The 57671-nt window shown below is 42.6% G+C and carries 52 protein-coding genes (2 of these 52 cut by a window edge); 20 read left to right on the forward strand and 32 right to left on the reverse strand.

The genetic code is table 11. From position 1 onward, the window contains the following. Nucleotides 1-1415: the 3' portion of a lysine--tRNA ligase gene (lysS, locus tag LJ658_RS00565; protein WP_230544500.1), read on the forward strand. It extends 307 nt beyond the left edge of the window; only the last 1415 of its 1722 coding nucleotides appear in the window; the start codon falls outside the window, past its left edge; it ends in the stop codon at nucleotides 1413-1415. A gap of 193 nt (nucleotides 1416-1608) precedes the next feature. After that, nucleotides 1609-1821, forward strand: coding sequence for a hypothetical protein (locus tag LJ658_RS00570; RefSeq protein ID WP_230544501.1), 213 nt, complete (start codon nucleotides 1609-1611; stop codon nucleotides 1819-1821). Between the two features lie 39 nt (nucleotides 1822-1860). Here the strand turns inward: LJ658_RS00570 and LJ658_RS00575 are convergent, their stop codons facing one another. After that, on the reverse strand, nucleotides 1861-2412 hold the full coding sequence (locus LJ658_RS00575; RefSeq protein WP_230544502.1) for a DUF2892 domain-containing protein: 552 nt from the start codon (nucleotides 2410-2412) through the stop codon (nucleotides 1861-1863). Between the two features lie 73 nt (nucleotides 2413-2485). On the opposite strand from LJ658_RS00575, the gene ung reads away from it, so the two are divergent. After that, the gene (gene ung, locus LJ658_RS00580; RefSeq protein ID WP_230544503.1) at nucleotides 2486-3169 is read left to right on the forward strand and encodes a uracil-DNA glycosylase; all 684 of its coding nucleotides are present in this window, start codon (nucleotides 2486-2488) and stop codon (nucleotides 3167-3169) included. A gap of 62 nt (nucleotides 3170-3231) precedes the next feature. On the opposite strand, the gene LJ658_RS00585 is transcribed toward ung, so the two are convergent. Then, on the reverse strand, nucleotides 3232-3702 hold the full coding sequence (locus tag LJ658_RS00585; RefSeq protein ID WP_230544504.1) for an Lrp/AsnC family transcriptional regulator: 471 nt from the start codon (nucleotides 3700-3702) through the stop codon (nucleotides 3232-3234). A 122-nt stretch (nucleotides 3703-3824) separates the two neighbouring features. Here LJ658_RS00585 and LJ658_RS00590 point away from each other — a divergent pair, with 122 nt between their 5' ends. The 3 genes from LJ658_RS00590 (at nucleotide 3825) to smpB (ending at nucleotide 6897) form a co-directional block, all read left to right on the forward strand. Continuing rightward, nucleotides 3825-4475 (forward strand): metal-dependent transcriptional regulator, encoded by a 651-nt coding sequence (locus LJ658_RS00590; protein ID WP_230544505.1) that lies wholly within the window; start codon nucleotides 3825-3827, stop codon nucleotides 4473-4475. Next, a complete protein-coding gene (locus LJ658_RS00595) occupies nucleotides 4472-6352 on the forward strand; it encodes an Nramp family divalent metal transporter (protein WP_230544506.1) in 1881 nt (626 codons plus the stop codon). The genes LJ658_RS00590 and LJ658_RS00595 overlap by 4 nt, the downstream gene beginning before the upstream one ends. Before the next feature lie 92 nt (nucleotides 6353-6444). Then, the gene (smpB, locus tag LJ658_RS00600) at nucleotides 6445-6897 is read left to right on the forward strand and encodes an SsrA-binding protein SmpB (RefSeq protein WP_230544507.1); all 453 of its coding nucleotides are present in this window, start codon (nucleotides 6445-6447) and stop codon (nucleotides 6895-6897) included. A 52-nt stretch (nucleotides 6898-6949) separates the two neighbouring features. Here smpB and LJ658_RS00605 read toward each other — a convergent pair whose 3' ends face one another. The 3 genes from LJ658_RS00605 to LJ658_RS00615 all read right to left on the reverse strand — a co-directional run bounded on the left by LJ658_RS00605 (nucleotide 6950) and on the right by LJ658_RS00615 (nucleotide 10676). Continuing rightward, a complete protein-coding gene (locus tag LJ658_RS00605) occupies nucleotides 6950-7606 on the reverse strand; it encodes a protein-L-isoaspartate(D-aspartate) O-methyltransferase (protein WP_230544508.1) in 657 nt (218 codons plus the stop codon). Nucleotides 7607-7799: 193 nt separating this feature from the next. Next, nucleotides 7800-10289, reverse strand: a complete 2490-nt coding sequence (gene priA / locus LJ658_RS00610; protein WP_230544509.1) for a primosomal protein N' — start codon at nucleotides 10287-10289, stop codon at nucleotides 7800-7802. Between the two features lie 3 nt (nucleotides 10290-10292). Then, nucleotides 10293-10676: a DUF423 domain-containing protein gene (locus LJ658_RS00615; RefSeq protein WP_230544510.1), complete on the reverse strand. Its 384-nt coding sequence runs from the start codon at nucleotides 10674-10676 to the stop codon at nucleotides 10293-10295. A gap of 87 nt (nucleotides 10677-10763) precedes the next feature. Here LJ658_RS00615 and LJ658_RS00620 point away from each other — a divergent pair, with 87 nt between their 5' ends. Both LJ658_RS00620 and LJ658_RS00625 read left to right on the forward strand, forming a co-directional pair. Then, nucleotides 10764-12347 (forward strand): hypothetical protein, encoded by a 1584-nt coding sequence (locus tag LJ658_RS00620; RefSeq protein ID WP_230544511.1) that lies wholly within the window; start codon nucleotides 10764-10766, stop codon nucleotides 12345-12347. Nucleotides 12348-12487: 140 nt separating this feature from the next. Beyond that, a complete protein-coding gene (locus tag LJ658_RS00625; RefSeq protein ID WP_230544512.1) occupies nucleotides 12488-13939 on the forward strand; it encodes a DUF5723 family protein in 1452 nt (483 codons plus the stop codon). Here LJ658_RS00625 and tsaB read toward each other — a convergent pair. The 5 genes from tsaB to mscL all read right to left on the reverse strand — a co-directional run bounded on the left by tsaB (nucleotide 13936) and on the right by mscL (nucleotide 16106). Beyond that, nucleotides 13936-14625 carry a tRNA (adenosine(37)-N6)-threonylcarbamoyltransferase complex dimerization subunit type 1 TsaB gene (gene tsaB / locus LJ658_RS00630; RefSeq protein WP_230544513.1) on the reverse strand — a complete coding sequence of 230 codons (690 nt, stop codon included), beginning with the start codon at nucleotides 14623-14625 and terminating at the stop codon, nucleotides 13936-13938. The two genes, LJ658_RS00625 and tsaB, sit on opposite strands and share 4 nt — an antisense overlap. 74 nt (nucleotides 14626-14699) lie before the next feature. Then, entirely contained in the window at nucleotides 14700-14942 is a 243-nt protein-coding gene (gene yidD / locus LJ658_RS00635) for a membrane protein insertion efficiency factor YidD (RefSeq protein WP_230544514.1), read from the reverse strand. Further along, the gene (gene rnpA, locus LJ658_RS00640; protein WP_230544515.1) at nucleotides 14939-15322 is read right to left on the reverse strand and encodes a ribonuclease P protein component; all 384 of its coding nucleotides are present in this window, start codon (nucleotides 15320-15322) and stop codon (nucleotides 14939-14941) included. The genes yidD and rnpA overlap by 4 nt, the downstream gene beginning before the upstream one ends. Before the next feature lie 72 nt (nucleotides 15323-15394). Further along, nucleotides 15395-15553 (reverse strand): 50S ribosomal protein L34, encoded by a 159-nt coding sequence (gene rpmH / locus LJ658_RS00645; RefSeq protein WP_175268754.1) that lies wholly within the window; start codon nucleotides 15551-15553, stop codon nucleotides 15395-15397. A gap of 151 nt (nucleotides 15554-15704) precedes the next feature. Beyond that, nucleotides 15705-16106 carry a large-conductance mechanosensitive channel protein MscL gene (mscL, locus tag LJ658_RS00650; protein ID WP_230544516.1) on the reverse strand — a complete coding sequence of 134 codons (402 nt, stop codon included), beginning with the start codon at nucleotides 16104-16106 and terminating at the stop codon, nucleotides 15705-15707. A gap of 147 nt (nucleotides 16107-16253) precedes the next feature. On the opposite strand from mscL, the gene rpoN reads away from it, so the two are divergent. After that, entirely contained in the window at nucleotides 16254-17729 is a 1476-nt protein-coding gene (rpoN, locus tag LJ658_RS00655; protein WP_230544517.1) for an RNA polymerase factor sigma-54, read from the forward strand. Nucleotides 17730-17823: 94 nt separating this feature from the next. Here rpoN and LJ658_RS00660 read toward each other — a convergent pair whose 3' ends face one another. From LJ658_RS00660 to LJ658_RS00680, 5 genes are all read right to left on the reverse strand, one after another. Further along, complete coding sequence (locus LJ658_RS00660; protein ID WP_230544518.1) at nucleotides 17824-18846, reverse strand: type IX secretion system membrane protein PorP/SprF; 1023 nt, start codon at nucleotides 18844-18846, stop codon at nucleotides 17824-17826. 183 nt (nucleotides 18847-19029) lie between these two features. Beyond that, nucleotides 19030-21597, reverse strand: coding sequence for an MBG domain-containing protein (locus tag LJ658_RS00665; RefSeq protein WP_230544519.1), 2568 nt, complete (start codon nucleotides 21595-21597; stop codon nucleotides 19030-19032). A gap of 61 nt (nucleotides 21598-21658) precedes the next feature. Then, entirely contained in the window at nucleotides 21659-23761 is a 2103-nt protein-coding gene (locus LJ658_RS00670; RefSeq protein WP_230544520.1) for a gliding motility-associated C-terminal domain-containing protein, read from the reverse strand. A 9-nt stretch (nucleotides 23762-23770) separates the two neighbouring features. After that, a complete protein-coding gene (locus LJ658_RS00675; RefSeq protein ID WP_304610916.1) occupies nucleotides 23771-27370 on the reverse strand; it encodes a PKD domain-containing protein in 3600 nt (1199 codons plus the stop codon). A gap of 88 nt (nucleotides 27371-27458) precedes the next feature. Next, nucleotides 27459-27908 carry a response regulator gene (locus LJ658_RS00680; RefSeq protein ID WP_230544521.1) on the reverse strand — a complete coding sequence of 150 codons (450 nt, stop codon included), beginning with the start codon at nucleotides 27906-27908 and terminating at the stop codon, nucleotides 27459-27461. A gap of 115 nt (nucleotides 27909-28023) precedes the next feature. On the opposite strand from LJ658_RS00680, the gene LJ658_RS00685 reads away from it, so the two are divergent. Beyond that, a complete protein-coding gene (locus LJ658_RS00685) occupies nucleotides 28024-30204 on the forward strand; it encodes a 7TM diverse intracellular signaling domain-containing protein (protein WP_230544522.1) in 2181 nt (726 codons plus the stop codon). Between the two features lie 14 nt (nucleotides 30205-30218). Here the strand turns inward: LJ658_RS00685 and LJ658_RS00690 are convergent, their stop codons facing one another. Continuing rightward, nucleotides 30219-31976: an ABC transporter ATP-binding protein gene (locus tag LJ658_RS00690; protein ID WP_230544523.1), complete on the reverse strand. Its 1758-nt coding sequence runs from the start codon at nucleotides 31974-31976 to the stop codon at nucleotides 30219-30221. Beyond that, nucleotides 31966-33708 (reverse strand): ABC transporter ATP-binding protein, encoded by a 1743-nt coding sequence (locus LJ658_RS00695; RefSeq protein ID WP_230544524.1) that lies wholly within the window; start codon nucleotides 33706-33708, stop codon nucleotides 31966-31968. The genes LJ658_RS00690 and LJ658_RS00695 overlap by 11 nt, the downstream gene beginning before the upstream one ends. A gap of 100 nt (nucleotides 33709-33808) precedes the next feature. Between LJ658_RS00695 and LJ658_RS00700 the strand changes: the two genes are divergently transcribed. The 3 genes from LJ658_RS00700 to LJ658_RS00710 all read left to right on the forward strand — a co-directional run bounded on the left by LJ658_RS00700 (nucleotide 33809) and on the right by LJ658_RS00710 (nucleotide 35680). Next, a complete protein-coding gene (locus tag LJ658_RS00700; protein WP_230544525.1) occupies nucleotides 33809-34411 on the forward strand; it encodes a GNAT family N-acetyltransferase in 603 nt (200 codons plus the stop codon). Between the two features lie 68 nt (nucleotides 34412-34479). Continuing rightward, on the forward strand, nucleotides 34480-34701 hold the full coding sequence (locus tag LJ658_RS00705) for a CDGSH iron-sulfur domain-containing protein (RefSeq protein ID WP_230544526.1): 222 nt from the start codon (nucleotides 34480-34482) through the stop codon (nucleotides 34699-34701). 169 nt (nucleotides 34702-34870) lie between these two features. Beyond that, nucleotides 34871-35680 carry a tRNA pseudouridine(38-40) synthase TruA gene (locus LJ658_RS00710; protein ID WP_230544527.1) on the forward strand — a complete coding sequence of 270 codons (810 nt, stop codon included), beginning with the start codon at nucleotides 34871-34873 and terminating at the stop codon, nucleotides 35678-35680. Nucleotides 35681-35722: 42 nt separating this feature from the next. On the opposite strand, the gene LJ658_RS00715 is transcribed toward LJ658_RS00710, so the two are convergent. Both LJ658_RS00715 and LJ658_RS00720 read right to left on the reverse strand, forming a co-directional pair. After that, nucleotides 35723-35935, reverse strand: coding sequence for a VF530 family DNA-binding protein (locus LJ658_RS00715; protein ID WP_230544528.1), 213 nt, complete (start codon nucleotides 35933-35935; stop codon nucleotides 35723-35725). 10 nt (nucleotides 35936-35945) lie between these two features. Beyond that, nucleotides 35946-36605 (reverse strand): bifunctional 4-hydroxy-2-oxoglutarate aldolase/2-dehydro-3-deoxy-phosphogluconate aldolase, encoded by a 660-nt coding sequence (locus LJ658_RS00720; RefSeq protein WP_230544529.1) that lies wholly within the window; start codon nucleotides 36603-36605, stop codon nucleotides 35946-35948. 178 nt (nucleotides 36606-36783) lie between these two features. On the opposite strand from LJ658_RS00720, the gene LJ658_RS00725 reads away from it, so the two are divergent. Together LJ658_RS00725 and LJ658_RS00730 are read left to right on the forward strand one after the other, a co-directional pair. After that, nucleotides 36784-37797 (forward strand): sugar kinase, encoded by a 1014-nt coding sequence (locus LJ658_RS00725; protein ID WP_230544530.1) that lies wholly within the window; start codon nucleotides 36784-36786, stop codon nucleotides 37795-37797. A gap of 39 nt (nucleotides 37798-37836) precedes the next feature. Next, a complete protein-coding gene (locus tag LJ658_RS00730; protein WP_230544531.1) occupies nucleotides 37837-38289 on the forward strand; it encodes a YhcH/YjgK/YiaL family protein in 453 nt (150 codons plus the stop codon). A gap of 86 nt (nucleotides 38290-38375) precedes the next feature. On the opposite strand, the gene uxaC is transcribed toward LJ658_RS00730, so the two are convergent. The 8 genes from uxaC to LJ658_RS00770 all read right to left on the reverse strand — a co-directional run bounded on the left by uxaC (nucleotide 38376) and on the right by LJ658_RS00770 (nucleotide 47991). Further along, nucleotides 38376-39782 (reverse strand): glucuronate isomerase, encoded by a 1407-nt coding sequence (uxaC, locus tag LJ658_RS00735; protein ID WP_230544532.1) that lies wholly within the window; start codon nucleotides 39780-39782, stop codon nucleotides 38376-38378. Between the two features lie 71 nt (nucleotides 39783-39853). Beyond that, the gene (locus LJ658_RS00740) at nucleotides 39854-40876 is read right to left on the reverse strand and encodes a hypothetical protein (protein WP_230544533.1); all 1023 of its coding nucleotides are present in this window, start codon (nucleotides 40874-40876) and stop codon (nucleotides 39854-39856) included. 16 nt (nucleotides 40877-40892) lie between these two features. Continuing rightward, entirely contained in the window at nucleotides 40893-41111 is a 219-nt protein-coding gene (locus LJ658_RS00745) for a hypothetical protein (RefSeq protein ID WP_230544534.1), read from the reverse strand. A 53-nt stretch (nucleotides 41112-41164) separates the two neighbouring features. After that, entirely contained in the window at nucleotides 41165-41935 is a 771-nt protein-coding gene (locus tag LJ658_RS00750; RefSeq protein ID WP_230544535.1) for an HAD-IIB family hydrolase, read from the reverse strand. A 9-nt stretch (nucleotides 41936-41944) separates the two neighbouring features. After that, nucleotides 41945-42964: a class I fructose-bisphosphate aldolase gene (locus tag LJ658_RS00755; protein ID WP_230544536.1), complete on the reverse strand. Its 1020-nt coding sequence runs from the start codon at nucleotides 42962-42964 to the stop codon at nucleotides 41945-41947. A 100-nt stretch (nucleotides 42965-43064) separates the two neighbouring features. Further along, nucleotides 43065-45320, reverse strand: coding sequence for a c-type cytochrome (locus LJ658_RS00760; RefSeq protein WP_230544537.1), 2256 nt, complete (start codon nucleotides 45318-45320; stop codon nucleotides 43065-43067). Nucleotides 45321-45556: 236 nt separating this feature from the next. Next, nucleotides 45557-45964, reverse strand: a complete 408-nt coding sequence (locus LJ658_RS00765; RefSeq protein ID WP_230544538.1) for a c-type cytochrome — start codon at nucleotides 45962-45964, stop codon at nucleotides 45557-45559. 1145 nt (nucleotides 45965-47109) lie between these two features. Then, nucleotides 47110-47991, reverse strand: a complete 882-nt coding sequence (locus LJ658_RS00770; protein ID WP_230544539.1) for a YitT family protein — start codon at nucleotides 47989-47991, stop codon at nucleotides 47110-47112. A gap of 279 nt (nucleotides 47992-48270) precedes the next feature. On the opposite strand from LJ658_RS00770, the gene LJ658_RS00775 reads away from it, so the two are divergent. From LJ658_RS00775 to LJ658_RS00790, 4 genes are all read left to right on the forward strand, one after another. After that, nucleotides 48271-48744, forward strand: a complete 474-nt coding sequence (locus LJ658_RS00775) for an RNA polymerase sigma factor (RefSeq protein ID WP_230544540.1) — start codon at nucleotides 48271-48273, stop codon at nucleotides 48742-48744. Next, nucleotides 48734-49225: a hypothetical protein gene (locus tag LJ658_RS00780; RefSeq protein WP_230544541.1), complete on the forward strand. Its 492-nt coding sequence runs from the start codon at nucleotides 48734-48736 to the stop codon at nucleotides 49223-49225. The genes LJ658_RS00775 and LJ658_RS00780 overlap by 11 nt, the downstream gene beginning before the upstream one ends. Nucleotides 49226-49252: 27 nt before the next feature. After that, complete coding sequence (locus LJ658_RS00785; protein ID WP_230544542.1) at nucleotides 49253-50857, forward strand: hypothetical protein; 1605 nt, start codon at nucleotides 49253-49255, stop codon at nucleotides 50855-50857. A 101-nt stretch (nucleotides 50858-50958) separates the two neighbouring features. Further along, on the forward strand, nucleotides 50959-52500 hold the full coding sequence (locus LJ658_RS00790) for a DHA2 family efflux MFS transporter permease subunit (RefSeq protein ID WP_230544543.1): 1542 nt from the start codon (nucleotides 50959-50961) through the stop codon (nucleotides 52498-52500). 24 nt (nucleotides 52501-52524) lie between these two features. Here LJ658_RS00790 and LJ658_RS00795 read toward each other — a convergent pair whose 3' ends face one another. From LJ658_RS00795 to LJ658_RS00810, 4 genes are all read right to left on the reverse strand, one after another. Continuing rightward, entirely contained in the window at nucleotides 52525-53025 is a 501-nt protein-coding gene (locus tag LJ658_RS00795) for an RICIN domain-containing protein (RefSeq protein WP_230544544.1), read from the reverse strand. A gap of 14 nt (nucleotides 53026-53039) precedes the next feature. Then, complete coding sequence (locus LJ658_RS00800; RefSeq protein WP_230544545.1) at nucleotides 53040-53495, reverse strand: DsrE family protein; 456 nt, start codon at nucleotides 53493-53495, stop codon at nucleotides 53040-53042. Between the two features lie 23 nt (nucleotides 53496-53518). Beyond that, on the reverse strand, nucleotides 53519-54424 hold the full coding sequence (locus tag LJ658_RS00805) for a c-type cytochrome (RefSeq protein ID WP_230544546.1): 906 nt from the start codon (nucleotides 54422-54424) through the stop codon (nucleotides 53519-53521). A gap of 70 nt (nucleotides 54425-54494) precedes the next feature. Next, nucleotides 54495-55886: an alpha-L-fucosidase gene (locus LJ658_RS00810; RefSeq protein ID WP_230544547.1), complete on the reverse strand. Its 1392-nt coding sequence runs from the start codon at nucleotides 55884-55886 to the stop codon at nucleotides 54495-54497. 333 nt (nucleotides 55887-56219) lie between these two features. Here LJ658_RS00810 and LJ658_RS00815 point away from each other — a divergent pair, with 333 nt between their 5' ends. Next, nucleotides 56220-57143, forward strand: coding sequence for a substrate-binding domain-containing protein (locus LJ658_RS00815; protein WP_230544548.1), 924 nt, complete (start codon nucleotides 56220-56222; stop codon nucleotides 57141-57143). Between the two features lie 3 nt (nucleotides 57144-57146). On the opposite strand, the gene LJ658_RS00820 is transcribed toward LJ658_RS00815, so the two are convergent. Continuing rightward, nucleotides 57147-57671: the final stretch of a bifunctional YncE family protein/alkaline phosphatase family protein gene (locus LJ658_RS00820; RefSeq protein ID WP_230544549.1), read on the reverse strand. It continues 2220 nt past the right edge of the window; 525 of the gene's 2745 nt are visible here — the last part of the coding sequence; its start codon lies beyond the right edge, outside the window; its stop codon occupies nucleotides 57147-57149.

Here is a 57671-nt window from a genome sequence, read left to right on the forward strand (position 1 = left end):
TATTTAAAAAATTATTGGATATCGGCGACTACGTAGGTGTTAAGGGTTATGTATTTTTAACACAGACAGGCGAGATCTCTGTACATGTACAGGAGCTAACTATCCTGTCAAAATCATTAAAACCATTGCCGGTAGTTAAGCGCGATGAAGAGGGAAATATCCATGACGGATTCACTGATCCCGAAATGCGTTACCGCCAGCGTTATGTTGATTTAACCGTTAACCCGGAGTTTAAACAGATCTTTATCAAACGGTCGAAAGTGATCAGCGCCATGCGCAATTACTTTAATAACCAGGGATGGATGGAGGTTGAAACGCCTATCCTGCAACCCGTTCATGGCGGTGCTGCGGCGCGCCCGTTTGCCACGCACCATAACACGCTGGATATGCCGCTGTTTTTGCGCATAGCTAACGAGTTATATTTAAAAAGATTAATAGTAGCCGGTTTTGACGGCGTATATGAGTTTGGCAAAATGTTCCGTAATGAGGGCATGGACCGCACGCATAACCCGGAGTTTACCGCAATGGAAATATATGTGGCCTATAAAGATTATATCTGGATGATGGCTATGGTTGAGGAGTGCCTGGAGGAAGTGGCCAGGGCCGTACATGGCATTGCAGCGGTACAGGTGGGCGCCAACGAGATTAATTTTGCGGGGCCTTATACCCGGTTAACCATGTATGAATCTATCCAGAAATATACCGGCATTGATGTTTCGGCTATGGACGAAGCGGGCCTGCGCGAAACCTGTGCCGACCTTAAAATAGAGGTTGACGCCACCATGGGTAAAGGCAAACTGATAGATGAGATCTTCAGCGCTAAAGTTGAAGCCAACCTGATCCAGCCAACTTATATTACCGACTATCCTATTGAGATGACACCGCTTGCTAAAAAGCACCGCACCAAAGATGGCCTGGTTGAACGTTTTGAATTATTTGTGAATGGTAAAGAGATTGCAAATGCCTACTCTGAACTCAACGACCCTATTGATCAACGCGAACGCCTGGAAGAACAACTGATATTAGCCGGCCGTGGCGATGATGAAGCAATGGCCATGGATGATGATTTTTTACGTGCCCTGGAATATGGGATGCCACCGACATCCGGGCTGGGTATTGGTATTGACCGCCTGGTAATGCTGTTAACCAACCAAAGTACCATACAGGAAGTATTGTTCTTTCCGCAAATGCGCCCCGAGAAAAAAGCTAAGGTAGTAACAGCCGACGACTTTATAAATATCGGCGTACCGGCCGAATGGGTACCGGTGCTTAATAAAATGGGCTTTAATACGGTTGAAGAGCTAAAGGCCGGAAACCCAAACAAAGTATTCAATGATTTGGGCGGCATGCGTAAAAAACTTAAATTAGACATCACAATGCCTGCTAAAGAGGTGGTAATGGCCTGGTTCGAATAACTGTTTGCAGAGCGGCGCATTGCTTTGCGCCTCCTGCCAAATGTATTTCAGCGGCACGGAATAGTATTCCCGGTATAACTGGTGTTATCCACACCACTTATTAACAATTCTTTAATATAATAATAAACCTAAGGAAACTTTGGCATTCAATGTGTTACGTATTTTTACATACACACATTTTATGCAAAACGTTATGACTAATTCAATATTAGAAATTACAGAAAGCGAATATCTGATAAAATTGAACAGATCAAACTTCAACTTATCATTTATCAGGAGCTTATTAAAGATGGTTGAGGTAGCAGACCCGGCCGGCGAATTTATGTCCACGCCTGACAGGAACATCAGCTATAATCAAAACTACCAGTCTGAGCCTGACTACTTCAGTTCTATTGATGATAAATAGCCTTTAAAATGATAAGTTTTAAAGGCTATTTATTTACAATTAAAATTGCTGGCGGTATCCGCCTTTTACCACCTGTTTGTCCATTTGGGCCATTTGTTGCTTCATCATCTTTATCTGATCGCTAAGCAACTTATTTTTATCATCCTTAGCAGCTTCCTGCAAATACATCGTCGCCTCGCGCTTATTGCGTTTGGCCATTGATATGCCTGCCAGGCTAAGCTTGGCTAAAGCTGTGTTGTGCGACATGGTCATGCCCAGTTGCAGCGCCTTCTTGAAATACTTCTCTGATTTTAAAGGCGCCTTGCGCGATTCAATTAAACCTAACAAAAGATTGTAATAACCATGCTGGTTTTTATGCAGTTGTTTTTCGTAATCCGTTATTTTTAATAACCACGCATCCGCTTTGTCCGAGTTTTCTTTACGCAGGAAATATTGTGCGATGATCATGTTCTCATTAAAAAAGAATGATAACAGGATTATTCCGCCCAGTAACAGAACCAATATCCCCCAGCCCCAAAATCCAAACACGCAAAGCGCCACAGCGGCACCAAAAAAAACGCAGGCTGCTATAAGCCGAACTATATTTGACATAATTTGTTATCCTATAAATTAAAGTGCAAATATCCGTTTATTTGTACTCTTAATCAACACTTCCTGAATATTTATGGCAATTGAATTAGAAGCCTCATGGCTAAAGGTTTTAAGCGAAGAATTTGGCAAAGACTACATGCTTAAACTGAGGCATTTTTTAAAAGATGAAAAACAGGCAGGCAAAGTTATCTATCCAAAAAACGGTGATATATTTAATGCCTTTGCCAAAACACCATTTACAAAAGTTAAGGTAGTTATCCTGGGTCAGGACCCCTACCACGGCCCAAACCAGGCGCATGGCCTATCTTTCTCGGTACAAAAGGGGGTAGCTGTACCGCCGTCATTAAAAAACATCTACAAAGAACTTTCTACAGATATCCCCGGTTTTATTATCCCGAATACCGGCGACCTGACCGCATGGGCCGAACAGGGCGTGTTGCTGTTAAATGCTACATTAACCGTACAAGCGGCCAATGCCGGCTCGCATCAAAAAAAAGGCTGGGAGCAGTTTACAGATACGGTTATTAAAACCATATCTGATAAAAAGAAAGGTGTCGTGTTTATCCTTTGGGGCGCCTATGCCCAATCAAAAGCGCCGCTGATAGACGGCAGCAAACATCTGATCATTAAATCTACCCACCCATCGCCCCTGGCGGTAAGCCATGGTGGTTTCTTCGGGTCGAAACCTTTTTCAAAAACAAATGCCTACTTGGAAAAACAGGGCGAAAAGCCGATTGACTGGACTATAAGAGATTAGTGATTGGAGGTTAGAGATTAATTGAATTATAAACCAACTAATCTCTGATCACTGTAAGTCGCTTAATATTCCAGCGGTACTATCGGCTCTTTCTTACTGGTGGACATGATCATCATAGTTTGGAATGTTTTAACCACGCTGATGCGGCTGATCTTTTCCATGATCAGCTGCTCATATGATTTGATATCGCGCACATACACCTTCAGCAGGAAATCGCACTGGCCTGTTACGTGGTGGCACTCGGTAACTTCTTTAATTTGCTGTATCTCGTTAATAAAAGTCTGGATAGTATTTTTCTGATGGAAATCCAGCGAGATCTGGATAAATGTTTTAATCCCCAGGCCAAGTTTTTCTTCATCAACCAGGGCATGGTAGCTTTTTATATATTCGGCGTTTTCCAGTTTCCGTACGCGCTCTAACGTTGGCGCCGGTGATAATCCTATTTCTGTTGAAAGTTGAAGATTGGTTATTCTTCCGTTCTCTTGTAAGGTTTTAAGTATTTGCAGGTCAATCCTGTCTAGTTCTGCGGCCATATCTACTTCAGTAATTTATAACAAAGTACAAAATTATATTTTTCAATATCAAGATATGTAAAATATAATTTTTTTAACATAATTTTTTAGACCTGTCTAAAAAATTTATTAGATTTGTTTAAATGAATACTTTAGCCGAAGAAAACTATCTAAAATCTATTTATCATCTGTCATTAAATGATGTTACGGTGAGCACCAACCAAATAGCGGCCGCGTTAAGCACCAAGGCTGCATCAGTAACAGACATGCTTAAAAAGCTGGCAGACAAGGAGTTGATTAACTACGAAAAATACCAGGGCGTTACCCTTACCCCGGCTGGTGAGAAGATAGCCCTGCATATTATCCGCAAACACCGCCTCTGGGAATATTTTTTGGTAGAGAAGCTAAACTTTAAATGGGACGAGGTGCACGAAATGGCCGAGGAAATGGAACATATCTCGTCTGTAGAATTGATTGACCGGCTGGATAAGTTTATGGATCACCCTAAACATGATCCGCATGGCGACCCTATCCCCGACCGCGACGGTAATTTCAAAAAACACGAGCTTAAACCTATTGCGTCGCTAAACGTTAATGAAAGCGGTATCATATCCGGGGTGCGCGATCACTCGCCCGCATTTTTGCAATACCTGGAAAAGCAACAGCTCACCATCGGCAAAAAAATAGCAGTTACAGATATCATTGAATACGACAACTCCATGATATTACAGGTTGAAAATACAACTACACACATCAGCCGCGAAGTGGCTAAAAATTTATTGATAGCTATATGAGCAAGAGATACAATGAATCGTTAGGAAACGTACACTCCTCTGTAGCCACCGAAAACAAAACCGGCTGGAAAAAGATCCTGGCTTTTATTGGCCCGGCTTACCTGGTTAGCGTTGGTTATATGGACCCCGGCAACTGGGCCACAGATATCGCCGGCGGCAGCGCCTTTGGTTATAAGCTGATCTGGGTATTGTTTGCTTCAAACCTGATAGCCTTATTGCTGCAATCGTTAAGTGCGCGTTTGGGCATTGTACGCGGGTTGGATCTGGCCCAGGCCTCAAAGATCACTTATCCGCGGTTTGTTAATTTTTGCCTGTATATACTGGCGCAGATAGCCATTATTGCCTGTGATCTGGCCGAGATCATCGGTATGGCCATCGGGTTAAACCTGCTCTTCAATCTGCCGCTTATCTGGGGCGTATCGCTTACCATTACGGATACCTTGCTGATGTTGTTTTTGATGAACAAAGGCATGCGCAAGCTTGAGGCCTTTATTGTATCTATGATATTTATAGTAGGGTTATCTTTTTTGATCGAAATGTTTATTGTTACACCCGATGTTAAAGAGGTTGCACTGGGCTTTATCCCAAGAAACTTAACCGGCAATGCGCTGTATATAGCCATAGGCATTATAGGGGCAACGGTAATGCCGCATAACCTTTACCTCCATTCTTCGTTAGTGCAAACCCGGCAAATAACACGCACGGAAGCAGGTTTAAAAACGGCTATAAAATTTAACCTGTTTGATACGGTAATTGCTCTAAACCTGGCGTTTTTGGTCAATGCGGCTATATTGATACTTGCCGCCAGCGCTTTCTTCAGGAATGGCTATTTCCATATTGCCGAAATACAGGATGCTTACAAATTACTGGAACATATTTTTGGCCGTACAGCGCCGGTACTGTTTGCGATAGCGCTGATTGCTGCAGGGCAAAGTTCAACCATCACCGGAACGCTGGCCGGGCAGATCATTATGGAGGGGCACATTAACCTGCGTGTTGAACCCTGGCTGCGCCGCCTGTTAACGCGCGTGCTGGCCATTGTCCCGGCTATGTTCACCATTATTTATTCGGGCGAAGAGGGTTTGGGTAACCTGATCATTTTGAGCCAGGTAGTATTGAGTTTGCAGCTGGGCTTCGCAGTTATTCCGCTGATCCATTTTACGTCAGATAAAAAGAAGATGGGTAACTTTGCCATCAGTTTAAAAGTTAAAATAGTGGCCTGGGCAAGCGCTATAATTATTGTTGGCCTCAACGCCAAGCTGGTTTATGAGCAGATAAACTCGTGGGCGGCCGCATCGCCGTCGACCGCTTTTTGGATGTATATGGCGGTAATACCTGTTGTAATAGGTATCGCCCTGCTTTTATTGTATGTATTTTTCAGGCCGCTGCTGTTTAAACATGCGGATGTACCAACCTACATCCCACACGGTATTGCGGGCGAAATTGACAGTTTGGAAGCGATAGATTACCATACCATTGGCGTAAGCATTGATTTCTCAAAGAACGATACCAACTCCATAAGACACGCTATTATGCAGGGTGGTAAAAAAGCTACCTACCTTTTGATACATGTTGTTGAAACCGCTGGAGCCCGTTACTACGGCGAACAGGCGATGGACCATGAAACGCAAAGCGACGTAGACAACCTTGACCAGTATGTTGCTGCCCTGCACAAACTTGGCTATAAGGCCGAAGCTAAAATTGGCTATGGCACGGCCGCAACCGCTATAGCAACCATTGTAAAAAGTCAGAAAATCGACTTTATCGTAATGGGGTCGCATGGCCATAAAGCGCTGAAAGATTTGATATTTGGCACCACGGTTAACAAGGTGCGGCACATGGTTAACATACCGGTACTGGTTGTTAAGGCGCAGTAGTAACCGCAATTTCGCGTGGCTATAAACAGGACAGGGGGCGCAAAATATTGCGTCTCTACCGTAAAAAATCATAAGTTTGCAGGGAAGAAGTTATGAGCGACGATAAAATATACATAAAAAATAAAAAAGCTTATTTTGAATATCATATCCTGGATAAATACATAGCCGGGATAAAGCTGCTGGGGACCGAGATCAAATCAATACGAGAAGGCAAGGCTAATATTAATGACGCGTTTTGCACTTTTATTGACGGCCAGCTTTACGTACGGAACCTGCATATTGCCGAATACTCATTCGGCTCATTTTATAACCACGAATCCAAACGCGACCGGGTTCTACTACTCAACAAAAAGGAATTAAAAAAACTGCAGACCCGCGGCGAAGAAAAAGGATTAACTATTATACCACTGGCACTGTTCATCAGCGAACGTGGTTTTGCAAAATTGGAAATTGGTTTGGCCCAGGGTAAAAAAACCTTTGATAAACGCGAAACACTGAAGGAGCGCGATACCAAAGTTGAAATGGACAGAGCAATGAAACGGTAAGCCCAAAGCCTTTCCTAAATTATCCGCTATGTTTCTCTTCGGTGGTACGGTTTTACCAGGCCCGCTCGCCTACCAACGGCACAAATCTAAAGGTATCCAGTACATGCTTTTCGTAATCATGTTCGCCGGTCTTTAAGATAGTTACCATTTTTTGAACGTTTTCATCCCCTACCGGGATAACTAATATCCCGCCTATGTTGAGCTGGCTTAATAAAATTTCGGGCACAGTGGGCGCACCGGCGGTTACAATTATTTTGTCGTAAGGGGCATGGCCGGCAATACCTTTTGAGCCATCGCCTAAAAAGAATTTGGCCTTATAACCCATGCGCGGCAGTACCTGGCGGGTACGCTCGTATAATTTTTCCTGTCGCTCAATTGTATAAACTTTAGCTCCCACCTCCAACAAAACACAGGTTTGATAACCTGAGCCGGTACCTATTTCAAGCACCTTATCACCTTTTTTGATGTGCAGCAATTCTGTCTGGTACGCTACCGTGTAAGGCTGTGAAATAGTTTGCCCTTCGCCTATCGGGAAAGCGATGTCCTTATAAGCCTGGTTCCAGAAAGTTTCATCAAAGAAAAAGTGACGGGTAACTTTGCCTATGGCTTTAAGCACCTGCTCATCCTCAATACCCTTTTTCTTTAATTCTTCTACCAGCTTTTTTCTTGCGCCCTGTTCGCGGTAATTATCAATATACTTATAAGCCATTATACTAACAAAGTTATACAAAAACGACAGTGATTTAAGCGGAACAGGTAGCTTGCATACCAAATATTATGTGTGTGCCTGACAACTAACAAATTAATATTTTCACCAGGCCAGTTTCAAAATAAATCCTGTGATAAGATTTTCTTATTTACCCTATAACGAAGATGATAGATATCGATCGATCAACAAATAGTTAATACGGATCAACGTCAGGCTGCACGATGCCGCCTTTACTCAATTTGGTGGTTTGAAATTGGGTGATGATATCGCGGATTCCGGCTTTAACTTTATTTATAGATACCCCGTCCTTTTCAAACTTAAGCATGATGGACTGTATATAATAATTACGGATCCGGCTAACCAACGGCACCTGCGGCCCTATTACCCGTTCTTCTCCAAAATGCTTGCGCAGCTCGTTACCCAGGTAAATTGCCTGGTTATGCAGTATATCGGGGTTTTTATGCTTGATATCTAAATTGATGATACGGTAGAAAGGCGGATAATGAAACGCCCGGCGTTCTTCCATTTCAGTAAAATACAGGTCGCTGTAATTGTTTTCTATCACCTGTTTAATTACCCGGTGGGCCGGATCATAAGTTTGTATCACCACCTTGCCCTGCTTGCCCCTGCGGCCCGCCCTGCCGCTTACCTGGGCCAGCATTTGGTAACTACGTTCGTTTGCCCGGTAATCCGGATATTTTAAAAGACTGTCTGCGTTAATGATGCCTATTACCGTTACATCTGCAAAATCCAGGCCTTTGGCAACCATCTGGGTGCCTACCAGGATATCTATTTTCTTTTCCTCCAGATCATTCAGGATATTTTGCAGCGAGTTGCGCGACCGGGTCGTATCCAGATCCATACGGGTTATCCGGGCCCCGGGCAACAGCAGGCTCAGTTCGTCCTCCACCTTCTCGGTACCAAAGCCACGATATTCCAGGTGAGTTGATCCGCAGGCCGGGCAAATGGCTGGCGTGTCTTCTTTATAGCCGCAATAATGGCAATGCAGCTTACCGGTATGTTTATGGTAAGTTAAACTTACATCGCAGTTAATACATTTTGGGGTATAGGCGCATATTTTACAGAGTAACACCGGCGCGTACCCCCTACGGTTCTGGAACAATATTACCTGCTCCTTATGCGCTAACGCGGTTTGGATATCGGCCATTAACACACTGGTAAAATGCGACTGTATGGTTTTTTTCCGGGTTTCTTCGGCAATGCTTACCACTTCAATTACGGGCAGCTCAACACCACCATAGCGTTCGGTTAATTCTGCGAAACCATATTTATGTGTACGGGCATTAAAATAGCTCTCGAATGACGGCGTTGCTGAGCCTAACAGCACTTTTCCCTGGTGCATATTGGCCAAAAAAATGGCGGCATCGCGGGCATTATAGCGCGGCGCCGGATCAAATTGTTTGTAGGATGTTTCGTGTTCCTCGTCAACTATGATCAGCCCCAGGTCGGCATACGGTAAAAAAACAGACGAACGTGCACCCAGTACAACCTTGTATTCATTGTTCAGCACTTTTTGCCAAACCTCCACCCGTTCGTTGTCATTAAAACGCGAGTGATAAACACCTATATGGGCGCCAAAATATTGGCGCAGGCGTTCAATAATATGCGTGGTAAGCGCAATTTCAGGCAACAGATAAAGTACCTGCCTGCCCTGCGCTATCATCTCCTCAATCAGCCTGATATAAATTTGTGTTTTGCCTGATGAGGTCACGCCATGCAGCAATACCACATCTTTATCATCAAACTGCTGCTTTATGCCGGTTAAAGCCGCTTGCTGTTGGGGGCTTAATTCAAAATCAGCGTCCAGATCTTCCGCCTCAAAAAATAAGCGGCTTACATTCTTTTCCTCCGCAATAAATACCTCTTTTTCAATCAAGGAGTTAATACTGGCAGAGCCTGCGCCGCTCTCTTCAATCAACTCGTTTTTTGATATTGTTTTTTGATGGCGCGCCAGCTTGAGATAAGCCAATACGGCGTCGGCTTGTTTAGGCGCCCGTTTTTCTAATATACCAAACAGCTCCTTTAAATTATCCTGCCCCTGGTAAGCAGGGTTCAGCGTCAGGAAAGTGCGTTTTCGGGGCTTGTAACGATCGCTTACTTCTTCAGATATGTTGATAATGTTTTTTTCAAACAATCCCTTTAATAACGGCATTACCGTTTTCTGGCTCAATAGTTTAGCGATATCGCTTATCGTTAATTCGGGCTGTATTTCAAGCGCCTCCACAATTAAGAATTCCTTATCATGCAGGGTTGCCTTGTCGTACTCAAAACCCTTATTCAGCACAATTTTTGTTTCGCTGGCCAATTTCAGAGCCGATGGCAGCGCGGCGTTCATTACCTCGCCATCATAGCACATATAGTACTCTCCCAGCCATTTCCAAAAAAGCAACTGGCGCTCGGTAACAACCGGGCGGTCGTCTAATATCTCCAGTAAATACTTTGCTTCGTATTTTTCGGGCGGGTTTTCTGTTATTGCGGAAACAACGGCTGTATAAAGTTTGCTTTTGCCAAATTGCACCACCACTCGTTTACCTATGGCTATGGTACCATTCAACTCAAAAGGAACCCGGTAAGTATAATTTTTAGCTATGGCAAGCGGTAAAATTACTTCTACAAAAAGTGTTTTACGGTTAACGTCGCGGGCCTCGGCAAATTCTAACATAATTTATTTACTCCTGGCAGCAGCAATGGCAAGCGATAACCAGCCCATAATAAACAGTAATCCGCCCAATGGTGTTATAGGGCCAATAAATTTAGTTTCAATATGAAGCAGATCCCGGCAGGCCAACAGGTACAATGAGCCCGAAAAACATACGATCCCGATGGTAAACAGGTAATAGGCTGCGGTAACCCAGCTATTCTTGCCCCTGGCAAACGTCGCCAGGAACAACAGGGCAAAAACGTGATAAAAATTATACTCGACCGCGGTATGCCAAACCGCTAACTGGGCCGGTGTTATTACTGCTTTTAACCCATGCGCACCAAATGCGCCGGCTGTAACAGCAACCGTACCTAATAACGCCGCGGTAATGATTATTGATTTATTCATGAAAATTTAAAAGGCTAAGTTAACCAATTGAAACTATTACTTGAATGGCTCGCGGTAAAAATCTAACTTGCAGCGTAAACTATTATAATGAGACGACTAATTATTATCACAATAATATTGCTTATAGCCACTATTGCTATAACGGTTGTCTATTTCAAAAATTTAAATACCCCCGGGCTGCATAACAGCCAGACCATGGGTACCATCCCTGACAATGCTGCGCTGGTATTTGAGTTTAACAATGAAGATAGCTTTTATGATATTTTTACCGGCAACAAATTATTTGAAGCGGTTATTGGCAAACAAAACCTGGCCGATATAGACACCCTGCATCACCAGTTGATGGCTGTCCCGCCGCTTAAGAAGTTTTTTACGGGCCAGAACACGTTTATCTCCCTTCATCCGCTGCCAAACCACACTATTGAGCTGCTCATCACCATAGCCGCTACCAAGGGTTTTAACCCGGCCGATATTGATAAACTACCGGGCCAGCTAAATAAAAATCTGCTGGTTAGCGCTACTGCTTTTGAAGGCAAGAAGGGATATACCATTTATTCGGGTGCATTAAAAAAACGGTTTTATTTATTAAATAAAGAAGACGGGATCTATACCGGTAGTTTCTCAAAAGAGTTGATTGAACAAAGCGCGCGTTACATCCCGCAAAAAGACAAAAAGCTTTTCTTAATGCTGCCCGATCAGCAAAACACAAATTCGCTGGCTAACTTATATGTTAATTATAGCCGGCTTGATCAATTATCTGAAGCGCTGTTTAAGAACAAGAACACTGATATTTTTAAAAGCTTTAAGCTACTGCCCGCTTTGGCTGCCCTGAATTTAAATTTCAAAAGCGACGCGCTGCTGTTTACTGGTTTCTCAAATATTCAGCAAGATCAACCTTCGGGCTATTTAAATTTATTTGCTAACCAGCAGCCTGTAGTAAATAGCTTAAAGGACATTTTTCCGTCGACCACTGCATACAGCATAAGTTTTGCGGTATCTGACCCTAAAAAATTCAAAGCCGACCTTTCGGGCTGGTACGTTAAGGCAAAGCTGCAACATGAAAAAGATTCCTTATTTAACAAAGTAAAAAAGGAAACCGGTATCAATTTAATCAGCGAATTTAACCAGGTGCTGGGTAATGAGTTTGCGGTGGTTACCACCCGGTATATGGAGAAATACGCTATTATCAGCTTAACCAATGGCTCAGCATTTAAGCCTGTTATGCAAAACATCAGTAACATGACCAGCGATAATATAGGCCAGGTAAACTATACCAAACTGCCTTATTTTTTATTAGGAGATGCCTTTAACCCGTTTTATCATCCCTGGTTTATGATTGTTGATAATTACCTGATTTTGGCCAATACCGAATCAGAATTAAAGAGTTATTACGACTCGTATTTTAACCGCAAATTTCAAAGCAAAACACCACAATACAACCAGTTTAATGACCTGATGGCTGAGAAATGCAATGTTGCCTTGTACATTAACTTTAAAAACGCGCAACCCATTTTAAAAACAGACCTCAACAACGATTTCTACAGTGACTTTGAAACAAATAAAACAGGCTGGAAAAATTTTTATGCCGCATCTTACCAGCTTATAGCAGCTGATAAAAATTTCTATACCAGCTTTTGTATGGGTTTTAACCAAAACGAAAACCCCAAATAACGCTGTTGCCGTTAGCAGGTATTGGGTTAACCGCCGGGCTTAACAGGTAAATAATTTAATTCATTAATTTTACGGATAATAGATTTTGAATTTTATCTTTAGAAACTTATTATTATTAATCTCCTGATTATAATTTATAGATGAAGAAAACTTTATTTGTTTGGTGCTTTATTTTAATTACAGTTAAAGTTTTTGGGCAGCAATTTTCGCAATACAATACCGGCTCGTTATATGAGTCGTTTGAAAATCCCGCGCAAAGGGCATTTATACCTGACACCACGAAGCAATTCGCTTTTAACTTTTTCATTCCTAACTTTAATGCTAATCTGTATTTTACCGGCAACGGCCAGGAGGCATTGAAAACACGCGCTTTTTCTGCATATTATAATACAGCCAACCTGGTAACCGGCCAAAACGCGTACAACCGTGTAAATGTCAATGCAAATGCTTATACCATAATGTTTAAAGTATTTGGCAGTGAAAATGGCGACCAGGAAGTGGGCTTCTCACTCAATACAAAGGCAGAGGCGCGTGGTTTTGGAACCGACGAATCTATTGCGCTATTTAACGGATTCACCAATTTCCCGGCCAACAGCTATACCAACATTTTTAACGACAATATTTTTTACCAGGCTTATCACCAGATAGGATTTACCTATCGTGAACAGGTCACAAAGAAATTTGCGTTTGGAGTTAAGCTGAGTGCACTATCCGGTCTTACTTACAGGAAAACTTCGATAGACCAGTCGAGCATAAGTTTTAACAAAGCAACCGATGAAGCAACGTTAACCCTGCAGGGGACTAACATGTCTAACTCTACAGCCGGTCAAACCCATAAACAACAGATCCTGCCATCGTTTAGAAACCCGGGTGCGTCAATCAGCATAGGTACCTCATATATTGATGAAAGTGGTTACAAATGGCAGGGTAACATCAAAGACCTGGGCTTTATCCACTGGAGCAGCCAATCAGAAACCACCTCATTTAGCGGCAGTGAGCATATTGCCGGATTCTCATCCACTACGCGGGAAAACACAATAACCCATGGCCTGGATAGCCTTACCAGCGGCGGACAGGTAAAAAAAGCCTTTAACTCTTATACCAATGGCCGGGCTGAGCTTAGCGTAAGTAAATCTTATTGGATGGATGATGAAGAAAATTTTAAATTTACGCCCACACTGATCGCTTCAAAAGAACTTTTTTATAATGGCTTTACCATGGCATTGGTTGCGCCGGTAAAAATCGGTAAACACACCGTATCGCTTACGCCTTCTTACAACGAGTTAAAGCTGTTAAACCTGGGTTTACAATATATGTTTAAGTCTGCCAATTCGGAGTTCTTCATCGGTAGCGAGCGGCTTATGGCAACAGGAAATTTAATAGGCGATGCTGCCAAAGGAAGTTCTAAAAGCCAAACTCAAACCGAAATCACACAGGGTAGTTTTTCAGGCATGGATTTTTATATGGGCATATCGTTTAAGTTCGGGCAGACCATTGAGCGCCGGCTAAATTCAAGCACCATACCAACTGGCGATAAAGGATTTATCGGCAAGATCTGGGAGAACCTGTTCCATAAAGACAAAAATTACTAAGCCTTTTTAGGGGTAGTTACTAAAAAATCTTTTAGATAAAAAGGTTCAAAATAAGCAACATCCTCAAACTCGCCGTTAAGAAATTTTTGCGCAGCTTTTTTTGTAAGATGGGCGGCCGAATTAGTGAAGTCAGGTATAAATTTTGCATTAGTATTCTTCTCTAATACTTCCTGGCATTTCTTTGCGCCATCGCCAAAAAACAGGATCTGATTGTCTTTAAGTTCCTCCGCAAAACTATACTCATCTATAATCTCCGCAGAAGTAGGTTTTACAACATTTCCGGCCGCGTCAAACAAAGCGGTGTAAACTTCCATGCGCCTTGCATCTATCATAGGGCAAAGCAGCGTTTTAGGCTCAATATCCTCGAGGGCAATAATACCTTCTGCCATAGCGTCCAGTGTTTCTATGGCTATCAGTGGTTTATCAAGGGCAAAACAAAGGCCCTTAGCGGTAGACACGCCTATACGTAAGCCCGTGTATGAACCCGGTCCGCTGCTTACGGCAACTGCAGCCAGTTCGCTGTATTGCAAACCTGCTGTGGTTAACAGTTCATCAATATAGAGTGTAATTACTTCCGCGTGTATATTACGTTCGTCCAGCTGTTTAACAGCAATAACGTTCCCGTCCTGTGCCAGGGCGACAGAGCATACGGTAGTGGCAGTTTCTATTTGTAGTATAAAGCTCATTTTAAAGTAGTGAGTTAGGAGTGGTAAGTACTGGTAATAAGAACGCTTTACTCAGGCCCGTCACCGGTAACCAATCAGGGCACCGGGTCATGGCCGTGCCCTCCCCAGGGATTGCAGCTGGCTATCCGCTTTAAAGTTAACCATCCGCCTTTAAAAGCGCCATGTTTTTTAATGGCCTCAATACCATACTGCGAACAGGTGGGCGTATAACGGCAGGATGCGCCCGTAAGCGGCGAAATAAAATATTGATATATTCTTATCAGCAATACAAAAAAGCCTCCTATAACAGCTTTAAATATGGCTGCAACGGTCGTCATTTTATAAACTCGGTATTAAGCTGCGTTAAAAGTTTAAGCATCTTTTTTTCAATAAGCTCATAGGCGGCTATTTCCTTACCGATATAACCTATGGACAGGATTATCTTTTTTCCGGCAGTATCAAGCTGGTTATACAACTGCTGTTGTTTGTTTAACCTGTAGGCTTCGCGCATGCGCCTTTTAATCAAATTACGATCAACTGCGCGTTTATAGCGTTTTTTTGAAACCGAGAATACAATCTGGACCGGAACCGGCTGCGGTTCGGCTACAAAAAGCCAGGAAGCTTTAAAGGGATAACATAAAAAAGAAGAACCGTTATGAAAAAGCTCATCAATAAGCCTCTTATTACATAACCGTTCTTCTTTTTTAAAGGTGTACATAGTTACTAAATATGAACCGTAATTTTAACACAACAGGTTCAAACTCCGGGTAACAGAGCAGTAACCGAATATCTATGCTTTATGGCGGCCTTCGCTCGATACAGATAATTTCTTTCTGCCTTTAGCTCTTCTTGCTGCTAATATTCTTCTACCGTTAGCAGTAGACATGCGCTCACGGAAACCGTGTTTATTTCTTCTTTTTCTTTGAGAAGGCTGGAACGTTCTTTTCATGACTTTTTTATTCTATTTGTTTTTTAAAACAAGAGCGCAAATGTAGTGTAATTATTTAGTTTTTCAAAACTACATTTCGAAAAAAGTTCATAGCCTGTTGTTAATAATTTAAGGTTTGAAAATTAATAATGCCGATAAAGGTTTAAAGGATTTATTTTTTTGCCAGCAAATCACGTATTTCGGTAAGTAATATTTCCTCTTTGGTAGGTACAGGTTCGGCAGCCGGCTCGGCTTCCTCCTTCTTTTTAAGCGAGTTAATACCTTTAACAATAAGAAAGATGCAAAATGCGACTATTAAAAAGTCAATAATATTATTTATGAATAAACCATAGTTAATGGCGGTTTCAGGGGTCTTGCCAATTGCCGGTTTAATTACATACTTAGCATCTTTAAAATCAATACCATTAAGCAGCATGCCTAAAGGGGGCATAATAATATCAGACACCAACGACGCGACTATTTTGCCAAATGCAGCACCAATAATAACACCCACTGCCAGATCAACCACGTTGCCGCGCATGGCAAACTCTTTAAATTCTTTTACAATAGCCATAGTTTAAAGTTATATTGATAAAGTTATCACAAAATTATAATGCTGTCCAAACAAATGTTCTTTTTCAGCATTTACTCATAAAACGTTTTCATTTTAACTTAGTTTTAAAGTTATAGGTAATTGATGTAGATTTGCCATATCTGATTTATGCTTAAACAAAACCTCCAACAGAAATTATTACAGAAGCTATCGCCGCAGCAAATTCAATTTATAAAATTGCTGCAGGTGCCTACGGTATCATTGGATACCCGTATAAAAGAGGAGTTGGAAGAGAACCCTGCGCTTGAAGATCTGAGTTTAACCAATCTTAATGAGCCGGAAGAACAATACCCTGACCGCGATCCAGACGAAGATACCTACAACAATGATGAGGAGCGTGGTGAAATGGACGAATTCAACATTGACGATTACCTGCAGGAAGATAACGTAAACGAATACGGCTCGCGCTATGACCAGAATGGTGATGACGAAGAGGACCGTAAAGAAATACCTTTTGCCGTACAAAGTTCATTTTTCGAGTTGTTGCAGTCGCAGCTGGATATGCTGCCGATGTCTGACAAGGACTTTAAGATAGCCAACCAGATAATTGGCAGTTTGGATGACGATGGTTACCTGCGCAGGCCGATAACTTCGCTTACTGATGACCTGGCATTCTCGCAAAATGTAATGGCCGAGGATGAAGAAGTTGAAGAAATGCTAAAGCTGATACAAAGCTTTGACCCTCCGGGTGTTGGCGCCCGCAGCTTACAGGAATGTTTGCTGATCCAATTACGCAGAAAAGATATCAATGACCCTATAATAATTAAAGCAATCTTGGTGGTTGAACATTATTTGGATGAGTTTACCCGCAAACATTATGATAAGCTTGAAAAATCATTGAACATGAACTCGATTGAGTTGCGTGGCGTTGTAAATGAAATTTTAAAGCTTAACCCCAAGCCCGGCGACTCGAACGAGGTGAACACCAAGCAAATGCAGGTTATCCCTGATTTCCATATCAAAAACAGCGATGGTGTGCTGATACTTACCCTTAATTCAAAAAACGCCCCCGAACTTAGAGTAAGCCGGTCTTACCAGGAGATGTTTCAGCATTATGATAAGGCATCGCAAAAAGATAAAAAGTTAAAAGAGGCTGTACAATTTGTTAAGCAAAAGCTCGACTCGGCAAAATGGTTTATTGATGCAATTAAACAACGCCAGCAAACCCTGCTGAAAACCATGAACGCCATTATGCATTACCAGTATGATTTCTTTTTAACCGGTGATGACAAGAACCTGAAACCCATGATATTGAAAGACATCGCCGATAAAATAGGCATGGATATATCAACGGTATCGCGGGTTGCCAACTCAAAATATGTACAAACGGAATATGGAACTTTCCTGTTAAAATCATTCTTCTCTGAGGCGATACAAACCGAGAGCGGTGAAGAAGTATCCAACAAAGAAGTTAAGAAAATACTGGAAGAACACATAGGTAAAGAAGACAAACGCCACCCACTGGCCGACGAGAAACTAACCGAAATATTAAAAGATGCCGGCTATAACATAGCACGCCGTACCGTAGCCAAATACCGTGAGCAGATGAATATACCGGTTGCACGGTTAAGGAAGGAATTATAGTAGAGATTAGAGTTTGGTGATTAGAGATTGGGTTAGATGCAGACAACTAACCTTGGTAAACTAATCTCTGATTAACTAACCGCTGCCGGGGGGCTTAAAATCCGTGTTGCGGGCAGGTAACCTTATATTTGTTATTGAGCAATAATCCGATAATTATCTCGTGGGTACCATTACTTACCGTATTTAAAGACGAGGTGGTAATATCATAGGAATACCCGACATTGATAAAAGAACTTAAATTAAACCCGGCCAGTATACCGAATGAATCATTATGGCGGTACGAGCCGCCTAACCAAAACTTATCCTGGAAAGAGGCTTTTAAATTAATATCGTATGTTAAAGGCACTGGTTGTATCTCCTTTATTAAAACGGATGGCAACAATGTAATATCATCCGACACATATAGTTTAGTACCTGCTGTAAAAAAATAATGCGGTACGGTTTTACTCACATCAACAGTGGTGGTAGACGTACTGAAATAAAGGTTCTGCTTTAGCAATTGCTGTACCGATACACCAACATAATAATCACCCGAATATAGCCACGCCCCTACTCCCAGATCGGGTTTCCACTGGCTGTTATTACCATTTGCAATGGCCGGATCAAGCGCCGTGGCTAAGGTAATTTCGGACGTATTTAAACTGATATGATTAAGACCCGCGGCTACACCAACTGACAGGTTAAGCCGCGGCGCCAAACCGATATGATAAGCATAGTTTGCCGCGACATTGGTTTGTGTAATAGGGCCCGCCTTATCAGTAACCAACGTAAATCCTATTCCGTGATGGGGTTCTGAAGCCCGGTAATTTTGGGTATATAACCTGCTTGAGGGATTTATCTCGCCACCACCCGGGAAAGCCGAAGCATCACCCTCTAAAAAGTTAGTCCCGATAGGCGCATTTACCGACAGGAAACTGGTTACCGGCGCGCCGCTTAAGCCAGTCCATTGACTGCGATACCCTAATTTTGCATCAGTATAGTTTTCAATTCCAGCTACCGCGGGGTTTAAAAGAAAGTTATTAAAAACATATTGAGTGTACTGCGGCAACTGTTGGGCCATTGCTACCTGTGTACTGAAAGCAAAAAACACCAATAATAAATATATGGCTCTCCTCATCAAAAAATTACGCCGCATATACGTCTATATCTTATTGGTTGTAAAAGCAGTGATTACAAGGTTAATAAAAAGTATATTTTAATTATAATTAATTAACGAATATAGCTTTTCTAAATTATTTGGTATATAGTTAGCCTTAATATTTGCCGCTCAATTATATTATTTACAATTTTGGCACCGGTACTATCGTATGATGGTTAAATTACCGGTGATTGATTTGGTATCGGCATTAAATTTTATGATATAATAATAAGTGCCTACCGGCAATGCTGCCCCGTTGTATTGACCATTCCAGGGATTAGGATAACCCAGCGAGTAAAATACTTTATTACCATAACGGCTAAATATTTCGACAGTACATTCGGGATATTGTGCTATATTTTGTATATCCCAGGTATCATTAACCCCATCGCCGTTCGGCGTGAAAGTATTGGTAACAATAACCGCTTTTGTTTTTACTGTCAAAACCCCGGGTACATATATAATATCATAGTTGGTGGCCGATGCCCCGCTTATTGTAATTGGATATTGCCCGGGAAATGAAGTCCGTACCGCTGTTGTGGTCACTACGGGCAACGTTATTAGTTGCGAAGCATCATCGTTATTTACAAAACCGCTGTATTTTATGGTTAACACCGGATTAGCATCGCCAAAATATCTTTCTTTATTTTCGGCTGTTATAGTTAATTGCGCAGGTGTTACAACAATATCGCCCGCTACATACTCAGGAGAGTAATTACTTAATGTGAGGGTTCCGCCGGTTGGCGCTGAAGGAATTACAGCGCCCGGATAATTCCCCAAAGCTGCGGTAGCCGCCGATCCCGCCCCGTAGACTAACGTGACACTTCCGATAGTCTCATCATTCTTTAACCCTGTTGTTTTAAATGTCGTTGCACCCGCTAATGTTGTTAATGCAGTACCATAGGTTTTGGTAACCGCGTCCGCTGTTATAGTTAAAGGAGCAAGCGTAACCTCGCTCAAAGCCGTAGCGATGCCTGCTTTTGTCGGCCCGCTGCTTAAAATGATGTTTCCGGCGTATTTATTAACGGGTGCAGTAGCTTTAAGACGCACATAAACCGGGGTGGCCAATACGGTCCCACCGGCCCCCACCAGTATATCGTCCTTAAAAGTTATGCCATCGGTACTTACCTCAAAACCCGGAGGTGGTGATACCAGGATACCTTTATCTATATGTGTACCCGATACGGTAAAACTGGTTGACGACGAAGGTGTGCCATATGAGGTAGTCTTTGCAACCATTGTTCCGGTTGTTAAAATAGCCGGCGGCGGAGGGTTTACCGTTATTGTAAAATTAATAGGATCACTACATGTGCCAGGGGGATACTGGGGCGGTATAACTCCGTTTGGGATAGAATCAACAACCGCATTATTCTTTGTATTTACTACCGATACATACCGGTATTGAGCAGGCGTATAATAATTAGAAACCAAAAAGCTGGTATAGATATAGTTACCATCATAGCTAACCACAGTAAAACTGGTTGAAATATGGTAACCTACTGATAACCAGGGGTCGCTTATTTTGATGGTGGTCACTACTTTATTGGCATCTAAATCTATAACGGCAATTTTCTCTGCATTGCCCAGGTCCCCAACAACATACAGTGATTTATTATCAGGGCTCAAATAGAAACTTTTAATTGCTAAACCGGTCCGGACGGTTGTTAAGGCAAGGTTTCCTGTATTGAATATGGTCACCGCATCATTAGTGTCGTCACTTGAAAAAAAGAATATTTTACTTCCGTCCCGGCTCATTAATGCCTGAATGGGTATCGAATATAACCCGATATTTACCAAGCTGCCGGTTGAAATATCTATGATGTGCATTGTGTTTGAAAAAATGCTTGTTACATAGGCAAATTTGCTATCCGGACTTATTTCAAGTTGTACAGGCTTGAATACCGGAACATTAAAATCAACGGTGTTTGTTAAAAGATTAATTATGGTAACAAGTCCTCCAAGCTGGTTCAATAAAATCATCCTGGTGCCGTCAGGGGTTATTGACCCACCCGTAAATAAACCAATTGGTATGCCTAAATCTATAAGTGCCTCAACCGCGTTAGTAGAAGTATTAACAACCGAAACTGTCTTAAACGAACTACCAACCGTAAACGCAGGTATATAAATTTTGCTGCCGTCGTTATTAAGTTGCAAATTAGAAATACCCAGGGGGATGTTAATATTGGCAATAACGGTATTTGTCAGCAAGTCGACCTTGTACAGCGTATGCGTATCGCCGGCACTTGTAAAGTATCCTATAGTGCCGTCTTTACTTTTTTGCCGCAAAGTACCGTTGGGAACCAATATGGTAGCTATTTGCGTATTGGTTGTTGGATCAATGACAGACACATAACCTCCGCTGTTACCATAAAGGGGCGGAGGTATGGGTGTAGCCACCGCATTTATATAAGCCACTATTGGTGCAGACGTTGTATTTATAGCCGTAAATGAGCCTATGTTTCCGGTACCTTTTGCCGCCAGGCCGATTTCGGGATTGCTGTTTACCCAATTAAACACACATTTCGTTACGGGAAAATCAGGAACATTCACCACATCACCATTTGTTGCCGGAATATTTACCTGCGCCTTTAAGCCGGAAATCCCTAAAAAAAAGCACAAAACAGGGGCAATAAAAAGCAATCGTTTTATTGCATCAGGTAGTTTTTTATGGGATACTAAAATCTTCAAGGCATAAAATGGCAGTACTAATTTATTAATTAAGCCTGACATTTTTAATAATCATAAAAATAATTGATTAATAACAAGTTAACCTAATAATACTATTATAATATCAGCGTATAATAGCTATATAGCCGGTAATGGGTTTAGCACCACTCCTAAGCCTGATTACATAATAATAAGTACCTGCCGGAAGATCAGCATTGTTATAAGTCCCGTCCCAGGCTACGGGGTAACCAACCGATTGAAAAACCTTATTGCCAAACCGGTTCATGATCTCAACCGTACAGCCGGCATATAAATTCAGATATTTTACATCCCAGGTGTCGTTTATGCCGTCGCCATTAGGTGTAAACGCATTGGGGGCTACAATTTCGCCTGATAATATTTCAAGCACACCGGGCACATAGCTTGTTACGGCATAATTAGCAGCTACGGCCCCGCTTACCGTTATAGGATACTTGCCTACCGGCGATATGGTAGTTGCCGTTGTTGTGATCAGGGGCGGTATGGTTAATTGTGCCGGGCCTTCGTTATTTACAAAGCCGGCGTAGCTGACAGTCAGAACAGGATTTACATCACCTGCAAATTTGGTTTTATTATCGGCGGTTATAGTTAACGGCGCTTTTATTACAGCACCATCAACTGGTACCTGCACATCAGCTGCCCCGGGGCTCGTTAACGTGATGTTGCCCGCCGGGCTGCCCGCCGGCGTTGTTGCTTTTAACCTCACAAAAATCTCGGTGGCAGCAACATTTCCGCCTGTACCAACAGTAAGTGTACCGGTAAAGGTTATATCATCCTTACTCAGTTCAAAGCCCGCAGGGGCTGTAACCACTATTCCGCCGGTAAGATAGTTGCCCGCCACGCTAATTGTTTGCGCGGTAGAGGCGGTGCCATAACGCGTTGACAAAGTTGATGAAATACTGCCGGGATCTGCTATTATGGGTGCAGGATTTACTGTAATTGTATAAGTAACCGGCAAATTATTGCACCCTATGCCGGCAGATACAAAACTACCTAGGGATATTGCACTCATTCCTCCTGTAATTATTGGCGGCAAAATTGTATTGGTTGCTGTATTAATAACGATAACCTGGTCGGGACTTTGGCAGGCTACATAAACCTCCTTACCGTTCGGACTCATGGCGATACCTTCGGGGATGCCGGGCAAAGGTAAATTCGAAACCGCTTTAGTAACCGTATTGAATATTGACACCGAATTTGAACCAGAGTTGGCAACATAAACCGTATTACCATCAGGCGAGATGGTTATCGCAAATGGGTTATTCCCTACCGTAACCGGGCTAACGGTGAGGCTTTGGGCATCAATAACCGAAATGGTGTTGGTATAGTCATTTGTAATATACACTTTACTGCAATCGGGGCTTACAACGATACCGGTAACATTTAAACCTATGTCTATGGGCGACCCTATATATTTATTATCTGCCGGGTTTATAATAAAAAGCTTTCCTGTTGCTGTATTACTGTCGGCAACCACATATAATCTTTTGCCGTCACTACTTACCGCTACAGCAAGTGCATAGGTTATTGAAAAATAAGAAACAGCATAACTTGACAGATCTATCACCGCTACCTGGTTTGAAACTTTATGGGCCACGTAAGCTTTCTTTCCGTCAGGGCTTATAGCTATTGAACCGGCGCCTTCTTTTAAAACAATAGGCGGACCAACAGTGGTGTTAGTTGCAGCATCTATAACAGACAATGTTGAATTAGTTTTAGGGCCGTTTTGGTTATTGGCATTTACAACGTAAACATATTTTCCGTCGGGACTGACCGCCACACCCCAGGGTTGGTTATCCACCGAAACATTTTTAACCAGCAAATGGGTTGAAGTATTGATTACCGATACATTATCAGTTACCGCGTTGGCTATATATGCAAATCCATCGTTAGTTGGCGTAGCGGTTATGGTAGCAGTTACCGGTGAGTTACCGCTGTTTTTAGCTATAAAAACCGGAACATTGCCGGCTCCGCCCGAGCCCAAACCTATTGCGGGATTATCACATACCCAGGTGTAAGTGCAACCTGAGGTTGAAAATGGCGGCAGGCTTACGGACTCGCCTACAGTTTTGTCAAAATGTAACGTCTGCGCACTTACCCTTGCAAAAATCGAAAATAAGACGATAGTTGCAACAAGCCAATGGCTTGTTGCCGGTTTAAATTGCTTAATGGCTGCTATAAAGCTCAAAACTTTATCTTATCTAATAATTGTTACATAACCCGAAACCGGTTTCCGGCCACTATTTGGACTAATAATATAATAATAAGTACCAACCGGCAAATCCCCGCCGTTAAATCTGCCATCCCAAGCCCTGGCATATCCATTGGCGTAGAATACCTTAACACCAAACCGGTTAAATATCTCAACAACGGCGTTGGGGTATTCGTTTAAGTACTTTATATCCCAGGTATCGTTTATGCCGTCGCCGTTTGGTGTAAAGGCATTGGGGATAACCGGCAGCTTTAAAACCTTTACTTCGGTTTGTAAGACAGTTGAACAGCTGCTTTCCACAATGTTTTCAGACGTTACGGTTAACGTATATCTGGTATCATCTGTCACGTTTACTACCGGATCGGCAATATTATCGCGGCTTAACCCTGTCGACGGCGACCACTTATAAGTTAACGCGGCCCCACCGGCCACATTTGCAACCGGCCTTAGCGTAACCTGCTCGCCCTCAAGTATGGTGTATTGTGTCGGTAAGGATACAACCGGCGACGGATTTACTTTAACCACAAAACTTGTTGAATAAGTACAACCGGTACCGTCGACTGTAAATAAATAATTAATAGTATAAGTACCCGGCCCGGCTACCTTAGGATCAAACAAACCTTTAGCGCTTATACCCGTACCGGTAAACAACGATTTGCCGGGTAAATTAGCATTAACGCCAATAGTTACCGCGTCATCATTCTGACAGAGGACTAAGGGCCCGGTAAATGCCGTAGTGTTATTTATCATCAGGGTGACTACAGGATTTGGGTTTATATCAATCTCTGTAGGTGGCGAACTGGCGTTAAAGCAGGTTTCGCCGGAGTAAACCACCAGTACAACATGCTTTTTTTGAACGCCGATCGAATTATTTAATCCATAAAAATGATGATAGGTTCTGTCACTGCGCATGGTGGTCCTGTCATAGGTCACACCTTCCGTCGGGTGGTTATCATAATCAAAATACCATACCAGTTTAGTTATACTGCCAAAGTTTGGCACTACCGACTGGTCGGTAAAAGCAACGCTGTCACTGCTGCATAAATTAGCTTTGTTTAAGACATCAAACGCTGCCCAGGGGTCTGAGCCGTTCACGGTAAATGTCTTAGACGCCGTTGTAGTGCATCCATACTTTGACGTAACCGATAAAGTAACTGTGTAATTGCCCGTTGCGGTATATGAATGTTGCGGATTTTTTTGTGTCGATGTATTCGGGTTTCCGCTTATCGCATCCCCGAAATTCCACAAATAGGTAAATTCAGATTCGGTATGGTCAGCTATGGTACTGATTGATGTAAACTGCGAATTGCGGTCGTTAACACATACATCGGGCAAAACAAAATCAACTACCGGTACGGGATTGACAATAATTGTCTTTGCCAGCGTATCGCTTATACACCCGCCGTCGGTTGTAACGACTAGCTTAACGGTACGCGTGCCGCTGGTGGCATACGTGTGAGTTGGATTTTGAAGTACAGAAGTGGTAGTATCACCAAAATCCCACGCCCAGGTTTTAATGGCTCCTTCACCAGCCCGGGACGATGATGAATTAAAGGTGACAGTTTGCCCAATGCAATCAGGCATTGAGATTGTAAAATTAGCTACCGGCCTTGCTATAACATGTACGGTTTTAGGGTTAGATACACTGACACAGCCACTGTAATCAGTTACCGTTAAACGCACAGTATAATCATTAGCGTTTGTATACAAATGTTTAGGATTTTGATCTGCAGATGTTGTCTGGTCGCCAAAATCCCATAGCCATGATTTAGCAGCGCCAATTAAGGTAAGATCAGTCTTATTAGTAAATACCGTACTGTCGCCCAGACAATTACTGGCTGCCACCGCAAAATCAACAACCGGCGGATTGGTAATTGTAAAATCATTCTCAATATCCTGATCAGATCCGCATACATCAGCAACAGGGTCAAACACCGTTGCAACAACGTTATGTGTCCCTGCGGTGAAATTCACCGCCTTAGGGTATTCATATACATAAAACGTTTTATTGTCTTTTATACTACTTGATTTTACGGTTGGGTTATTATCGGTAAAGATGGTGGCGCCGTCTTCCTTCCAGGTTATTTTTGTTGTTTGATAAGGCAGGGTGACCTGCATTTTATAAGCTACGTTACTGCAGCCGGCAGTTTGCGTTACTGTAGGGTTTTTGGGGTCCTGTAATGCTACAAACTCATTCAGATCCTGCAAGTTGGCGCCTGCCGCATAACCGTATGATTCGGTACTGCCAAACCCGTAAGCAATGGCATTGAATGGGGCCGATGCACTGATGGTATGCGTACCGGCACTAAGCGAAACGGTGTTATCGCCGGTTTGCGGGCCCGAGGTTACCGCAAGTTGGGTGTACGAATAAATGGAATTAGGTATCGGTATAAAACTGTTGGCGTAACTTGTTCCATCGAGCGTAAAGGACCCGACCGCGGCAGTTGGAATAACCACATTTACGTAGCTTCTAACAATCCGGTAATAACCGGTTGAGTATAGGGTAACATGGCTAAGCCCCTGTTCTACAGGGCTAAGGTATATCATTTCAGGATCGCCGACATCGCCAAAACCTAGCGTGCAGTCAATCGTTCGGTTTTGCGTTGGCGAATATTGTACCACCTGTATTGGCTTGTCGCCGGTAATTATATTAGTTGTTGCCGATTTAAACTCGTAATAAAGCCCATTTATAAAAGCCGATGGACTTATTACCGAACCATTTAAGGTAACCGAAGTATTAGGATCGCTTAAAACGATACGATAAACGTCAAATGGCCTTGATAATAATGGCGTAGTAACGTAATTTTTACCCCAGGTAGAAGTTGGATAAACCTGTTGAAATAAATTATCAGAACTAGAAGTGCTGTCAACCCCACAGCCTATGGCAATACGGCTACTGCCGGAGAAGACTGCAATTTTTTTACATGATTCGGTACTGGTACTGATAGATTGAATTTTTGTGCCGGTAAGATCTTTTAATGCCAATCCCTGGTAAACCTCACCTTTATTTAAGGTTATGGTATAAGCCGAACCTGCGGGAGATCCATCCAACAATTGTGCTGTTGGGGTTATGGATACCGTTGTATTATCCTCTGTCGCAATTATATTAAAAGTAGAGAATGCGGGGTTTGTGCGTGGCGCGTTTGAAATTTGAGTGTAATTAAGCGATAAATACTCCTTACCCATGGCATTTACCGGCAGCAGCAAAGTAGCGCCGGATACATTAAACGCATAAATATGTGCATAAACAGCTATGGGATTGGCGGACGTTATATGGATACCGCTTCTTCCAAATTTGCCAAAGCCGTTTAAATACGCGCTCGATGGGATATCAATAAAAGTTACCTGGTTTGCGGTTACCGTAAAATTTTGCAGTAAAGTGCCGCCAATTTCAACACTACCGGTAGTTGAGATGTCCGAGGTTATGTATAAAACCATATGGGCACCGCTAACCGGATTGGTTACACCATTGTTATGGGACATGTAGGCCGTCCAGAACTCAGTGCCTTTATTACTTTGTGAATAAGCTGTAACACTTACAAATAGTAACAGGGGAATTACTGCAATGTAAAATGCTTTTTTCAAATTGCTTATGATTTTAAAAATACTGTTTATTTAACGCAGATGATATTGTAATAATATACGCAACTTTTAATAAAACAGTTGCTAATTATCAAGGCCTCGGTTTTCCCATGGCATCAAGCTGGGCGTAGGCTAGTTGTAGTTTGCTTGCCAGTTCTTTATTTTCCTGACGGAGATTATAGATCTCGAGGGCGTTTTCAATGTACATTTTAAGCTCATCATTTTGCCAGGGTTTAACCAGGTATTTGTAAACCTGGCCTCGGTTAATTGCATCCATTACAGCATTAATGTCAGAAAAACCTGTCAGCAGTATTCTTATCGTATCCGGATAAACTGGCAAAATCGATTCCAGAAACTCAATACCGGTCATCCCGGGCATACGTTGGTCTGTTACAATAACACCAATTTCCTGGCTATCCAGTATTTTACGCCCCTCTCTCGCCGAACTCGCCGTAAATATCTCGAAGTCACGCCTGAAAGCTGCTTTAAAACTATTCAAATTGTTAATTTCGTCATCAATGTATAATACACCTATTGCCATGGTTGATATTTAGTTATTAGGATTATTTATATTTTAAATTTAAAAGATGCCCGAAATTTTAAATTTCTGTGCATTTTTATTGTTACTATAGGTTACAGCTGCTGCTTTTGTAAAAATGAAAAAAATATTGTTAATCTTATGTTTCCTGTCACAAAATCTTGGTGTATTTGCTGCGAAAACTGACACTTTAAAAATCAGCGACGGTGAAACCCGCTATCTGACCAGGCAATATTTTCTCGAACTTGAAGATCCGGACAACAACATACTTGCGAAAGATATCATTAATAAAGATGGCTTCCATCCTATTTCTGCTTCTTTCCCGCGTTTAAAATATTCTAAGTCGGTTACCTGGCTTAAGTTTATTATTAAAAACAACAGTAACGATACCTACATCCCATTAACGATAAGCAAAAGTATAATTGACGAATTCGATATTTACTTTATTGAAAAGATAAATTATAACGGACAGAAAAGCACCCGCCTGCGGCACCTTTCATCAAAAGAGGCCCAGTATAATGCCAATATGTTAACCCAGAGCATTACACTGGTTAACGTGCCGCTTGCCCGTGATTCATCAATGACCATTTTTGCCCGGATAAAAAGTAACGCTTCTACCATAATACCCATAGAAGTAAACAGCGCTAACCAGTTTATCCAGAAACGCAGTGTAGAAAATGTAATTAACGGCGGCATTATCGGGATGTTTATTATAATGGCGCTGTATAACTTAATGTTGTTTGTTATAGTTGGCGATAAAAACTACCTGTATTATGTTATTTATATCGTTTTTTTGGGCTCGACACAATCGTTGATACTGGGTATCGGCAGTAATTTGTTCCCTGATAATACACAGCTTTTAAACGATTATATAACCCCTATTTTACGGATATGCTTTGGCTTTTCGTTGTTGTTATTTGCCGGAAGCTTTTTACAGTTTAAACAAAACATTAAGCCTTATTATAAATTTTACCAGCTGCTGTATATACTCTATACATTACCACTAATAGCCGCACTTTATGGCTTTACGCACCTGGCTTATACCCTAATTACTTTAGCCACTTTATTGACCTCGACAGGGCTGCTTGTACTGGTTACCATACTTTACTCAAGAGGATTTAACCCGGCTAAATTCTTCATCCTGGGCTGGGGACTGTTTTTGATATCTATCTTAGTTTCAATTGCACGTAATAATGGGTTGGTGCCGTACAATTATTTTACCCTTAATATTGTTATTTACAGCGCTTTAATTGAGTTGATCTTATTTTCGGTAGCGCTGGCCGATAAAATCAATTTCTACAGGAGCCAAAATACCGAATCTCAATTAGCCGCGCTGGCCATAGCCAAAGAAAACGAACGCCTGATAACTGAACAAAATATATTTCTTGAGAATAAGGTAAAGGACCGGACGCAGGAATTAATCCAGACCAATCAAAACCTGTCGGTAACCATTGACAATTTAAAATCAGCGCAAATACAGCTGGTTGAAACCGAAAAAATGGCTTCGTTAGGTTTGCTTACGGCTGGCGTGGCTCATGAAATTAACAACCCCATAAATTTTGTGGGCGCCAATGTAAAACCGTTGCGCGTTGATTTTGACGAAATATTTTCATTGCTTGGCAAATATGAGAAAGCAGCAAACAGTATTGACAGGCCCGAATTACTAAATGCTGCCAATAAATATCGCAGTGAAATAAACGTAGAATTTGTTAAAAATGAGATACATACTTTATTAGATGGAATAGAAGAAGGCGCCGCCCGGACAGCAGAAATTGTACAAAGCTTACGCACCTTTAGCCGGATGGACGAGCTTGCCCTGGTGCCGGCCAATATTAACACAGCCATATTAAGCACCCTGGTGATATTAAGAAGTGCCATACCTTACTATATTGAGGTAAAGCCGATACTAAACAAACTGGAGCCGTTAAACTGTTACTCGGGCAAGATCAACCAGGCCCTTTTAAATTTGATCAATAATAGTATCCAGGCTATTGCCGCAAAGAAAGTGCATAAAGATGAAAATATCACTATTTACACACATGATTATCCTGACCATATCACCATTGAAATAATAGATACGGGTATTGGTATGTCTGATGAAGTTAAGCAACGAATATTTGAGCCCTTTTTTACCACAAAAAATATTGGCGAAGGCACCGGCCTGGGCCTGTCAATTGTATTTGGTATCATTGAAAAACACAACGGCAGCATTCACGTACAGTCAAAGCCGGATGTAGGCTCAAAGTTTACCATCATGCTGCCTAAAAACCTGGAAGACGCCGGTGACGATCATACCTAGCAGCAATCCCATGATCAGCTAACTCTTTTTCCTTTAAGCAACATATCCATTGCATCGTTTAATGAACCGGCCCGGCTAATTTCGCCCGAATTTACGAAGTAGATCTCGTCTGCATTCTCAATGGTATTTAAGCGGTGCGCAATAATTACCCTGGTTGTGGTAGCTGGCAGGTTATTTAAAATATCGCCCAATAATTTTTCAGTAATCGTGTCGATATTAGCGGTAGCTTCATCAAGGATCAATAATTCGGGATTACGTAAAACGGCGCGCATAAAAGCGATCAGCTGTTTTTGACCCAAACTTATACTATCACCACCTGATGAAACCTGCGTGTCCAGCCCGTTTTCAAAAATGGCCAGCAAACTACCCAGGTTAGCATCTGCTATCACCTGTTCCATCTGTTCGTTGGTATGGTCTTTATAAAGCGCATTGCCGTACAATATATTTTCGCGCACGGTACCTGTAAATAAAAATGGCTCCTGTAAAATAAACCCTATTTTCTGCGAACGCTCTTCATCATCATAGCTTCTGATATCTTTTCCGTTTAATAATACCGCGCCTTTATTAGGATCATATAAACGGGCTATTAACGATGCCGTGGTGGTTTTACCGCCACCGGTTGGGCCAACTAAGGCATAGGTTTTTCCACGCTCCATTTTAAAGCTAACGTTATGCAATATCTCCTGGTCATCCGCATAACCAAAGTGTACGTTTTTAAACTCTAATAATGTTTCTGATGATGGCGGGGTGGTGTCGTCTATGTTTACCAGGTTAGTATCCAAACCTAATATCTGCGATATCCTGTCCCAGGCGGCCATTGCCGTCTGGAAGTTTGCCCACAGCGCCGCCAGTTGCCTCAACGGGTTATAAAACAGTGTTACATAGGACAGGTAGGCTATCAACAAGCCGATTGAAAAATCAGTCCCGATTAAATAAATACCATAAACCAGTACGGTAAGTTGCGCTATGCTTGAAAATAAGCTATAAACCGGCATAAAAATATTATTGGCCAGGCCCGCGCTTATGGCAGTTTTATAATTTTGCTGATTAGCGCCGTCAAATCTCTTCCTGAAATAATCGCGCCGGTTAAAAGCAATAATTACCTTAAAATTATTCAGGCTCTCCTGTATTTCGGCACTCATGCCACCAACGCTTTTTAAGTTTTTGGCATTGGCTTTTTTAACCCAGGGCGACACCAGCGTGGTAAAGATCAATATCAGCAGCATAGGCGCAATAGCGGCCAGGCCAAGCTGAACATGGATCAGCAATAAAAATATACCGGCACCGGTCATGGTAGCTATACTACCAATAAATTGAACTAAAGATTGTGAAAAAAACTGGTTCAATTTATCCGTATCATTATTTACCCGCGATATCAGGTCGCCCGCTTTATTTTGGTTAAAAAAATCAACCGGCAACAATTGCAGTTTGTTAAAAATGGCATTGCGCAAGGTAAATAACATGCGTTGCCCGACTCCACCCATCAGCTTGGTTTGCAGGTAACTGGTAACCAACGCCACCAGGTACATACCCAATAATATACCAGATGCCACCAACACGCCGTGATACTGCCGGGTTTGCACATATTTATCAATGGTATGCCCTATAATCAGCGGCCCAAGCAAATTAAGCGTCGAGTTAAGGATAATTGTTATTGTTGCCAGCAATAACGTACGCTTTTCGTGCGATATTAATTGCAGCAACTTTTTTAACGCCGCTATGTTCGAGGTCTTTTCGGCCTGCTCTGATAGTTTGTTCAAATTATAATTCATAGTTGCTGGTGCTTTGTTGTGAATTAAAAATTTGCACATACTCCGGGCTGGTATGCATCAGGTGCTGATGTGAGCCGCTGGCGATGATCTCGCCCTGCATCAATAAAATCACCTGGTCGTAATGCTCTATAGCCGCTATTTTTTGGGTTACCGACAGCAAAGTTATGTCCGGATAATTTTTTTGGACGTTTGCCAGTATTTTTTTCTCGGTATTGGCATCAACGCGGGCAGTAAAATCGTCAAGTAATAATACTTTTGGATTAACAGCTAGAGCCCGCGCTAACATGATCCGTTGTTTTTGACCACCTGATAAGCTGGATCCACGCTCAGAAACAATGGTATTTAACCCATCGGGCAAACTATCCACAAAATCTTTCAGCTCGGCCGTATCAATTGCTTTTTGCAGCGACTCGTTGGTAACGGTGTCGCTAAACGCGATATTTTCGCGGATACTCATATTAAAAATAATACTGTCCTGAAAAACAAAGCCTACCTGGCTGTGAAAAGCCTCGCTGTTATAGGTATTAATGGGTTTGCCGTCAAACTCTACACTGCCGGAATCCGCAGGTATTAAGCCGGTGAGCAGATATAGCAGCTGCGTTTTACCCGCAGCTGTCGGGCCGATAATCGCGATTTTTGAACCTGCTTTTATAGACATGGACACATCCTTCAGTGCAGGCTTTTGCCCATAACTCACCGTTACCCCTTTTAGCTCAATGTCTCCTTTTATGGCATCCGTCAGCGTTCCGCTGTCTTCCATATCAGGAGCGGTTAAGATCAGCGTGATGCGGGTGTATGATGCCGTCGCCTGCGCAATGATATTGCTCATAAAGCCAATGACCAGTATCGGGAAGATCAGCATGGACAGGTAGCTGTTAAAGGCTGCAAAATCGCCTAACGTCATACTTCCGTTTATTACATAGTGACCACCCAATGCCAGTATCGTTAGTGCCGACATATTAGCGGTGAAAGTAATTACCGGGATCAGCCCGGCAAACATCCGTAGGATAGACAGGCCAAAGTCACGCGCTTTGGTATTAGCCTCCAGAAACTTCATGATCTCCAGGCTTTGCGAGTTGATTACCCTTATCAGCGCGGCGCCTAAAATACTTTCGTTGATGATCTTATTTAACCAATCTATTACCTGGCGGCTCTCTATAAACAACGCCCGGACCTTTTTCAATACATAAAAAAATGTTCCGCCAATGATGGGGATGATGGCTATCACGGTTAGTGCCAGCTTCCAGTTTATCGTCAGCAGTAAAATACTTGCGCCCACTATGATAAATAGTGATGATGCAATAGACACAACAGCCTGCGATACAAACAGCTTTATAGAATCGGTATCGGCGGTTAAATTGGTGAGCAGCTTTGACGGATTGGCTTTTTCAATAAAAGCATGGCTTTGCCTGGAGATCTTGTCAGATAACCTGGTGCGCAGATCGCGTGCCACGCGCTCAGATGCATAGGTTTGAATAACGCTTTGCAGGTAGGCAAATATAAATATCAGTGCTATGGCGCCGCTAAACCGGACAACAGTATGTTTAACATCAAAGTTTTTATGGGTATAAGCATCAATACCGCCGGCTATAAGTTTGGGCAGCAGCAAATTGATACTATTGCTTAATAAAGCAAACAGCAATAGCAAGGCAATTAAACCACCATAAGGCTTAAGCAGGCTAAAAATGCCCGGCGATTTTTTTTGATCGATATTAGGTTTTTCTGGTGGCATGTATGTTTATTTGCAAATATTAGCAATAGTTTCTGTTCTCAATACCAAAGTAGACGATTGTTTTAATAAAACATTTTAACAATTACAAAAAAATCAACAAATGGCCCTAAACTTCAATAAAGAAGCAGCATATACGTTAGAAGATAATAGCGTGTTGTTGAGACCACTGCAAATAACAGACCTGTCCAACCTTTTAGCCATTTCGCTCAATGAGCCCGAAACCTGGGATTACTCCTCAAAAACAGCCGCAGGCGAAGACGCTTTAAAACTTTATATAGAAGAGGCTTTGGCGGCCCGCACTGCGGGTACAGAATATCCTTTTACGGTGTACGATAAAAGCACCGGGGCTTATGCCGGCAGCACCCGTTTTTATGACATACAGCCCCAAAACGAGGCCCTGCAATTGGGCTATACCTGGTATGGAAAAGATTTCAGGGGTACGGGGTTAAACAAACACTGTAAATTTTTATTGCTGCAATTTGCTTTTGAAACGCTGGGCGCAGAACGTGTTGAGTTTAGAGCCGATAACCGTAACCAACGCAGTATTGCTGCCATGAAAAGCATCGGCTGCACGGTTGAGGGTGTGATCAGGAGCCATATGCCGCTGCGTGACGGCACCCGCCGCGATTCAATAATATTAAGTATTTTAAAGGATGAGTGGTACCATACGGTAAAAGAAAATCTTAAAGCCAAACTAAGATAGGTTCTGAATAACACTTAATCGGCGAAAGCCATAGGGATTGAACTATATTTGGCGAAAATAATTTATACATGAGCACAAAACTTACCATTAATAACAACGGATCAGTAAAGATTGAAGGCGATTTTGAAATCGTTGATATGCAGGGCGCAAACTATGGCCTGCAGGGCCGTACAGTTGTTTCAATTTGCCGTTGCGGCCTGTCAGCCAATAAACCATTTTGTGACGGATCGCATAAAGGACATTTTGAACACAATGCTGTTGCGTTTGATTTGCCTCCGAAAAAAGTTTAATTAGCTATTTCCGGGGTGTTCCACTTTGCGTGAGCGGAACGGAGCGGAACACCCGGAACAGAGCGGAACACCCCGGAACGAAGCGGAACACCCCGGAACAGAGCGGAACACCCCGGAACACCCCGGAACACCCCGGAACACCCCGGAACAGAGCGGAACACCTGACCAAATGAGATATTTCATACACATCGGTTATCATGGCACTAAATATAGTGGCTGGCAAAGGCACCCGGGCGTATTAAATGTTCAGGAAGTTTTGGAGACCGCGTTAAGCGGCCTTTTAAAAACACCCGTTTTTATTGTAGGCTGCGGCCGTACCGATGCGCAGGTACATGCAAGCCAGTTCTTTTTCCATATGGATGTGGAGCAGGAGTGGAAATTCGATCTCTTTTTTCGCCTTAACAAAATTTTGCCGGATGATATCGCCGTATTTGATATTATCCCCATGGACGGCCTCCCCCATGCCCGTTTTGATGCCGTACAACGCTCATACGATTATTTTATCCATACCTATAAGGACCCGTTTTTAGGCCAGTTTAGCTCACTTTACCCGGAAAAGAACTGGGACCTGGGTAAGATGAAAGCAGCCGTGGATTTGCTCCCGCTATATAATGACTACCGCGGTTTTTGCAAAAGCCCCAACCGGAACGACCATACCTTCTGCAATATATCGTCGGCCACGTTATATACGGATGAAAGCGGCGACAAACTCCGTTTCCAGATCTCGGCCAACCGGTTTTTAAGTAAAATGATCCGGATCATTATGGGCCGGCTGCTGGATATCGGCCGCGGTAAAATGAGTGTGGATGAGTTTGAATCTTACCTCATCAGTAAAGAAACGCCGGCTATTATCATCCCCGCTTATCCGCAGGGATTGTATCTTTCAAAAGTAACCTACCCCTACCTCGACCTGCCGCCGCGCACAACGTTTTCGGCAATTTTGCAAAACAGGGTGGATAACGGGTGGCTCGAAGTATAATTTGATCGCTGCAATCTTATAATCAATCCTCAGGATCCTGATCTACTTACCTTTTAAATACAGCTCTTCAACTTTCTTCCTGGCCCATTCTGTCTTGCGTAAAAACTTAAGGCTTGATTTAATACTCGGATCTTCCAGAAAACAATTGATACGGATACGATAACCCAACTCGGGCCAGCCATATTTGGTAACCAGCTCATTAAGTATGCTCTCCAGTGTTTTACCGTGAAGAGGGTTATTCGGTTGATCCGGCATGGGTGTATTTTTATCTGCTTGCATTTACAATCGCGATAGCTTGTTTGGTGGCTTCGGTTAATTCTTTGTATTGTTTGCCATCCATAACTGCGTTACTGATTAGCTGGCTCCCCATGCCCACCGCGCAAACGCCGGCCTTAAACCAGCCGCCGATGCTTTCTTTGGTTAATTCTACACCACCCGTAGGCATAAACAACAGGTTAGGGAACAGTGTTTTGATACCCGACAAAAACGTGGGCCCCAATATATTGCCGGGGAACAGCTTAATAATTTTAGCGCCCAGTTGCTCTGCTTTAATGATCTCGGTTGGTGTCATGCAACCCGGCAACCAAAGGATTTTGCTTTTATCTGCTACCGCGATAGCATCCTCCACCAATCCCGGGCTGATGATATAATCGGCGCCGGCATCTATAAAAGCTTGCGCGTTTGCGGCATCTTTTATGGTGCCTACCCCCAGGTACATGCCGCCCAGTTCTTTATCACAAACTTCGCGCAGTCTGGCAAAGTTTTTAAGGGCCGCTTCGCCGCGGTTGGTATATTCAATTGTTTTGATACCGGCTGCATATAACGCGTGTAAAATAGCGACGCTAACCTCGGCATCTTTATTAAAATACAAGGGCAAAATACCCTGTGCGGGTATCAGTTTTAAAATAGCGTCTTTCTTATCCATTTAACTCAACAATTGAATGGTAAATGTAGAAAAGAATATTCATACGATGCATCACCGATTAATATTAACGCCCCGGATGGCGCCCGTTTTACTGATAAAAGCCTTTATAATTAGTCAGCTTTAATGTACTTTTGGTTACTTCGGTTAAAAACCAGTCCTCATAAACAGCACAATAACAATGTCAAAAAAAGTTGTCACACTCGGAGAAATAATGATGCGGTTATCCACCCCTGATTATAAAAGATTTGTACAAACCGAAAGTTTTGACATTACCTACGGCGGCGGCGAAGCCAATGTGGCGGCGGCGCTTTGCAACTACGGGTTAAACGGCGTATTTATCAGCAAAGTGCCTGATAATGCGCTGGGGCAATCTGCCATCAACCATCTGCGCCGCTACGGGGTTGATACGCAATTTATAGCACGTGGCGGCAAACGCCTGGGCCTGTATTTTTTAGAACCGGGGGTGTCCATGCGGGCGTCGCAGGTCATATATGACCGCGCTGAGGCCGCTATAACTGAGGCCGATATCAGCGAGTTTGATTTTGATCAGATATTTGCGGGTACAGATTGGTTCCATACCTCAGGCATCACCCCTGCCCTTAGCGATAAGGCTGCGGCGCTTACTTTAGCTGCGTTAAAAGCCGCAAAAGCCAAGGGCATAACTACCAGCCTTGACCTCAACTACCGTAAAAAACTATGGAGCGCAGAAAAAGCGCGCGAGGTGCTGACCAAACTTTGCCCGTATGTTGATATTTGTATCGGGCCAGATGCTACTTTAGGCTTCCATACCGGCGATACCGATGTAAACCTGGCCGACTTAAAGCTGGCCGACTATCAACATGTTTTTGAGCAGGTGAAAGCTAAATACGGCTTTAAATATATCGCCTCAACTTTAAGACAGAGCCATAGCGCGTCTGACAACCGGGTTAGCGCTGCAATATATGACGGCGAAAAAATCCATCATACCAAACAGTACGATGTACGCATAGTCGACCGCGTGGGTGCCGGCGATTCGTTTGCCGGCGGATTGATCTATGGCCTGATTACCGGCTTAAGTGCAGCCGGTGCGGCCGAATTTGGCGCTGCGGCATCAGCTTTAAAACATACTATCCCTGGGGATATGAACCATGCCACCGTAGCCGAAATTGAGCTGCTGGTTAAAGGTGACGGATCTGGAAAAATACAACGATGACTTAAGTGGCCTACCGGCTTTGGAGAACAAATATAAATTATGATAATAGATACCCTGACAAACGCCGGGCAATATTACGGCCTGCATAAAAACTTTAAAACTGCTTTTGAATACCTTAATTCAACCGAACTAACCGGGTTAGCCGACGGGGTGATTGAGATTGCTGACGGGGTTAAAGTTATCGTATCCAATAACGATACCCGCACTGCCGAAGTCGCAGTTAAAACCTTTGAGTGCCATAATCAAAATATAGATATCCAGGTTTTGATCCGAGGTAATGAAGCCATGGGCTGGAAACCACGCAAGGATTGCAAAAATGTAGTGAGCCCATACAGCGCAGAGAAGGACTATATGTTTTTTCACGAGCAGGCAGATACCTTTTTTTCATTACAGGAAGGGCAGTTTGTGATCTTCTTTCCGGAGGATGTACATGCGCCGTTGATTGGCGATGGGGTGATCAAGAAGTTGGTAGTAAAGATTAGGATAGATTAATTAACCGTAGAGACGCAATGTCTTGCGTCTCCATGCACAATAACAACAGCATCCCGAGACGCAAAACATTGCGTCTCTACAACGGGTTATTCATAAAACCCAAAATACCCCCGGGCATTATTGTAGCAAATATCCTGTACTATCTTGCCGGTCCATTCAATATCATTAGGCAACTCGCCGTTTTCAATATCGGTAGCTAACAGATTACAGAGTATCCTTCGGAAATATTCATGCCTCGGAAACGACATAAAGCTGCGCGAATCGGTAAGCATGCCCACCAGTTTGCTCAATAAACCAATGTTTGACAACGAATTTAGCTGATCTATCATGCCCTGCTTTTGATCCATGAACCACCAGCCAGATCCAAACTGGATCTTACCCGCTACCGAGCCGTCGTTAAAATTACCTGTCATAGCGGCAAACAGATCATTGTTAACAGGGTTGCTGTTATAAATAATGGTTTTTGCCAGCCGGTCATCCGTATCCAGCTTGTCCAGGAACCTCGACAAACTTTTACCATGCGCAAAGTCTCCTATTGAATCCCAACCGGTGTCGGGGCCTAAAGTCGCCAGTCCGCGGCTGTTATTGTTACGCAAAGCGCCCAGATGATATTGTTGTACCCAGCCTTTTTCATGATCCCATAAAGCAAACTGGTACAGCAGGGCTGATTTAAATTTTAGGTTTTCATCGGCCGAGATAGCTTCATTGCTTCTTATCTTTATAAAGATCGCCTTAACTTCGGTAGTGGTATAATCAACCGCATAGATATGGTCTAAACCATGGTCTGACAGTTTACTGCCGTTGGCGGCAAAGTAATCATGTCGGTTCTTTAAAGCGGATAAATAACTATCCAGGTCATTAATAGCCCTGTTCTCAACTTTTTCGAGTTGATCTATGTACGAATTTAGCGCGGCGATGTTATCTGCATTCATCGCTTTATCGGGCCTGAACGAGGGCAATACTTTTACGCCAAAATCATCCTGTTTTATTTTTTGATGATGGGCCAGGTTATCCAGCGGATCATCAGTAGTGCCTACTACCTCAACCTTAAACCGTTTTAATAAGCTGCGTACGCTATATTCGGGCGACTGCAGCTTTTCGGCACACTCGTCATAGATCTTTTTTGCCGTAGCCGGGGATAAAATTTCTTTTATTCCGAAATAACGCTGCAATTCTAAATGGGTCCAATGGTATAATGGGTTGCGCAGCGTGTACGGAACGGTTGCTGCCCATTTTTCAAACTTCTCCCAATCAGTTTTATTACCGGTAACATAAGCCTCATTTACGCCATTGGCCCGCATGGCGCGCCATTTATAATGATCGCCGTTTAACCAAATGCGGGTAAGGTTGGCAAACTGCTTGTCTGCGGCAATTTCATCGGCCGGCAAATGGCAGTGATAATCAATAACCGGCATCGACTTTGCATAGTCATGATATAGTTTCTGAGCAGTTTTGCTTTCCAGTAAAAAGTCGTCGTCGAGAAAATCCTTCATCCTTCGGTTATGATTTGCAAAGCGCAATTATACTTTTTATAACCTGTTTTATCAACTTTAAAAAGTATAAACTATGCTATCGATTGCGCAGATTTATTGGCTAATAACTCTGTAACCAGCGCCGACAAACTAACTGAAGCGCAGGCTATAATATCATCGCCCGCGCCATAGTAAATATATAAGCTATCGCCAAACAAGGCACTGCCTGTAGGGAAGCAAACATTATCCACATCGCCCGCCAGCTCATATTCCTGGTCAGGCTTAAATAACGGGTAAGGTAACCTGGCTATCTCCACTTTGGGATCATCCAGCTCAAATAATGCCGCACAGGCCGAATATTCATATCCCTCATCTAAATATTGTACACCGTGATAAATAATCAGCCAACCCTGTTCAGTTTCAATCGGCGGGCAGCCGCCGCCCACGTAGTTTACTTCATGCTTATATTTGGAGGTTATCAATACGTTATCCTTTAAATGGGTAAGGTAATCCTCCCAATAACTTTGGTTTAAATCGCTTAAATTATCAACTGCTGCTATTTGGATATCTGGCTTAATGCGGTGTAAAAAGGTTAATTTTCCGTTTATTCTCCGCGGAAAAAACATGAGGTCCTTATCCATCATAATGGTATCGGGCCCGCTATAATCCTGCCGGTACCTTTTAATGATGCCGCTGTTATTTTTTGCCAGTTTATCAAACTCGCTGCACTTTACCTGCGGCACTATAATACCGTGTTTGGTAAAATGCCGGAGATCAGCCGAGGTTGCCACCGCACCCAGCGCGTCATCGTCGTTAAAAGCTATATAGGTTAAATAATAGGTATCGTCTATTTTAACAATCCGCGGATCCTCCATCCCGTGTTTTTCATAATCAAATTCAGGCGACAGCAACGGCGCGGTTAACCTTTCGGCAACTTTTAGAGGGCCCGTCAACCTGCAATAACCCACTGATGAGAAATTACCATGCCGTACGGCCCTGTAAAGAAGATGGACATTATCGCCTTCTTTTATTACCGCGGGGTTCAAAACACCTTCATTTTCGAAATCAAGGTTGGTGATCTCTAAAACCACGCCTTCTTTTTTAACTGTTATCATTAATCCCGAAAACAGCTTAGTTCGATTTCTTTGAGGTAGCCACAACTACGATCCCGCCAATTAACAATATCCCGCCCAGGTATGGGGGCCAGTTAACCGTTTTTTGCCTGTCGGCAGATATTTGTATCGGGCCGGCGTCAATTACCTTTTCCTTTTTGGTATAAGTAAATCCGGTCCAGATTATCATTATAGCGCCAAGGATAATAAGTATGATTCCGATAAGTTTAGTATTCATGATGGTATGTTTGTTATACTAATGTTGTATAATGAAAAATTGTTTGAACAAGGTTAAAACGAGTTATCATATTTACCTTTTGTATCCAGGCAGGCTATAATACCTTCAATCACACGTTTGGTTTCGTTAGGGTCCTTGATACAAACCGAAGCAACACCGGTTTCCCTGGCGGGATAATCATTCCCCCCCGGAAATATGGCATCGCCAATAAAGATCATTTCTCTTTTTTTAATATTTAATATCTCTTTAAGCTTTTTGATCCCATACGCCTTATCAATGCCGGGCTTCGTAATATCCACAGAGGTGGTACCACCCAAATTTACTGAAAACTCGGGTATGGTTTTACCTAATACGGTCTGTATCTTTTTGCGTTTGGCGAAGCCGGGATCCCAAGCTTTTTTAGCTTCAAGCGGCGCCTCCTGCCCCAGTGCCGAAAAAGTTATCTGGCTGCCGCGGTCTTCAATTTGGTCGCCCCAGGTTCTTTCGGGTTTAAAGCCCTGCTGCTCGACAGCGGCATTTAAAGAGGCAATGATCTTCTTTTTTTCCTCAGCGGTAAAATCCTCCGAGTAAAGTTTTTTCCAGCCTGATTTATACTGGTAAAACTTGGTGCCGCAGGTAGGCAATATAAAGAGATTTTTAAATGATTTTTTATTGGTGAGGTTAGATAACACCTGCTTTTCAAACTGGGGCCAGTCTCCGCCTGATATGATGGCTACTTTAACAATATCTATTAAAGCATTTAATATTTTTATCATTTCCCTGTCAATGGGCGCTTTACTTTCGGCAAGCGTACCATCCAGATCAAATACAACTAGTTTTTTCATGTTGGCAAGTTAATTATCAATGTCTACACTATATTGCCCGGCACGGGCGGCACTTGCCATACTTGCTCTGAAATAAAGCATGTCCTGCGCGGCTTTTACGTTTTCATCTTTCCCCTTCCATAGCTCCAACGCAGGCTGTTGCAATGCCCGGGCAAATGAGAAGGTAAGGGGCCAGGGTAATTTATCGTCAAACTTTACATGCATGGCATGTAAATGCCTGGCAGCTTCTTGCGGCGATTGCCCGCCGGATAAAAAAGCAACTCCGCCAACCTCAGGCGGCACCGATGCTAAAAGACAATTAACTGTGGCGGTAGCCACTTCATCAGTACTTTTTTGTACCGGGCAGTCTTTGCCGGCAATCACCATATTGGGTTTTAAGATCAAACCCGGCAGGTAAACACCCTCTGCCTGCAATTGGGTAAATAGGACTTTTATGGTTTTCTCAGTTACCTCATAGCACCTTTCAATCGTATGATCGCCATCCATTAATACTTCGGGTTCAACTATCGGTACAATATCAGCCTGCTGGCATAGCAGGGCATAGCGTGCCAACAGCTTTGTATTGGCGGCAATGTTTTCATCAGATGGAATACCCTCTCCAATGGTAATTACCGCACGCCATTTGGCAAAACGCGCACCCAAACCATAATAATTATTTAAGCGTTCGGTAAGCCCGTCTAATCCCCGGGTAATTTTTTCTTTGGGATGCCCGGGCATTTCAACCGTACCTTCATCTACCTTAATGCCGGGGATGATGCCTGCACGGTGCAATACATCCATAAACAATACCTGGTCATCTGTAGACTGATAAACGGTTTCATCAAACAAAATAGCGCCACTTATATACTCGCCTAAATTTGGCGTAGTAACAATTAGCTGGCGATATTTACGGCGATATTCTTCAGTCTGCGGGATCCCGGCTTCCTGAAAGCGTTTATTACAAGTCGGCAGGCTTTCATCCATTGCCAGCAGGCCTTTATCGCCGGCCATTAAGGCTGTTGTTGTTTGTTGTAATTCTTCCGTATTCATGTTGTTTACAACAACCGGTGCCCCCAATTGTGTTTAATTTCAACGTCAAAAAAAGGGACTAACCCGGCCGGGCAGTCCCCTTTTTATCTTAACCGGTAAATTACCGGTTATTCAATACCGGTTTTGTGGTATTTAACTCTTCCATAGTATAAGATGTCGTCCTGCCGTTGGTAGCATCCCTTATTTTTTGAACATCATCAGGCAGCACCACGCGGCCCTTGTTGCCAAAATCACTGCGGATGTAGCTCAGTACAGAAGCGATATAATTATTATCATTGCCGCCCAATGCAGGCATGGCGTCATTATAAGTTGTTCCCCTGATGGGCCCGTGTAAACCATGCAATAAAATCCTGACAAGTTTTTCGGGCGAGTTAGCATTGACATCCGGGTTGCCCGCCAATGCCGGCGCCGTAAGTTCTGTTCCGCCTGATAAGATGCCCTTGCCGTCACCACCGTGGCAGGTAAAACATAATTGCTTAAATATTAGCTGACCCCGTGCAACCAGTTTTGCACCTTGCTCGTTCATTAATTTTTGTCTTGCCAGCTGCTCGGCCCTCGCTCTTATTTTATTCTCATAAACACGCTGAGAGGTAGTAAGCGCCGGGTCATCCGGATAATTTTTGATCAGGTCTGCAATAATTGCTTTTGATTTGGCCGAATTAACAAAACGCATAGACAGCAACAGCTGGAAACGCACGTCTGCACTTGGGTCGTTTTCCATTTTTGCCAGCAGATCAATCGCCTGGTTATCTTTTTTCATAAAGTCCTCACCTATCCACACCGTAGTTTTACGTACTTCGGCATCTTTATCTTTTAAGGCGGTAGCAAAAGTTTCGGCGTCCATGGCATCTAAACCATTCAGGGTCCATAACGCGTGGATCCGGGCCAGCTGGCCGCCATTAACGGCAAGGGCCTTTAAAGCCGGGACCACTGATTTATCGCCCCTAAGCACCAACAGCTTTTGGGCGTTATCACGCCACCAGCCGTTTAGGCTGTTTAAGTGATCAACCAACTGTGCGCTGGTTTCTTCCAGCATGTGCGGTTTCTCTTTTGATATTTTATAATCATCGTGCACCAGCCGAAATATGCGGCCGCGGCCAATATTCTTTTCCAATCCTTTTTGCTGGATTTTAGGGCGCAGGTAGCTATCGGCTTTTGTCCATTCGCTTTCCTGTATAATGCCATGGTACATATCTACAATATACATACATCCATCCGGACCGGTAATGGTGTTAACCGGCCTGAAGTTTAAATCGGTAGATGCTAAAAACTCTGATTTATCATAAGCGTTCCTCAAAGTGATCTTACCGTTAGTATTGGTGACCTTACTTCTGCGAATCAGCCTGCCAACCGGCTCGCATATAAAAAGGTCGCCCCTCATATCAGCCGGTAATTTATCCCCTCTGAATATCGACTGCCCATTGCTTGCCGTGAAATGATTAAGCGTACTGTCAGGTAAACGAAGGCGCCCAAGGCCACCCTGTACGTCCGGCGTAGTGACGATCGGCCATACCGGGATAAAATCTTTATCATAGCGGTCGCCAAAGTCAAACTGCCCGTAATGAACGTTTTGTTGAAACATATAGGCAGGATCTTCGCCCCCTGCTGACGAGTAAAACAACCTTCCATAGTCATCATTACCCATGCCCCATTGCCCTGCAGTGCCTTCTACCAGTGTATCAGGGATAACTTTATCCCCTTTAACCGTAAACCTGACAGGGTCATAAGTTAAATATAAACGATTATCCAGATTCCAGATCAAACCACTTTTTTGATGTTCAAGGTTATTGGTATTGGTGCCATTATTCTCATATGCCAGCCAATTTTTGTCGGCTACGCCGTCGCCATTGGTATCCTGGAAACAATAAACGCTGTTTGACCACGTTTGGCTAACCAGCAAACGGCCTTTATCAAGCGGTTGCAGCGTACGTGGTAACAGTAAATTATCGGCAAATACGGTCATTTTATCCATAACGCCATCGCCGTTGGTATCTTCAAGCAGTTTTATCTTACAGGTTGCATCACGTTCATGACTGCCGCTAACATCCAGCATGTAAGTATTTAACTCGGCAACATACATACGGGCATCGCCATCCCAGGCAATGGCAACGGGCTGGCTAACCATAGGTTCGCTGGCCACCAGTTGCAGGTGATAGCCCGGCGGCATATAAATATGCTTCATTTCCTCAACGGGAGATTTTGGTGTGGGATCGGGATGCATGTCAACCAATATCCTGCCCGCCGCGTCGCGCTGCACCGGGTATTGGGTAACATATTGCTGTACCGATTTACAGGTGTAAAACAACACGGTTGACGCGCATAGTACACCTAATAATAATTGGTAATTTTTCTTCATAATTAAGGTTTATAATATTTTAACATGGCACAGCCTGTAACACCCCAACTTATAACAGTTAAAGTATTGCAAACAATTAAATATTAGCCGGCTTAGGTTTATTATTGGTTATAATCTTAAAAGCCGGTATAGTAATCTATATAAATATTGATTGCTATACCGGCTGGTATGTTTTATTATGATTTATATAAAGTTAGTGCACATTGGTTAAATGCAGTAAACCTTATGGTGGTGTTTTATTTAACCGATAAAATGTATTGTACCATTTTTTTGATATCAGCCGGTGGTACTGACGGGTGCGCAGACATTGGTACCTCGCCCCATACGCCGCTACCGCCTGCTATTACTTTTTGAGTAAGTTTTTCATAATTCTCTGCATTTGCAGGATATTTTTTTGCAACGTCTTTATAAGCAGGGCCTACAATTTTAACGTCAACTTTATGGCAGCTTAAGCAATCATTTTTAGCAAGCAATTGTTTTCCCTGTTCAAGGGTAACAGCGCTAACTTTACCTGCCGCAGCGGTAGTTGTAGTCTTTTTAACAACTGTGGTTGTCCTGGTAGATTTTTTAACAACTGTTTGCGCAAAAGAATTTACGGCACACGTTGCTATAACAAAGGCAGTCAAGATAGTAATCTTCTTCATGGTGGTATTAGTATATTATTATTAATTGATTTACTTGTACGACTTATTATTGGGCAAGAGGTTTAAACAAGCGTAAATTACACATTGCTTTGGGTCTGTTGAATAATCAGTAGCGAAACAAAGTTAATTACTTTGCCTTCAAAATCAATAGCTGCAATATATTAAAATCAAACCTTTTTTAGTGGGCTTATTGTAAAAATAACACTTATTGTTAAAAACATATACAAAATGGTCATTTTTAGGCTTATAGGTACATTGGAGTTGTACAAACTTCATTTATTTCAAACAGACAGGCGGCCCGGTTTGTAGTATCATTGTTACCAAAAACGGCAAAAAAACAAAAAGGGACAGCTAATGCCATCCCTTATTATAAACAGAACCCCACAGGGGTTCAATTATTTAGTTTGCTCTTCTTGATTCAGCTTTTTTTGCCTGATACGCTAAAGGAACGATAATGGCAGCTAATAATGCAACAACTTCTAATACTACTAACATGGTGTTTGGGTTTTAATGTTTATTTAAATGATTAATATCTCTTTTAGAATGTAATTGTTTCTTTCTGATCACCCGATAATTAACGACTTATAAGAAAGAACAAATTGCGTTCTCCATACTGCACCCGTCACAAAATATGCCATAAAATTTCCGGGGTATCAGCCGGCTAAAAAGCTGATTTCTGAAATCATCCGATTAAAAAAAACAGAATTAAATGTCAGATTTTATCCAAATAATATTTGCCTTTTAAAATCTTCCTTAAAAAAAACTACGTTGCTGAAAAACAAAAAAAATATTTTTTGGAGAAAAAACCGAAACAGCCCGAAAAAACACTGACAAATGAAAAAAATAGGATTTTAAAGACCCTGTAACCGTTAAAAAAGGATAAAAAACCCTTCAGTGACTAAAAAAAGCCGGGCAAAATCCTAATTTGGCGACAAAAATTAGTTTCCGGGCTTCTATTCTATCCACCTTAAGAAAGTAAAAAAAATTAAACGACATTTTGTCACAAAAATGACACGACTGCCAAATACTGACAAAATATCCGGAAAAAGCACTGTCAAAGGCCTGAAAAAGCTAAGCAAAGGCCGTTTACAGCCAAAAATCCCGAAAAACAGCCTATGCCAAAATTATATTATGATTATTATACGTTAATGGTCTAACGGTTGCCGTTTTATTAATCCGCCCCTTACTTCTGATACGGAATTGGTAACAATGAAAGCCGTCGGGTCTATCTGTTGTACGCGGGCTACCAGTCTTTGTACCTCAAGCCGGGTTATTACGGTTACGATAATATCAACCTGTTTATCGACAATTTCTGTTTTACCAAATCCGCGTTCGCCCTTGTAAATGGTGACTCCCCGATGCAGGTGCCGCATAATTACGTTCTTTATCAGTTCGCTCTTGGGCGATACAATAGTTACCGAAGTAAATTCATCAAACCCCTGAACTATGTAATTGATGGTTTGCGTAGCGGCCAGGTAAGTGAGAATTGAATACAATGCCGACTCGATACCTAAAAAAAATGCGGCAACACCAAATATAAATATATTGATAACCAGGATGATCTGCCCTATTGATAAGACCGACCTTGGGTTGATGTAGACTGCCAGCAATTCGGTGCCATCAATAACGCTGCCGCCGCGCATGGCTAACCCGATACCCGTACCCAGGAAAAATCCGCCAAAAACAGCGGTGAGCAATTTATCATTAGTAACCAGCGGGAAGCTGACAAAATACAATATCAGCGACAGCAACGTAATGGCAACCAATGTTTTGATAGCAAAAAGCTTATCAATACGCTTATACCCCAACCATATAAATGGTATATTAATAACCAAAATAAGGATAGATATTGGCCAACCGGTTATAGAACTTATTAAAAGCGATATACCGGTTACACCGCCATCTATAAATTCATTGGGAATTAAAAATCCTTTCAGGCCAAATGCAGCGCTGGCTATGCCAACGGCAATCATGATTATGCGGCTAATTTCTATACGGCGATACGCCTGTTTCCTGGTCAGCGTCATATGGGTTTAGTATTTGTTTTTTTCTTAACGGATGTTTTCGAGATAAAATACATCTTTTTATTTGAAAACGCTATATCCAGTTTATCTGATCACCACTGTTGATTATTGGTGTCTATTAATCAACAATAGTGATTTAGCAAAAGTTAACTATAGCATGTTAATGATTGCTCGCTTCGGCCAAATAATTTACAATTACAATAAGTGCCAAAGTTTGTATATTTTTAGAAACTGTCTAACTATTATAACTTTTGGGAAGGATTTCTGGTATAGGAAATAATTATGGTAAAACAGGATCGGGCATTATTACAAACTAAACCCTTAAGCGTCTATACTTTATATGATGCTTATGCAGGCATGTTACTAGGTTACATTTTTGAAGTTGTTAAAGATAAAAAACTGGCCGAAGAATACCTGGTAAGAACTTTTAGCAATGTCGCAAAGCAATTCAACAAGATAAATTGGGATGAAACCAATAACTGGTGCCTTTTGCAACGATTTGCAAAAAGCGAATTAAGCACATTTAACGACACATCAAAAAACCCGCTGGCAGCGGTTATTAAAAAGCCAAAAGCTGAGCCTCCTAATAAATACCTCGATCAAATGACCGATGAGCAGCGGTTTATTTTTTGCAATATTTATTATAGCAGCAAAACCACGGCACAACTTGCTAAAGAGATAGGCAAATCTGAAGGTCTGATAAAGCAATTATTAAAAGAAGCTTTTGCCGTTATAAGAAAATCAAATGGAAATTAAAAAATACATAGAAAGTGGGGTCCTGGAGTCCTATGTATTAGGTTCGGCGTCTGAAGCGGAAACGCGCGAGTTGCTTCAACTAAAAAAGCAATTCCCCGAGATACAGGACGCCTTATTTGAATTAGAAACAGATCTGGAACGCATTGCCCGGGATATGGCCATTGTACCGCCGCCTGGCTTGCTTACCAAAATTGAAGATAATATTAAAGCACTGGCTAACAGACCCGATACCCTGCCTCAGACAAAAGAGCATACAGGCGGTGGTAAACAGGCTGACAAAGACAACCACTTTATTGAAGTTGAGTCGGCGTCAAGCCACATGCGGATACACAAAGCCTGGCGATGGGTATTTGCAGCGGTATTTGTATTGAGTAAAATATTTTTGATAGCATCCATTTATTACTATCTGGAGAACCGACACGCGCAAGCACAAATTGAACAGTTAAAAACAGAACTAAACAGATACCATACGCCACATTAATTAACCCAGGCCTGCACAATTAAAATAATGAAGAATAGTAAGCTAAAAAATATTCTTTATGCCGCCCTCCTCATTTATACTGCAATAAGCGTTGCAGTAGTTGTCGTTTCATTAAAAAATGCCAACTGGGATCCGGCTTTGACACTCAAAATGACGGATAACGCTTATAAAAACATTCCGTTTAATCATTATGAGCACCCCGCGCCCGCTAATTTGGATAAAGATGAAACTGAATTTGTAACCTGGTGGTCGCCCGGACAATTTGCATTGCCCTTATTAATTGAAAAATGCTTTAACCTAAAGCTGATAATAGCATTAAAAATACTGACCTTGCTTTGCCTGTTTGTATCGGGCTTTGGCATTTATAAACTATACCGCGAGCTTATTGGGGATAAAACAGGCCGGACTGAATCCGGAACGCCTGCTATGGTGTTAGCGTTATTACTGTTCACTATTATCCAGCCATTCTTTTTTTTAAATCTATTTGTTTATGATGGCGGCGGTATCCTGATGCTGGCTTATTGCCCATGGTTTATTTATTGGGTAATAAAATCCAACCCTATTAATATTCCCAATTTACTGTTATTGCTGCTCCTGGCTTTTATCGGCTTCTTTCTAAAAACAGCGTTTACCAGTATTTTCGCCGGGGCCCTGTTCTATTTATTTCTTATAAACTGCCTGCCTCCTAAAACAACCTTCAGAAATTTTAATTTAAAAAAAATAATTCTGGGTGGTATCTACCTGGGCCTGGTTTTTATGATTTATGTGGTGGCTACAAAAGTTTTGTTCCTGGATCATAACACCAATATCAGCAATTCTTCACCGGGCATAAGGATGCAGCCAAGAATTATCGTTTTTCCGGTTATTGCCCCTGTACTCGGCCTATTTGTGTTGGGGACGTTCAACAAAACGCTCTATTGGCTGATCAGCTTTATTTTCGTCGTCCCGCTTTATTATTTTATGCTTAAAAGCCCTAAAATTAATCATACTTATAAATGTGCGTTAATTGGCTTCACCGGTATTTGCATTGCTTTTTATTCAATGTTATATTTTATTAATGTTGATGTTTCTTATGAACTGAGGCATTACGTCATTATAACGATTTTAATTACACCAGCTTTCTTTCTGACCTTTTGGCGCCGGACAATGTACCGGTATATCCTGTTAAGCGTTATGGGATTATACGCTGCTTTTAATTTATTCGGCTACGCAAAAACTATTATTGGCAGCCGTAAAGACAAAAGTGCGTTTGGCTATTACAGCGGACTAGCGCTGGCCTACCCTGCCGATCTGATCAACAAGATACACAGCCTGGACAGCATGAATAACAAAGGCAGGGATATTTTCTATCTTACCAATTCGAACCCGGAGGTGGCCCTCGAAATAAAGCATAACAGGGTATTACTTGAGGACAACTATCTTAACTTCCACTTTAATAATAAGGGCCGGTTTAACAAAACACTTTATTATGGCCAAAATTCCGGCGAAATTTATGTGATCTACCCCATCGCCCATTTTAAAACAGACTCCATAAAGTATCTCACTCGGTTTGAGAAATACAAAAAATTTGAAACTATCTATAAAACCAAAGGTTTCGTTATTTTAAAGGCGCTTTACACTCCAAGTCTGTAAAACAAAGTAATTGATATAGGAACAAATCATTATTGATTATCTGCTTTTTTAGCTAACTTACTTAGTGAAACCCGTATTATAATACCACGTAAACTCAAACCATGTCAACAGTAGCACTTAACAGCAGGGCTGGTAAATGGATAATGGTTTCGGCTATTTTGGCATCGGCCATGGCATTTATTGACGCTACTGCGCTCAATGTTGTTTTACCATCATTACAACAAAGCCTGAAAGCTACCGGCGCCGATCTGTTTTGGATATTAAACGCTTACTTGTTAATGCTGGCATCGCTTATTTTGATAGGCGGCGCAATGGGCGATAAACTGGGGCGGAGGAAAGTGTTTATGGCCGGCATATTTATTTTTATTACCGGATCTGCGGCTTGCGGGCTATCAGGCAGCGTTTTGCTGCTAGTAAGCTGCAGGGTTATACAGGGAATTGGCGGCGCGTTAATGATCCCCGGAAGCTTATCACTTATTTCATCGTCTATCAATGACAAAGAACGCGGTAAAGCTATCGGCACTTGGTCGGCTTTTACAACGGTGGTAACCATGGGCGGGCCGGTGCTGGGCGGCGCCCTGGCCGATGCCGGATTATGGCGGTACATATTTTTCATCAATGTTCCGTTTGGGATAGCCGCCCTGCTTATGCTTGCGTTTAAAGTAACTGAAATAAAAGACGAGGATAATAAAGCCGGGCTTGATTTCCCGGGGGCAATTACCATTGCACTCGGGCTGGCATTAATAACGTTCGGATTTCTGCGGATACCGGCGGTCGGACTGTATAACATTCAGGCTGTCGGGTCACTGGCAGCCGGTATTGTTTTCCTGCTTGTATTTATCCGGCTTGAAATGAAAAGTAACAATCCAATGATGCCGCTTAAACTGTTTACAAATGCTACGTTTAGCGGCGCAAATTTGCTTACTTTTTTCCTTTATGCCGGGTTAGGCGCAGGCATGTTGTTTTTATCACTCAACCTTGTCCAGATACAGGGCTATAGTCAATTACAGTCGGGCCTCACGTTTTTACCATTTACTGTTTTAATGATAACGATAGCCCGTTTTGCAGGCAGCCTGGCAGACAAACATGGGCCGCGCCTGTTTTTAATCGTCGGCCCGGCTACGGCCGGGTTGGGTTTACTCCTACTGTCATTTGTTAAACAAACCACCGGGCCGGCCGAATATTGGACCACTTTCTTCCCGGGTGTGCTGGTGTTGGGTTTGGGGATGTCTTTTACGGTGGCCCCGCTTACCGCAGCCGTAATGGCGTCAGTAAGTGATCATTTTTCGGGCACCGCATCGGGCGTTAATAATGCGATGACCCGCATTTCGGGCGTTTTTGCTAACGCGATATTTGGAGCACTGGCAGTATTATTTTTTTCGGGAGCGTTACAAAAGCAAATACAGACAATGCCGTTAAGCACTGTTCAACGGCAGCAGATCATGCAACAGGCAATTAACCTGGGCAACGCCAAAGTACCCGCAATTATTACAAACGCCCATAAGCAAACTGTTGAAAATGCCTATCATGCCGGGTTTATAGCTGCTTACGCTAATATTATGCGCATATCAGCGGCACTTGGCTTTTTGGGCGCGTTAATGGCTTTAATTTTTATTAAAAACAAAGAAACCGGGCCGGCTTAGAATATAATCACCACTCAGTGACTTTTACATGGTAGGCGCCTGCTCATAAATAGTCCACAGTTGGTCTGGCGTGTTTTTCTTTGCCGCTAATATTATGGCAGAGTTTAGTGCTCCTTGGCTATCGGCAGGCGTAACATACAGCTCTGTTCCTTTTAATTTAATAAGATAAGTGGCTTTCTTAACCAATATAAATTCATATTGCTGCCGGGTATCGCCGGGCACCAGGGGCTGTTCATCAAACGGCACATCGGCTCCTGCCGGCTTTACCGGCTGAAAAGTTTTATGCGTAAGTAAATTTTGCAGCTGGTAAGTATTTGCATCGGTCTTTTTAAAGTTCCAGGTCATGCATTTCCAGTTTTCGGGGTAATAGGCTACCAATGGAGTACCATTTTTTGAGCCGGCATCCTTCACCCGCAAAAGCATGCCGGTTTGCACATTTTTAATTGCATAGTTGCCCCTGATATCCTGCGCAGCAACAAAGACAGTGAAGCTTACAAAAGCAATAAACAACAGTATCTTTTTCATGACTAATTTATTTGTTACGGGTGTACAATTGTCCAGCCTTCGCCGCCGCGAAGTATAATTTCGCCATTACCACTGGGTACATAACCTATAAAATCAAACAAGGTAGCCTTGTCTATATTTCTTTCGCGAACAGTATTTTCACACTGAGCTAATATTACACCTTTTTTTTGCAGCGCCAACAGCGTTTCCTGGTAAGGGCTTTCTTTTTTAAACATGTCTACTCCGTCAGCGAAGGCAACCAGTTCAATGGTAACTTTACCTTTAAGGCGCGGGTCCTCTACTGCGTTGTTAATATTGCGCAGTGTCATTTTTATCTTTTTAGGATCAGCCTCATCAACAAAATATAAAGCTTTATAATTCGCCTTTGTCGCAACAGCGCCCTTAAAATCAGCATTGCCGGTTTGCGCCATTGCCGGTTTTAATGATACAATTAACACCAGGACGGTAAAGTATTTAATCAGATTTTTCATAATGGTAGTTTATAATGGTAAAGTTATGTTTTTTTAATTATTGATTTTTGAAGGTCTGCAATAGGTTTATACGGCCCGAACTTATGCTGCTGTTCGCTAAATTTATCAGCATAGGGCCCAAACGGAAAATCCACAGGCTTCCTGCGCTGGTCTTTCCAATCCTGATGCTGATCAAAGTGCGGGCGCGGTTGTGAGTTTACAAATGCCGCAACGTTCCAGGCCTCCTCATCGCTTAACTGAGGTTTTTTGTACGTGGTGCCAAAGGGCATATTACTTTTCACAAAAGCTGCAAAAGTGATTATGCGGTACAAACCGGCCCCATCGTTGTAACTATTGGGTCCCCACAATGGCGGATAGATATATGCTATTTTATCTGCCGAAACCAGGCCCTGGCCATTAGCGCCATGGCAAGCCTGGCATTTTTGCATAAACACCGTTTCACCCTTTAACGGACTAGCCGCCCGTTGCATATAGGCCAGCTTTAGCACACTGCTGCCTGCCGGTTTTTGCCCTTTTGGCACATTCTTACCCAACCACCTAATATAGGCAACCATCGCTTTCATTTCGCGGCTGGTGGTATCAAGCGGTTTACCGTTTAGGCTTCGTTGTAAGCAACCATTAATTCGCCCGGCTACTGACATTACGTTGCCGGTACGCGGCATATATTGCGGATAATTAGCTGCCGTAGCAATCAGGTTTAACCCGTAAAACTTCGTTCCGGCGTCGTTATGGCAGTTTTGGCAATTCATGCCGTTGGTTAGGTGTGCAACCTTACCGTTTGGCCCAAGATAGTATGCCGTACGCACTATCAGGTCTTTGCCGTATAATATTTCTGCAGTTATTTTCGGAGATGGTGCCTGGCTTAACGACTGCACAGTGATTAACCCGCCTGTCAGAATAACAATAATAAATAAAGACTGCCTCATCATTTAAAAGCAAATAAACAAAAAAAAGCCAATAACCCGGGGTTATTGGCTTTTTCCTGTCAGCGGCCGAAACCTAACGCTGCTCGTTATAAACCTGAAACTCTGCAATTGAAGGCGTATTTTCCGATCCTAAAATTTGCATTCTTATTTTGTTAGCCCAGATGCGGTTAAAGCGGTGCACCTTTATCCTGCCTGTTTTTTCGCCGTCAAGAATAGGTTTCCATGCCCCGCCGGCAAAATATTCCAGTTTATATTTGTTTATATTTGCTTTACTTTCGGCGATCACGATGGTATTAAGCCCTGTTTCGCGTTTAAAGCTGATTTCATACCAGGGTTGTTTTACAGCCGGGTTTGACATCCATGAGGTACCAAAATTATCGTCGTTGGCAAAATCACTTATGTTCATATCGTCGCTCCAGCTTGAGTTAGCCGGCGCGTTTTTCGCCAGGTTTGACGATATGATCGGCGCATCGATATCCCCGATTGGTGCGACCGGGCCTTCGTTTTTCCATATTTTACCAATGGCGGCAAGGCCCGCCAGCGCATTATCATCAAAAAGCCCGTCGCGGTTTGGCGCTACATTCAATATAAAATTACAACGGTCATTATTCAGGGTGATTAACTGATCATTAACCAATTTAGCGGCATCTTTAACCGGCGTTGAAGGGAAATCTGTTTTCCAGAACCAGGAGCTTTGTATAGGCAGGCACGCTAATGACGGCATATAGTTGCTCTCTTTTTGCATACGCTGGCCAGCGCCCATTTCATAAGTTTTAATATCGGTATAGTACAATCCCTGGCCAGGATACTTGGCACCATTCAAATCCATCAACAAACAATCAGGCTGTAATTTTTTCACCAGGTGATAAATATCCTCAAAAGGTACATCATCATAGGATATTCTTGACCAGGGCGCGTCCCAGCCATCAATAATCAAAGCTTCAATTTTTCCATATTTGGTAAGTAACTCCGTTATCTGGGTTTTTATCATCTCGATATGGCTTGGCTGTATTTGGTTAGGGCGCAGTTTATGATGCGTATCCAGTATTGAATAATACAGCATCACCTTTAAGCCGTTTGCCCTAAATGCGTCGACATACTCTTTCACAACATCCCTTTTCAAAGGGCTGTTCATTACGTTATAGTCAGTACTTTTCGTATCCCAGATACAAAAACCGCTATGGTGCTTGGTAGTTAAGCAGCCATAGGTCATATGTGCTGATTTTGCGGCTTTGGCCCACTGGTCGCAGTTTAATTTTGTAGGATTAAACAATGCCGGCGACGCTTCCGGATCGGGCCAGTCGGCATCCATATAGGTCGGGATGTTAAAGTGGATAAACATGCCGAAGCGCAGATCAACAAACTGTTGTTGCAATTGCTTTAAATGCTTTGCATCCTGTGCAAAAACAGACGAAATACCAAACAAGGTAAGCAGCAATAGCAGTTGTAATTTTTTAATAACCATCTTAATTAATTATATGTAACAGAAAAGAGTTTTTATAATAACGGATTACAAATAAAGCATTTGTTTGACGCGCAAAATTTTGCGTTATAAGCTATTTATTAAGCGATATTGTAAAAATCGGCACCAAATAAAAGACAAAACGCACATTAAGCTGAATTTTACCCATTGCAATATAACCTATTTTTAAAACTGATTTACCGTTTTAAAATCGCAGATGCCATATTAAATATTTTTCGCCCGTCGTTTCGCTCCGGCTTTTGGCCCCGAAATAAGGTTACTTTTTGGTGTTCTCCAAGTTACCGCCTACATTTGGCGGGTTTACACATCATCATCATGTCAGCATTAAAAAACAGAATAGCCGCCACGCTTGGGCTGGTCATAGCGACATTAACAGTAAAAGCCCAGGATCATCGCTTTGATCCGCCCTGGAACACGCCGCCGCAAAGTGCGGTGATGTTTACCGTAGCCGGAATGGATAACGTGCCGGATTTGTTTGGCGATATTAATGACCCGCAACTGGTTATATTTTTTGCGGGCAACCAGTTTATGTGTGTTGATGATCTGCTTGCTGCTTTTAAAACTCAATATCCGCAGTACCAGCGCATTTTTGCCGAAACGCTGCCGCCGGGAATACTTGCAAGGCAAATTGAAGGCGGCTCGGTTACCATTGGTAACATGCGCATTACTTTAAAGCCCGATGTATATACCGCCGGAAAAAGCGCAATAGACAAAATGATGCCCCTGTTTACAAAAACCGAACCTTATGCCAGTAATCGTTTGGCGATTATGGTACAGAAGGGCAACCCAAAAAAGATTAAGGGCCTGGCTGACCTCGGGAAAAAGGACGTCAGGGTAAGCATGCCCAACCTTGAGTTTGAGGGTATAGGTAAACAAATTGAAGAAGCCTACGTAAAGGCAGGCGGCGAAGCCCTGCGCAAGCAAATTTTGGAAGATAAGGTAAAAAATAACACCACCTATTTTACCCGGGTTCATCACCGCGAATCGCCAATGCGGATCTTGTATGGACAAAGCGACGCGGCGCCGGTTTGGTATACCGAAGCATATTATCAGCAGATGATTAAAAACCCGGTTGATTTGATTGAGATCCCTGCTGACAAAAATGTTGGCGCCAATTATATAGCAGCGCAATTAAAGGCGGCCCCGCATGAGCAGGCGGCCAAAGATTTCATGGATTTTTTATTAAGCCCGGCCGCAAAAGCTATTTATAAAAAATACGGCTTTGGTGTAAATAATTAAATCTCAGTCATCATCACCGTCCTTGCCGGCCAGTTTTACAGGATACGGTACTTTGCCTTTTGCAGCGTACCATAATATCCGGTTTAATACGTCATCATTACCGCCATCGATATGATCGTACTCGGGTTTTGAAGACTGGCGCGCATAATATAAAGCCTTACCTTTTAAGGCTGCTAATTTGGGGTTAATTGTATTTATGGGGATACGGTTATTTATTCGCTGATAAACATAATCAGCCGGCCTGTTGCTAAAACAAGCAAACATGGGCAGCGCCGTAGCATCAATAACATTCATTGGCGGCAGGCCCAGTATTTGTTCAATAGAGCGCACTACACAGGTTTGGTTATAGTTGGTATGCACCGTACGCTGTAACCGGCTGTAGGGGCTGATTACAAAACCGGTGGTGCGATAGGCCGAAACATGGTCCCAGCCGGCCTGCGAGTCATCTTCAGTAACAAATATCACCGTATTCTTCCAGAACCGGCTTTTGGACAGTGCCTCAACTATGCGGCCGAGGGCAAGGTCATT

Source organism: Mucilaginibacter sp. UR6-11 (assembly GCF_020880695.1).
Taxonomy (GTDB): domain Bacteria; phylum Bacteroidota; class Bacteroidia; order Sphingobacteriales; family Sphingobacteriaceae; genus Mucilaginibacter.

What these genes read in the sequence shown, in the direction of transcription:
- rpmH (WP_175268754.1), bottom strand. Translation starts at nt 15,553, where the DNA reads ATGAAAAGAACGTTCCAGCCTTCTCAAAGAAAAAGAAGAAATAAACAC.
- uxaC (WP_230544532.1), bottom strand. Translation starts at nt 39,782, where the DNA reads ATGAAGGATTTTCTCGACGACGACTTTTTACTGGAAAGCAAAACTGCT.
- LJ658_RS00595 (WP_230544506.1), top strand. Translation starts at nt 4,472, where the DNA reads ATGAGCAAGAGATACAATGAATCGTTAGGAAACGTACACTCCTCTGTA.
- LJ658_RS00720 (WP_230544529.1), bottom strand. Translation starts at nt 36,605, where the DNA reads ATGGATAAGAAAGACGCTATTTTAAAACTGATACCCGCACAGGGTATT.
- smpB (WP_230544507.1), top strand. Translation starts at nt 6,445, where the DNA reads ATGAGCGACGATAAAATATACATAAAAAATAAAAAAGCTTATTTTGAA.
- LJ658_RS00810 (WP_230544547.1), bottom strand. Translation starts at nt 55,886, where the DNA reads ATGGTTATTAAAAAATTACAACTGCTATTGCTGCTTACCTTGTTTGGT.
- LJ658_RS00725 (WP_230544530.1), top strand. Translation starts at nt 36,784, where the DNA reads ATGTCAAAAAAAGTTGTCACACTCGGAGAAATAATGATGCGGTTATCC.
- LJ658_RS00665 (WP_230544519.1), bottom strand. Translation starts at nt 21,597, where the DNA reads ATGTCAGGCTTAATTAATAAATTAGTACTGCCATTTTATGCCTTGAAG.
- LJ658_RS00750 (WP_230544535.1), bottom strand. Translation starts at nt 41,935, where the DNA reads ATGAAAAAACTAGTTGTATTTGATCTGGATGGTACGCTTGCCGAAAGT.
- LJ658_RS00605 (WP_230544508.1), bottom strand. Translation starts at nt 7,606, where the DNA reads ATGGCTTATAAGTATATTGATAATTACCGCGAACAGGGCGCAAGAAAA.
- LJ658_RS00730 (WP_230544531.1), top strand. Translation starts at nt 37,837, where the DNA reads ATGATAATAGATACCCTGACAAACGCCGGGCAATATTACGGCCTGCAT.
- rpoN (WP_230544517.1), top strand. Translation starts at nt 16,254, where the DNA reads ATGCTTAAACAAAACCTCCAACAGAAATTATTACAGAAGCTATCGCCG.
- LJ658_RS00770 (WP_230544539.1), bottom strand. Translation starts at nt 47,991, where the DNA reads ATGACGCTGACCAGGAAACAGGCGTATCGCCGTATAGAAATTAGCCGC.
- rnpA (WP_230544515.1), bottom strand. Translation starts at nt 15,322, where the DNA reads ATGTACACCTTTAAAAAAGAAGAACGGTTATGTAATAAGAGGCTTATT.
- LJ658_RS00765 (WP_230544538.1), bottom strand. Translation starts at nt 45,964, where the DNA reads ATGAAGAAGATTACTATCTTGACTGCCTTTGTTATAGCAACGTGTGCC.
- priA (WP_230544509.1), bottom strand. Translation starts at nt 10,289, where the DNA reads ATGTTAGAATTTGCCGAGGCCCGCGACGTTAACCGTAAAACACTTTTT.
- LJ658_RS00815 (WP_230544548.1), top strand. Translation starts at nt 56,220, where the DNA reads ATGTCAGCATTAAAAAACAGAATAGCCGCCACGCTTGGGCTGGTCATA.
- LJ658_RS00740 (WP_230544533.1), bottom strand. Translation starts at nt 40,876, where the DNA reads ATGATAACAGTTAAAAAAGAAGGCGTGGTTTTAGAGATCACCAACCTT.
- LJ658_RS00625 (WP_230544512.1), top strand. Translation starts at nt 12,488, where the DNA reads ATGAAGAAAACTTTATTTGTTTGGTGCTTTATTTTAATTACAGTTAAA.
- LJ658_RS00785 (WP_230544542.1), top strand. Translation starts at nt 49,253, where the DNA reads ATGAAGAATAGTAAGCTAAAAAATATTCTTTATGCCGCCCTCCTCATT.
- mscL (WP_230544516.1), bottom strand. Translation starts at nt 16,106, where the DNA reads ATGGCTATTGTAAAAGAATTTAAAGAGTTTGCCATGCGCGGCAACGTG.
- LJ658_RS00615 (WP_230544510.1), bottom strand. Translation starts at nt 10,676, where the DNA reads ATGAATAAATCAATAATCATTACCGCGGCGTTATTAGGTACGGTTGCT.
- LJ658_RS00620 (WP_230544511.1), top strand. Translation starts at nt 10,764, where the DNA reads ATGAGACGACTAATTATTATCACAATAATATTGCTTATAGCCACTATT.
- LJ658_RS00575 (WP_230544502.1), bottom strand. Translation starts at nt 2,412, where the DNA reads ATGTCAAATATAGTTCGGCTTATAGCAGCCTGCGTTTTTTTTGGTGCC.
- LJ658_RS00690 (WP_230544523.1), bottom strand. Translation starts at nt 31,976, where the DNA reads ATGAATTATAATTTGAACAAACTATCAGAGCAGGCCGAAAAGACCTCG.
- LJ658_RS00790 (WP_230544543.1), top strand. Translation starts at nt 50,959, where the DNA reads ATGTCAACAGTAGCACTTAACAGCAGGGCTGGTAAATGGATAATGGTT.
- LJ658_RS00745 (WP_230544534.1), bottom strand. Translation starts at nt 41,111, where the DNA reads ATGAATACTAAACTTATCGGAATCATACTTATTATCCTTGGCGCTATA.
- LJ658_RS00755 (WP_230544536.1), bottom strand. Translation starts at nt 42,964, where the DNA reads ATGAATACGGAAGAATTACAACAAACAACAACAGCCTTAATGGCCGGC.
- LJ658_RS00570 (WP_230544501.1), top strand. Translation starts at nt 1,609, where the DNA reads ATGACTAATTCAATATTAGAAATTACAGAAAGCGAATATCTGATAAAA.
- LJ658_RS00695 (WP_230544524.1), bottom strand. Translation starts at nt 33,708, where the DNA reads ATGCCACCAGAAAAACCTAATATCGATCAAAAAAAATCGCCGGGCATT.
- LJ658_RS00705 (WP_230544526.1), top strand. Translation starts at nt 34,480, where the DNA reads ATGAGCACAAAACTTACCATTAATAACAACGGATCAGTAAAGATTGAA.
- LJ658_RS00805 (WP_230544546.1), bottom strand. Translation starts at nt 54,424, where the DNA reads ATGATGAGGCAGTCTTTATTTATTATTGTTATTCTGACAGGCGGGTTA.
- tsaB (WP_230544513.1), bottom strand. Translation starts at nt 14,625, where the DNA reads ATGAGCTTTATACTACAAATAGAAACTGCCACTACCGTATGCTCTGTC.
- LJ658_RS00710 (WP_230544527.1), top strand. Translation starts at nt 34,871, where the DNA reads ATGAGATATTTCATACACATCGGTTATCATGGCACTAAATATAGTGGC.
- LJ658_RS00680 (WP_230544521.1), bottom strand. Translation starts at nt 27,908, where the DNA reads ATGGCAATAGGTGTATTATACATTGATGACGAAATTAACAATTTGAAT.
- LJ658_RS00795 (WP_230544544.1), bottom strand. Translation starts at nt 53,025, where the DNA reads ATGAAAAAGATACTGTTGTTTATTGCTTTTGTAAGCTTCACTGTCTTT.
- yidD (WP_230544514.1), bottom strand. Translation starts at nt 14,942, where the DNA reads ATGACGACCGTTGCAGCCATATTTAAAGCTGTTATAGGAGGCTTTTTT.
- LJ658_RS00780 (WP_230544541.1), top strand. Translation starts at nt 48,734, where the DNA reads ATGGAAATTAAAAAATACATAGAAAGTGGGGTCCTGGAGTCCTATGTA.
- LJ658_RS00700 (WP_230544525.1), top strand. Translation starts at nt 33,809, where the DNA reads ATGGCCCTAAACTTCAATAAAGAAGCAGCATATACGTTAGAAGATAAT.
- LJ658_RS00685 (WP_230544522.1), top strand. Translation starts at nt 28,024, where the DNA reads ATGAAAAAAATATTGTTAATCTTATGTTTCCTGTCACAAAATCTTGGT.
- LJ658_RS00800 (WP_230544545.1), bottom strand. Translation starts at nt 53,495, where the DNA reads ATGAAAAATCTGATTAAATACTTTACCGTCCTGGTGTTAATTGTATCA.
- LJ658_RS00660 (WP_230544518.1), bottom strand. Translation starts at nt 18,846, where the DNA reads ATGAGGAGAGCCATATATTTATTATTGGTGTTTTTTGCTTTCAGTACA.
- LJ658_RS00590 (WP_230544505.1), top strand. Translation starts at nt 3,825, where the DNA reads ATGAATACTTTAGCCGAAGAAAACTATCTAAAATCTATTTATCATCTG.
- LJ658_RS00585 (WP_230544504.1), bottom strand. Translation starts at nt 3,702, where the DNA reads ATGGCCGCAGAACTAGACAGGATTGACCTGCAAATACTTAAAACCTTA.
- LJ658_RS00775 (WP_230544540.1), top strand. Translation starts at nt 48,271, where the DNA reads ATGGTAAAACAGGATCGGGCATTATTACAAACTAAACCCTTAAGCGTC.
- LJ658_RS00715 (WP_230544528.1), bottom strand. Translation starts at nt 35,935, where the DNA reads ATGCCGGATCAACCGAATAACCCTCTTCACGGTAAAACACTGGAGAGC.
- ung (WP_230544503.1), top strand. Translation starts at nt 2,486, where the DNA reads ATGGCAATTGAATTAGAAGCCTCATGGCTAAAGGTTTTAAGCGAAGAA.
- LJ658_RS00760 (WP_230544537.1), bottom strand. Translation starts at nt 45,320, where the DNA reads ATGAAGAAAAATTACCAATTATTATTAGGTGTACTATGCGCGTCAACC.